This window comes from Streptomyces sp. NPDC051664, assembly GCF_044453545.1.
GTDB lineage: Bacteria > Actinomycetota > Actinomycetes > Streptomycetales > Streptomycetaceae > Streptomyces.
Map to the genome: position 1 here is coordinate 341,104 of NZ_JBITCU010000005.1, position 56,787 is coordinate 397,890.

Below are 56,787 nucleotides of genomic sequence, written 5' to 3' on the forward strand. Positions count from 1 at the left end.
CGGCAACGCCTTCGAACACGACGTCATCGAGGCACTGCGCCGCACCGACCTCTGCCAGGACCCCGCCTTCGGCTCCGTCTTCGGTCAGGCGCTGCTCGCCTCTCCGGCCTTCAGCCTGCGCGGCGGCGCGGCCGAGGTGCTGCTCTCCCTCATCGCCCGCCAGGAGGCCCGCTCATGAGCCAGTTCACCGACGAACTGCGCAGCCTGGTCGACGACCTGGCCGCATCCGGCAAGCCCGAACTGTGGGACAGCCTGGTCGGGTCGGGACTTCCCCGGGTCGGCATCGACGAGGACAAGGGCGGCTCCGGCGGCTCCCTCGACGATCTCCTCGTGGTGGTCGAGTCCCTCGGCGGGCACGGCATCGGCGTACCGATCGTCGAGGCGTCCACAGCGGACTGGGTCCTCAGCCATGCCGGCGGCCTCGCCGAGGGCCTCACCACGGTCCTGCTGGTCGACGAGGCGCCCGACGCCTCTCCCGGCACCCTCACCGCCGAGCTGACCGCCGTGCCGTGGGCCCGCGACGCCGCGCGTCTGGTGCTGTGCGCGCCCGGCGCCGCGCCGCTCGTCGTCGACCTGGCCCATCCCTCGGTCACCGTGCAGGCCGTGGACAACATCGCCGGAGAGCCTCGCGACACCGTGCTCCTCGCGGGCACGCCCGTCACCGCCGTCGAGGGCGCGCCGGAGCACACCGAGGTCCGCGAGCGCCTTGCCCTGCTGTGGTCGGCCGCCGTGCTCGGCGCCGCTCAGGGCGCGTACCGCCTCACCAAGAAGTACGTCTCCGAGCGAGAGCAGTTCGGCGCACCCCTGCTCAAGATCCCGGCGGTCGCCGGCAACCTGGCCCGGATGCGCGTCCAGCTCGTCCAGGCCGACGCCGCCCTGTCCCTGGCCCGTGAAGCCGCACCGCTCGGCGTCGCCATCGAGATCGTACGGATCACCACGGCCGCAGCGGCCACCGAGATCGCTCAGATCGCACACCAGTTGCACGGCGCGATGGGCATCACGGAGGAGTATCCGCTGCACCGCCTGACCCGCCGCCTCTGGTCCTGGCGCGACGCCGTCGCGTCCGAGCGCCGCTGGGCCGAGAGCCTCGGCAGGCGCGCCGCCGAAGCCGGCGAGACCGGCGTCTGGACGCAGATCACCGCCACCGGTCGATAGAGCCCCGACGCGGACAGCGGCGGCGGTCCGCGTCACCATCTGCGAGGAATGAGTAGCGATGCTTTCCACACCCGAACTCGACTGGGACGACACCACCGATCAGGTCAACGCCACGCGCGGCCTGATCGACAAGCTGGAGCCCTGCGTCGTACACAACGAGGCGGGCCGGGTCGTCTGGGACAACGACCGCTGGGACTTCCTGAACAAGGACGAGTGCCCCGCCACGGTGCACCCGAGCCTGTGGCGGCAGAGCCGGCTCAACACCGTGCAAGGCCTGTTCGAGGTCGTACCCGGCATCTACCAGGTCCGCGGCCTCGACGTCTCCAACATGACGATCATCGAGGGCGAGACCGGTGTGGTCGTCGTCGACCCGCTGACGTCCAGGGAGGTCGCCGCCGAGGCGCTCGGGCTGTACACCCGCAACCGCGGTGAGCGCCCCGTCAAGGCCGTGATCTACACGCACAGCCACGGCGACCACTTCGGCGGTGTCCTCGGAGTCACCACGAACGAGGCGGTGGCTGCCGGGGACTGCCTGGTCATCGCCCCGGACGAGTTCATGCACCACGCGGTCAGCGAGAACATCTTCGCCGGCCCGGCGATGATGCGCCGCGCCGTGTACATGTACGGCCGCTCGCTGCCCGTGGGCGCCGAGGCCTCGGTCGGCTTCGGCCTCGGCCAGGCCCTGTCCACCGGTACCGTCGGCCTCATTGCGCCGACGGACACCGTCACCGGCACCGGCCAGGAGTTCGTCGTCGACGGCGTACGGCTGTTCTTCCAGCTGACGCCGGACACCGAGGCGCCCTCGGAGATGAACTTCTACCTGCCGGACCACCGAGTCCTGCTCATCGCCGAGAACGTCAACCACTCGCTGCACAACGTCCTCACCCTGCGCGGCGCCCAGGTTCGCGACGCCCACGCCTGGGCGTCGTACATCACCGAGTCGATCAGGCTCTTCGACCGGGCCGAGGTGCTCATCGGCTCCCACAACTGGCCGACGTGGGGCAACGACGAGGTGATGCGGATGCTTGCCGAGCAGCGCGACGCCTACGCGTACATCCACGACCAGACCGTCCGGCTGATGAACCAGGGGCTCACCGGCCCCGAGATCGCCGAGGAGATCCAGTCCTTCCCCGGCCAACTGGCGCGGGCCTGGAGCGTGCGCGGCTATTACGGGTCCATCAGCCACAACGTCAAGGCGGTCTACCAGCGCTATATGGGCTGGTACGACGGCAATCCGGCGCATCTGTGGCAGCACCCGCCGGTCGAGCAGGCCAAGCGGTACGTCGCGGCCATCGGCGGCGCGGAGGCCACCGTCGCCACGGCCCGCGAGGCGTTCGAGGCCGGCGATCTGCGCTGGGCCGCCGAACTGCTCAACCACGTGCTGTTCGCTGAGCCGGAGCACCTCTCGGCACGCGAACTGCAGATCGCCTCCTACGAGCGGCTCGGCTTCGCCCAGGAGAACGGCACCTGGCGCAACATCTACCTCACCGGCGCCAAGGAGCTCCGTGAGGCAGGCCAGGGGACCCGCCGGACCGGAGCTCCCGGCAAGGAGAGCGTCGAGATGCTCGCCGCCCTCGCCACCGGGCAGATCTTCGAGTCCATGGCGGTCCGCCTCGACGGGCCCCGGGCGGCGGCCCACCGGCTGCTGCTGCGCTGGGAGTTCACCGACACCGACGAGGTGTTCACGCTTCTCGTCGGCAACGGCGTGCTCACCCCGATGAAGGGAGACGCGCCCGGCGGGGAGGCTCCGCAGCTGACCCTGCGACTGGAGCGGGCCGTGCTGAACATGGTGCTCGCTCAGCGCACCACCTTCACGGAGGCGATCGGTTCGGGTGCGATAACGGTGGAGGGCGATGTCACCGTCCTCGCCACCTTCCACGGCCTCCTGGAGAAGCCGGCGCGCAACTTCCCGATCGCCCTGCCGTAACGAACGCTCCACAACACCGGGGCCCGCGTCTAGCGGACCCCGGTGCTTTTCTGTCTCTGCAAACTCTCGTGATCGAGTACGGGAATCCCGGCATGAGCACGAACCAGCGCGTCGACCGCCATCAGGACCGTGTCCCAGGCCGAAGAGGAAGCGGAGGCGTTCCACCTCGCATGGCTCGAATCGGGTGACGGTGTGACAGAGCGCCAAACGGCGGGGCCGGGCAGAGCGACCACTCTGCCCGGCCCCGCCGTGAATGCCCGTCAGGAGTCGGTCGCCCGCCTGCGCAGCTCCGTCTTGAGGATCTTGCCCGTCGCCGAGAGCGGCAGCTCGTCCACGACCACCAGGTCACGGATCCGCTGGTACGGGGCGACACGCGCCGCGACGTACGCCATCAGCTCCTCGGCGATCGCTGCCCGATCCGGAGTCTCCGCTTCGGCCTTCACGGAGACGAACGCGACCGGGATCTCGCCGTGCTCCGGATGCGGCCGGCCCACGACGGACGCCTGGGCGACCGCCGGATGCTCACGCAGGATGTTCTCCAGCGGGCCGGGGTACACGTTGTACCCCTTGTAGATGAGCATGTCCTTCGCCCGGCCGACCAGGGACAGCCAGCCCTGCTCGTCGATCGTGCCGAGGTCACCGGTGCGCAGCCAGCCGTCCACGTACTGCACCGCGGTGAGTTCGGGATGGCCGAGGTAGCCCGCCGTGACCTGCGGACCCCGGACCCAGACCTCGCCCTTCCGGCCCGGCGCCACCGGGGTGACACCGTCCATCTCCCGGATCTCGATCTCGGTGTCGAAGAGTGCCAGGCCGGTGCTGCCCTCCGGGCGTGGCATCGAGCGGTCCAGCGGGCTGATCGAGACACCCATGGTCGCCTCCGTCAGTCCGTAACCGTCGCTGACGACGGCGTTCGGGAAAACCTCGGCGAGCTCCGCGGCCGCGGCCGGATTGATGGGTGCCGAGCCGCTGCTGACCAGCCGTACACACGCCAGGTCGCGCTCCCGTACGTCCGGTACGGCGAGAACGGCGTGGCACAGCGCGGGGGAGCCGGTGACGGCGTGGACGCCCAACCGCTCGATGGTGTCCAGGTACCGGACCGCATCGAAGCGGCCGAACACGACGACGGTGAGCCCGGCGACGACGAAGATGCTCTGGCTGACCATGCCCATGCCGTGGAAGAGCGGGGCGATGGAGATCCCGGTCGCGGCGCCGATCGGAATGTGGTGCGGGGTCCGGGCCTCAGCCACATGGCGCAGCGTGATGTGGCCCTGCTCGTCCGTGTGCGGGAGTGCGGCGCTGCGCCAGCACGCCACCTGGAGCACGTTGCTGAAGAGGTTGTGATGCAGGACCCGAACGGCCTTGGGTACGCCCGTCGTGCCGCCGGTGAAGGCGAGGTGAGCGACCGCGTCCCCGTCCACCGCCGTAGCCGGGGCCGCCTCGGCCTTCATCAGCTCGTCGAACTCGACCGTGGGGACCGGGAACCCGACGGGGGCCCGGTCGCCGGCGGGGGCTGCGGCCGTGGCCGGTGCGAGACAGACGCGGCGGACCGCCTCGGAGCCCTCCAGGGCCTCGGACATCTGCGCGGCGACGGAAGGGTGGGTGAAGACCGCGACCGCGCCCGAGTCGTCGAGCTGACGGCGCAGTGCGAGGGGCGGCTGCGTCGGGTTGACCGGCACCACGGCGGCGCCGGCGAGCAGGATGCCGTAGTACGCGACCGTGAACCAGATCGAGTTGGGCATGTGGACGGCGACGGCGTCGCCCGGGGTGATGCCCTGCTCGCGCAGCCCTTGGGCCACCCGCAGGGATCGCTCGTACAGCTCCGCGAAGGTGAGCTGCACATCGCCGTCGATCAGCGCCGCACGGTCGGGGTAGGCATGGGCGGATCCGGCGAGCAGATCCGCGATCGTGCCGTCGGGGTAGTCGAGGGTGCGGGGCATCCCTTGCGGCCAGATGGTGGTCATGGCGGAACTCCTTTGTCCAGTCATGCCCGAGCGTTGCGTCGGGACTGTAGCTGTGGTTCACCTCGGTGCCGTGGAGCTCGACGATGCGGGGCACCGGGGCGTGGGGCGGCGGAGCCGTCCGGGCCGGTCCGGCGGATCAGGCCCTAACGGCTGCCCCAGACAGGGGCGCGCTTCTCGGCGAACGCCCGCGCGCCCTCCTTGGCGTCCGCCGAAGCGAAGACCGGGGCACACGCAGCGCGGTTGCGGTCCCAGATCTCGTCGGCCGACCAGCCGGCCGAGTCCACCACGATCCCCTTGCTGGCGCGCACGGCCAGCGGGCCGTTGGCGGCGATCTCCCTCGCGAGGGTCAGGGCCCCGTCCAGCGCCTCGCCCTGCGCGGTCAGTTCGTTGACCATGCCGAGCTCGTAACCGCGCTCGGCACCGAGGAAGGCGCCGGTCAGCGCATACTGCATGGCCACGTTGTACGGGATCTTCCGAGGCAGGCGCACCAGGCCGCCACCTGCCGCTATGAGGCCTCGCTTGGTCTCCGGGAGACCGAACTTCGCGGTCTTCGCGGCGACGACCATGTCGCAGGCGAGGGCCAGTTCCGTACCGCCGCCGAGTGCGTACCCCTCGACCGCAGCGATCAGCGGCTTGGCGGGCGGGGTTTCGGTGATGCCGCAGAAGCCACGGCCGGGAATGCCGGATCGCTCACCGGCGGCAAGGGCCTTGAGGTCGGCACCGGCGCAGAAGGTGCCACCGGCACCTGTGATCACACCGATGACGAGGTCGTCGCGGGCGTCGAGCTCGTCGACGGCCTCGGCGACGGCGTTCGCCACCGCCCGGTTGACGGCGTTGCGGGCCTCGGGGCGGTTGATGGTCACGACGGCAATGCCGTCAGCGAACGAGGTGAGGACCAGATCGGACATCAGGATTTCCTTCGACGAGGGGAAGTTGAGGGGGAGGGAGCGGGGTTCAGCTGCTGGGGGCCCGCGCCGGGCGCACCACGGTCTCCTGCACCACATGGGCGATCAGCTTGCCGTCGAGGCTCCACACCTCCGCGAAAGCGAGGCCCCGCCCGTCGCCCGCGGTGGGGCTGCGCTGGGAGAACAGCATCCAGTCGTCGGCGTGGAACGGCCGGTGGAACCAGACCGCGTGGTCCAGCGAGGTGAGGAACACCGACGGCGGCTCCTCGCGCAACATCCGGGGCCGCTCCGTCGCCAGGGCCGTCGCCGGGGCAAGGAACAGGTCGGAGGCGTACGCCAGGGCGCAGGCGTGCAACATCGGATCGTCAGGTAGCCGTTCGGCGGAGCGCATCCACAGCTTCTGCTCGGTCAGGCCAGGCACCGGCTCCGCGGGCGGTGGGGCCATCCGCATCTCGACGACCCGGCGGAACTCCGCCTGGCGGTAGTCCTCCGGGTTGTTGCGCTCCCAGATCTCGTACATGTCGGGGAGCGAGTGCGGGTCGGCGACCTCGGCCATCGCCATCTGGCGGTCCTCGGTCTCCTCCGGCTTCTTGAAGGAGGCCGAGAGGGTGAAGACGATCTCGCCGCCCTGCACGGCGGTCACGCGGCGCGACAGGTAAGAGGCGCCGTCGCGGACCCGCTCCACCGTGTAGATCAGGGGGTGGGCCGTGTTGCCCGCGCGCAGGAAGTAGCTGTGCAGCGAGTGCACGAGCCGGTCCTCGGGAACGGTGCGGCTCGCCGCCGTGAGCGCCTGGGCCGCCACCTGTCCGCCGAAGGCGCGCAGCGGGATGCCGTCGTGGCACCAGCCGCGGAACAGGTCGCGGTCCAGTTGCTCCAGGTTCAGGAATCCGCCGAAGTCCCCGAGCGGGCGGTGCTCCGTGTCGCCTCCGGGCGCTTCGGGCGCCACCGGAATCGCGGACATCAGAGGCCTCCTCAGAGGAGTTCGAGGATGGTGGCGTTGGCCATGCCGCCGCCCTCGCACATGGACTGCAGGCCGTAGCGGATGTGGTTGTCGCGCATGTGGTGGACCAGGGTGGTCATGATGCGGGCGCCGGAGCCGCCGATGGGGTGGCCGATGGCCATCGCGCCGCCGAGCGGGTTCATGCGTTCGTAGTCGGCGCCGGTCTCACGCAACCAGGCGAGGGAGACCGAGGCGAAGGCCTCGTTGATCTCGAAGGCGCCGATGTCCTCGATGGTCAGGCCGGCCTTCTTCAGGGCTTTGGCTGTGGCCGGGATCGGGCCCTTGAGCATGGTGACCGGGTCGGTGCCGGCGACCACGGCGGTGTGGATCCGGGCCATGGGGGTCCAGCCCTGTGCCTTGGCGAACTCGCTGGTGGTGACGAGGAGGGCGCCGGTACCGTCGGAGACCTGTGAGGCGTTGCCGGCGGTGATCGTCCCGTCCTCCTTGAAGGCGGGCTTCAGGGCGGCGAGCTTGTCCAGGGTGGAGCCGCGGCGGATGCCTTCGTCGGTGTCGAAGACGCGGGTGGTGCCGTCCTCGTCGGTGACGGTGATCGGGGCGATCTGGTCCTTGAAGCGGCCCTCGTCGATGGCCTTGGCGGCGCGGGCGTGGGAGTCCAGGCCGTGCTGGTCCATCTCGGTGCGGGTGATGCCGTATTCGTCGGCGATCAGCTGGGCGCCGGTGCCCTGGTTGAATCGGATGCCGTCGTAGCGTGCGAAGACATCCGGGCCGAAGGGTTCGCCGAACGTGCCGTCGCCCCGGGTGGTGCCCAGGGGGATCCTGCTCATGATCTCGACGCCACCGGCCACGGCGACGTCGTACTGGCCGGCGATGACGCCGGCCGCGGCCTGGTGGACGGCCTGCTGGGAGGAGCCGCACTGGCGGTCGACGGTGACGCCGGGCACGGTCTCGGGCCAGCCGGCTGCCAGTACGGAGGCGCGGCCGACACAGCCGGCCTGCATGCCGACGGCGGAGGCGCAGCCCCAGATCACGTCGTCGACGAGCACCGGGTCGAGGCCTGTGCGCTCGACGAGGGCATTGAGGACATGGGCGGAGAGGGAGGTGGAGTGCAGCCGAGAGAGCGAGCCGCCTCGTTTGCCGACGGGGGTGCGTACGGCGTCGACGATCACTGCGTCGCGCATAGGGGTTCTCCTGGAGGAAGTGGGGGAGTACGGCCTCAGAGGCCGAGGTCCTTGGCGATGATCGTCTTCATGACCTCGCTGGTACCGGCGTAGATCCGGTTGACGCGGGTGTCCGCGTAGAGGCGGGAGATCGGGTACTCGAGCATGTATCCGTAACCGCCGTGCAGCTGGAGGCACTTGTCGATGACGCGGCCGGCTGTTTCGGTGCAGAAGAGCTTGGCCTTGGCGGCGTCGGCGGGGGTGAGCTCGCCGGTCGCGTGCAGTTCGAGTGCCCGGTCGACCAGGGTCTGGGCGGCCTCGACCTCGGTTGCGCACTCGGCGAGGACGAACTTGGTGTTCTGGAACGCGGCGACCGGCTTGCCGAAGACCTGACGCTCCTTCACATACTCGGTGGCGAAGCCGATTGCGCCGGCCGCGTTCGCGTAGGCGTTAATCGCCGCACCGAGTCGTTCCACCACGAGGTTGTGGGTGAGGTACGAGAAGGCCGCGCCCTCCTCGCCGAGCAGGTTCGCGAACGGGACCCTGACGTCGGTGAAGGACAGTTCGGCGGTGTCCTGCGCGCGCAGGCCGATCTTGTCGAGCTTGCGCCCCACGGCGAAGCCCTCGGACGTGGTGTCCACGCACAGGATCGACAGGCCGGCCCGGCGGTTGCCGGGGTCGAACGGTGCGGTGCGGCAGACCACCAGGATCAGGTCCGCCTGCGCACCTCCCGTGATGAAGGTCTTGGCGCCGTTGAGGACGTAGTGCGTGCCGTCCTCGGAAAGCCGGGCGCGGGTGGCGATGCCCGCGAGATCGGAGCCGGTGCCGGGCTCGGTCATCGCGATCGCGGTCATGACCTCGCCGGAGAGGAAGCCGGGCAGCCAGCGCCGCTTCTGCTCCTCGCTGCCGAACTCCAGCAGGTAGGGCAGGACGAGACAGGTGTGCACCGACTCCGCACCGAACCCGACACCCGCACGTCCGCACTCCTCGCGCACCACGGCCTGGTAGGTGAAGTCGGTGACACCCGCGCCGCCGTACTCCTCGGGCACGTTGATGCCGAAGAAACCCAGCTCGCCGAGCCTGCTGTACAGCTCGCGAGAGACATGTCCCTGCCGTTCCCAGTCCGCGTAATACGGCGCGACCTCCTGGGCGATGAACTCCCGGACGGTCGCCCGGAAAGCCTCGTGGTCCTCGGTGAACACGCTGCGGCGCACGATCGCACTCCCTTCCTCGCGTGCCCGGCACGCTCGCCGGAACAGCACTAAGTTAATCTTCGATAACCTCCCTGTCTACAGCTTGACAGCTTGATTCTGCTGGCAGAGAGGGGGTAACGGGAGTAACGTGTGATGCCATGCTTCCCTCATCTCCTGGACCTGTGTGACGGTCGGCACGGAAGACTCCGAGAGTCGGCCGGCAAGGTCGGCCCCAGCACGCCGGGACACTGTCGTGGACCACGAAGCCGCTGTGCGGCCGGGCCGGTGTCAGTGCTCGATGGAATGCTGTCCGCATGGACGAGCTCATGCGGCAGCGTCGCGTCTACGGCGCCGACCACGACGACCCCGACCCCGGACCGAAAGCGGGCCACGAGTACCGGGAGCTGGTCGGCGGCCCCCTCGACGGCCTGCTCCTGGACGTCACCGGGTGGACCGATGCGGCGCTGCGCGAAGGCGCGACGCTGGTCACGGAGATCGGGGCCTACGGTCCGGGCGGGCGGTCCGAGTACAAGCCCAGGCCGGTCGAACCTTTGAAGTGGGACTGGCGTGGTGACACCCACTGACCGGTGATCCACAGCCGCACGCCCATCTCCGAGGTGACGGCTAACAGCCGGGTCGGACCGTTCCGGGACGGAGCGCGGCCGACCGTATGAAAACGCCGCTGCCCGGAACGGCCTTCGCGGTCGTTCCGGGCAGTGACCCAACGCTGGAACAGTGATCAGCGATCAGTCATGAAGCGCGGCTTCAGGGGTGATGGGCGGTGGCGCCCTCGATGTACGGCTCCGTCGGGACGACGTCCGACGCAGACGTGCGCGCATCCCCGGACAACAGCATCGTCGTACCGATCTCGGCCAGCCTGTCGGCGAGATCGGCACGCCGACCGAGGCGCCCCGCACGGGTGGCGTTGTCGATCACGGTCAGCACCGCGATGATGACGATCTTCGCTTCGGACGTGTCGAGTCCGGGTCTGACGCCCGCGAGCACATGGGTCCAGAGCGCGAGGTATTCGCGCTGCGCCTGGCGGGACGCCCTGCGCTCCTTCTCCGGAAGCTGGTCGAGCTCCCCGATCAGCAGGCCGATCAAGTGGCTCTGGCTCAAGGCGAATTCGATGTAGGAGCGCAGCAGACGGTCGAGGCTCTCGCTCGGAGTGCCGGACCGGGCCAGTGCGCGCGTCGTACCGGCCCTGCGCTGTTCGCCGCCCCGTAGGACGGCGGCGACGAGCAGGTCGGTCTTGGTGGGGAAGTGCTTGTAGATGCTGGGACCCGACGCTCCGGCGGCCTCGCCGATGTCGTCGGTGCTCACAGACTGGAAGCCCCGTTCGTCGAAGAGTCGGATCGCCTCGACGAGGATCTCCTCGCGCCGGGACAGCGCGAGCCCGGCGTAGCCGCCCGTGGGGGCTTCAACCTCGGCCGATACGGCGGGCCGGGTGCCAAGGGGGCAGTCGGTCGCGGCGCGCGCCAGGCGGTGGAGCAGTCCCTCGAAGCGGCGCCGGGGCAGGGACGTACGGTGCCAGGAGATCGATCCGTAGACCGACAGCACGGCCCAGGCCGGCAACTCCAGGTCGGGCCCGTCCAGCTCGGGACGTTCTGCGTGGATCAGGGAGCCGATCCCGTCGGCGATGTCGCTCAGCGTGCGCCGTAGTTCCTCGCGGCTTTCGGCGGGCAGATGGCGTGCCTCACGCTGCCACAGAACCGCCGCGCCGCGGCGCTCCAGAGTCCGGTTCGCCGATGAACGGAGATATCTCTCGAGATCGGTGCTCTCCTCCACCGATCGTGAGATCGCGCCCATCGTGCGGTGCACGACCTGGAGCAGAAGGTCCGGCTTGCCTCGGAAGTGCCGGTAGAGCGCGGGGGCGGTGATGCCGACCGCGGCCGCGACATCAGCTACGGAGACATTGTGATACCCGCGCTCGCGGAAGAGTTCGGAAGCTGCCGAGACGATCCGCGCCTTGCGGTCCGGGGGCCTTCGTGCGGTCGTGCGACCCGAGACTTCCGTCTGCATCTGTGTCCGTCCGCCCCTCGCCGTCGGCCCGCCGTCGTGCGCGCCGACAGCGAGTCAAAGTTATTGGCGATTCATTTGTCGACAATGCTCTTCATCCCCGGGCAGGGCCATCTCAAGCATATGCCTTGTGATCGGACGCCCACTTGCCGTCTGAAGGAGAGCAGGCCGGAGGTTGTGAATTACCAGTAACCACGATGATGGGTCCGATCTCTTGTGGGGCCGAGTTAGGGGTGATTCACTTCACCGCCAAGTCGGGTGTTCGTACCAGGGAGGTTCTCATGGCCGTTGATCAGCAGGAAGTGCCCGGTTCCGTTCCGACGGACGTGTCCGGGGCCCGCGATGTGCCGGTGAGGCGCAGGGCATGGATCGTGGTCGCGGTGCTTGTGTGTCTGATGCTCGTCAACTATGCCGACAAGGTCGTTGTGGGCTTGGCCGGGGTCGGGATGAAGAGGGAACTGGGTCTGGACAACGCCCAGTTCGGCGTCATCCAAAGCAGCTTCTTCTGGCTGTTCGCCGCCGGCTGCATCCTCGGTGGCTGGCTCGGCGGCAAGGTCAAGGCGCGTTGGCTGCTCGCCGGTACAGCCGCAGTCTGGGCGCTCAGCCTCGTCCCCATGACCGCGCAGGTCGGCTTCACCGGCGTCGTGATCTGCCGGGTGCTGCTCGGCTTCGCCGAGGGGCCCACCTCGGCTCTTGCGATGCAGGTCGCGCACTCATGGTTCCCGGCGCGCAGGCGGGCCATTCCGAGCTCGATAGTGGTGGCCGGCGCAGGCATCGGCCCCGTCATCGCCAACCCGGTGCTCACCGCGGTCATCACCCGCTACTCCTGGCATGCGGCGTTCGGTGTGCTGTCCGTCTTCGGTCTGGCGGTCGCGGCGCTGTGGCTGGTCTGGGGCCGGTCGGGGCCGGAGGCGGCATCGGCCGGGCACGGGACCGGCAAGGCCGAGTCGCGGTCCGCCCTGCCTGAGCGTGTACCGCTGGGGCGACTGTTCCGCACAGGGACCCTCATCGGTACCTCGCTCCTCTTCTTCGTCGCGTACGCCTGCACCGCGGTCAAGGTCAGCTGGCTGCCGCTCTACCTGCAGGAGGGGCTCGGCTATGACGCCGAGACGGCCGGCAATCTCGCGTCGCTGCCCTACATCGGTGCCGTGGTCTCGGTGCTCCTCGTCGGCGTGATCTCCACTGGCATGACACGACGAGGGATCAGTAACCGGATCACCCGGGGCTTGCTGCCCGCCGCACTGGTCCTCGTCGCCGGCCTGTGCAGCATCGGCATGTCCATGCTGGACCGTGGTGCTCCGCAGATGGTCATGATCATCCTGGGTGCCTCCCTGAACTCTGCCGGCTACGGCGTCGCCTTCGCGGGCATCGCCGACGTCGCCCCGGCCGGGCAGCGCGGCATGGTGTTGGGCATCATCACCGCCATTTACAGCCTCGGCGGCGTTGTCGCCCCGCTTGCACTCGGCAAGCTCGTTGCCTCGGGTGGGTCGGTTGCCATCGGATATGGCGACGGCTTCATGACACTCGGCGTCACGATGATCACCGGTGCGGTGGCGGCGCTGTTGCTGATCAACCCGGAAAGGGACATGGCCAGGCTCGCGGCCGGAGCCTGACCGTCGCTGTACTGCCCGTGCCCGCCGTGCGGACTTTCCGCACGGCGGGCACACGCGTGTGCGGTGCGTGGAGGCTGCGGAGGAGTGCGGCGATCATTATGGCTTGGAAACCTGATCTTGGTGCATGAACACGCTTGACACAAGGCAACACAGGGAAGAAAGTGAACTGGCAATAACCCATTCGCTAGAGGATCGATGGGGCGGTGTGGTCCAGTTCGTCACGCCCGGTCAGGCCAGGTCGTACGACGGGATGGGCGCGGTCGCGGCCTTACTGGCGGACTCCGGTCCACCGCACGACAAGATCCAGCAGGTGTAAGCCGGGCATGTCTACAGCAACTCGACCTGATGCCTGCGGGTGGTCCACCGGTGCGGGATGGCGAAGGTGCAGGCCCATGACCATCGGCCCCGCCGTCGTCGGCGGCCGTACCCCCGAGTTCTCGGCCGAAGCCGGCGGTGCGATCCGCCGGCTGTGCACGCAGGACTCCAACTACATCAGCGCCCAGGTCCTGACCGTCGACGGCGGATCCCCCTGATCCCGCCCGCCTCGACATCCGACTACGACAGAGCAGGGACTGACACATGAAGCGCACCGTCTACAACGAGGACCACGAAGCCTTCCGGTCGATGATCCGGGACTTCGTCGCCAAGGAGGTGAAACCCCACTTCGAGCAGTGGGAACACGACAACCTCGTCGACCGTGACCTGTTCCGCAAGCTCGGCGCCCTCGGTGTGATGGGCTTCGACGTCCCCGAAGAGCTCGGCGGCGCCGGCGAGACCAGCTACAAGTACCAGGTCATCATCAACGAGGAGTGCGCCCGCGCCGCGGTCTCCTTCGGCCACTACGGCGTCTCCACCGGCATCGTCCTGCCGTACCTGCTCAACCTCGCCGACGACGAGCAGAAGAAACGCTGGCTCCCGGACATCGCCTCCGGCGACATCATGCTGTGCATCGCCATGACCGAGCCGGGCACCGGCTCCGACCTCGCAGGTATTCGCACCACCGCCAGGCTCTCCGAGAACGGCACGTACTACGTCCTCAACGGCTCCAAGACCTTCATCACCGGCGCCCGCAACTCCGAGCTGTGCGTCGTCGTGGCCCGCACCTCGCCGGCCACCGCCGAGGACCGCCGCCACGGCCTGAGTCTGCTGGTCGTCCCGACCGACAGCGAGGGCTTCGAGTACGGCCGCAGGCTGGACAAGATCGGCCTGAAGTCGTCCGACACCTCCGAACTGTCCTTCACCGACGTCAAGGTGCCGGTCGGGAATCTGCTGGGCGAGCAGGACAAGGGCTTCTCCTACCTCGGCCAGAACCTCCCCCGCGAGCGGCTCTCGATCGGTGTCGGCGCGGTCGCCACCGCCACCGCCGCGATCGATTTCGCCCGCGAGTACGTTCGGGAGCGCCAGGTCTTCGGCAAGCCCGTGGCTGCCTTCCAGAACACCAAGTTCGTGCTCGCCGAGTGCGCGGCCGAGGTCGAGGCCCTCCAGGCCATGGTCGACAAGGGCATCGAGCTCGACGACTCCGGCGACCTGACCGGCGCCGACGCCGCGAAGATCAAGCTGTTCGGCACCGAGGTCGCGGGCCGCGTCATCGACAAGTGCCTCCAGCTGCACGGTGGTTACGGATACATGCTGGAGTACCCGATCGCCCGCCTGTACGCCGACACCCGCGTCTCCCGTATCTACGGCGGCACCAGCGAGGTCATGAAGACCATCATCGCGAAGGACCTCGGTCTGTAGGTCCGGCCCAGCTGCCCGGACCGCCCTCGGTTCCCCCGGCGGGGCGGCCCGGGCGACCGGCCGCCCCGCGCACCGCTTGCGGGGCGGCCGGTGTCCCCGAACGTCCCCCGGAAAATCGCCACGCGGAAAGCAGAGACTCCCTTGAGCACCCTTCCCTCCACCGCCGCCGGCCCGCTGGCCGGCATCCGCGTCGTCGAACTCGGCGGCATCGGCCCCGGTCCCTTCGCCGGCATGCTGCTTGCCGACCAGGGCGCCGAAGTGATCCGTATCGACCGCCCGGCCGAGGCCGGCCGCGCCTCCGGTCATCCGATCCTGCACCGCAACCGCCGCTCGGTCACCCTCGACCTCAAGGACCCGGGGAGCGTCGAGGCCGTGCGGGCCGTCATCGACACCGCCGACGCGCTCATCGAGGGCTTCCGCCCCGGGGTCACCGAACGCCTCGGCCTCGGCCCCGAGGCCTGTCTGGCCCGCAACCCTAAACTGGTCTACGGCCGGATGACCGGCTGGGGCCAGGACGGACCACTCGCCCAGGCACCCGGTCACGACATCAACTACATCGCTGTCGCAGGCGCGTTGGGCGCCCTCGGCGGAGCCGACGAGAACCCGCCCGTCCCGCTGAACCTCTTCGGCGACATGGGCGGCGGCGGCATGCTGCTCGCCCTGGGTATCACGACCGCACTCGTCCACGCCGAGCGCAGTGGCGAGGGCCAGGTGGTCGACGCGGCAATGACCGACGGGACCGCCGTCCAACTCGCCCTGATCCACGGGCTGCTGGCGACGGGGCGCTGGACCGACCGGCGCGCCTCCAACCTCTTCGACGGCGCCGCACCGTTCTACCGCACCTACCGCACCTCCGACGGCGGCTACATGGCCGTCGGCAGCGTCGAGCCGCAGTTCTATGCCGAACTCCTTGAAGTCCTCGGGCTCACCGACGACCCGCGGTTCGCCAGGCAACTCGACCGCGAGGCATGGCCCGCCATGGGCGATCGCCTTGCCGAGGTCTTCGCAGGCCGGACCCGCGAGGAGTGGACCGTCACCTTCGACGGCACCCAGTCGTGCGTCACGCCGGTGTACGGGCTGACCGAGGCCGCCACCCACCCGCACAACGTGGCCCGCGGAACCTATTACACAGAGGACGGCCTGCTGCAGCCCGCCCCCGCCCCGCGATTCCAGGGCACCCCCGCGGCCGACCCCACACCCGCCCCGGTCATCGGGACCCACACCCGTGAGGTGCTCACCGAGATCGGGCTCGACCCGGAGACCGTCGACGCACTCGCTCCCAAGGCCTGACCACGCTGACATCGCCGCAGCTGTCGCCTTCCTGCGGGGGAGGCGGCTGCGCGCTCGGCCTTCCCGACTGGGGGCAACCGCCGGGCCTCGGGAAACGGGGGCCCGGCCGCCGGGTGGGAATTGGCACCGGCGGCCGGGCAACAGGGGTGATGCGGGTGCGAGTCAGGGGCTAGCGGTCCTGGTCCGCGCCCAGGTTCGGCGGGGTCGGGATCCGGTTGCCGAAGTGGTCACGGGTGATTCCGTCGGCGACCGGGATTCCCGCGCCGAGTGCCGGGGAGCCCGCGCGCAGGGGACGTCGCGCGGGGCCGTCACGGCTGCCCTGCTGCGTATCAGGGAGATCGACATGGCCGGAAACCAGCCAGGCCGCCGACATTCGGGCCATGGACGTACGTAGCCGGTACTTGGATCTCTGGCTGGACCGTCCGCAACGGCTGCCGCACCGTCCGAGTGCGTCCCTTCCTCATCCGCGCTCCGGGACGCAGCTGCGCGGCAGCTCCGACGACGTCGCGTCACATGACGGCACGGGCGCCCCCGCCGAGAAACATCTTCCGCCACGCGTTGCGGGAGCTTCCCTGCCCGTCGCCGAGTGGAACGACACTCTAGGCTTCCACCCGGCACCGGCCCCGACCCCAGGAGCGCACACCGTGTTCGACCCCGCAGCGGAGCCCCCGTACCCCGATGGCCACCGACCGGACGAGGAGCCCGCTCCGCACGCACTGCTGTCGCCTGTGATCGGCCTCCTGGGCACCTGGCGCGGCCGAGGGCGCGGCGGGTACCCGACGCTCGCCGGGGACTTCGAGTACGCGCAGGAGGTCACCTTCAGCCACGACGGCCGTCCTTTCCTTCGCTATGAGGCCCGGGCCTGGCTGCTCGCCGCCGACGACGCACCGCTGCGGCCGGCGGCCCGGGAGAGCGGCTGGTGGCGTCTCCAGCCCGACGGCCGCGTGGAGGCACTCATCACCCAGCCCACCGGCATCGCGGAGATCGCGGTCGGCCGTGCGACCGACAACACGGTCGACCTCTCCACCCACGACGTGGCTCTCACCCCCACCGCCAAGGAGGTCAGTGCCACCCGCCGCCGTTATGCCCTGGCCGACGACGCCACGCTCACGTTCGTCCACGACCTCGCGGCAGTCGGCCAGCCGTTGCAGCACCATCTCTCGGCACGGCTGCGACGCAGGGATTAGGCCGCGCCTGCGGCACGTGCACGGGGGAGCTCTGTCCGTCGAAACCCGTTTCGATCGCCGCTGAGGTGCCTCTACTGTGGCGCGGTGATGACTCAGATGATCGTTCTCAACGGTGGCTCCAGTTCGGGGAAGTCCGGGATCGCCCGGTGTCTCCAGGCGGTGCTGCCGGATCCTTGGCTGTCCTTCGGGGTCGACACACTGATCGAGGCGTTGCCCGCGTCCATGCAGACGTCGGATGCGGGCATCGTGTTCGCTCCGGACGGTGAGGTTATCGTCGGTCCTGAGTTCCGGACGCTGGAAACGGCGTGGATCGAGGGGCTTGCCACGATGGCCCGTGCGGGTGCACGGATCATCGTTGATGAGGTCTTCCTCGGCGGCGCGGCGTCCCAGCAGCGGTGGCAGCAGGCTCTTGGCGGACTGCAGGTGCTGTGGGTAGGTGTCAGGTGCGATGCCACGATTGCCGCGGGTCGCGAGATCGCGCGTGGTGACCGGGTTGCCGGGATGGCGGTGTCACAGGCGGATGCGGTCCACCGGGGCATGTTCTACGACCTGGAGGTGGATACGACGCATACCGAGTCGTTGGAGTGTGCGCGGACCATCGTCACCCAGGTCAAGTGATCGACAGCCCGGGTGCCTGCTGCCCTGACAGCGAGGCCGGTCCGGTCGGACAGCCGCGGTGAGGGTGCGTCCGCCCCAGCTGATGCCGCCTCCGTGATCCGCCCACTCCGGTCCCCGAGTCCTTATCCGAAACTCTCCTCGACCGGCGTAGGACTTCAGTGCCGGGGGCGTGTGTCCTGCGCGGGCAGCGGGCGCAATGTGGGCCAGCGTTCCAGCAGGCGAACGGCCATTGCCGCGCTGAGGCGACCGAGTGCGTGCAGGTCGTCGTGGTCGCGGGTTTGGCCGGCAACTACGCCGAGCCGGTGGACGAGGCGCTCCCGAGCGGAGACGTAGCCCCACTCGAAGTCCTCTGCCGGTACCCGTGCGAGGTGGTCGACCGACTCGCGGTGGGCGCGTTCGACGAGCGCGTCCCCTCGGATCAGCCAACCGGCGCAGGCGTCGGCGAGGTCCCCGGGGACGTCCGTGCCGGTGAGGCTCCGCCAGGTGGCACGGTAGATGTCCTCGACTTCCGCAAGCGGCGTGCCGCTCACTGACATGGCGCACCAGCAGGTCGGGAATCCGATGCGGAAGTAGGCGAGTTCGACGAGGCCGTTGCCCAGCGACGCCTGCTCGAAGTCGACGAAACGCACGCCGGTGGCGGTGCGCAGATCGTTGCCGGGGCAGGGGTCTCCGTGGAGCAGCGCATGATGGGGTGTGGGGTCCAGCCGGTCGATCAGGGCAGCGAGTTCGTTCGGCACTGCCGGTGGGACGGGGACGTCAAGCGCTTCAGCGAGGGCGATGAAGGACTCGGCGTCGGTGGCCGTCGGTCCGGACCAAATGGGGAGCGTGCCTGTGTCGGTCGGTCCGGTGAGTGAGTGCAGCCGCGCGAGGGCCTCGGCGTGGCCGGGCATCCAGTCGTCAGCCACTCCGAGACTGTCCAGGTACTCCAGGACCATCACTCGGGACGCAGGGTCCGTTCCGAGCAGTGCCGGCGCGACGGTCGGTCGGGTGGCCCGTGCGGCAAGCCGCAGCGCGGCGACCTCCCGCGCATAGCGCGCATCCCCGTCGGGCCCGGTGCCCCCTCCGTCGGCGATCTGTTTGACGATCACCCGGCTCCCGCCGCGCAACTCCACCCGCCACACCCGGGAGCGCGGACTACTGTCCAGCAGCGTGGCCTGCGTGGGGCAGCCCACTACGGAGCGCAGCTCGTCGCTGATCGGCACCTGGGTCGACATGAGGGTCAGCGTAGGGCGTTCTGCCGCACAGGCTACGACCATTTTGAAGTCCAAGATCTTGCGTCTGGACATACGCTCAGGTCACAGCGTTGCTGGGGGCCAGGTCAGCCAAGAGTCAGCGCTCAACAGCCCGTCACCACATGGGACATGGTCTCCTGCCCAGTGGTCCCGGAAGAGCACGACCAGGGGCAGCTTGGCGACCTCCTCGACGTCGGCCTGCTGCTCGAAGGCGGGTGTCTCGCTGAGGTTGCGGCGGCGGGGATTCGGGGAGCAGAGCGCTCGTATCCGGCTGACCGTGCACCTTGCACGGTAGCCCCGAGGGTCACGGACGTGACTCGCGGCAGCGCGTCGCGGTGAGCGAGCCGCATCCGTAGACCTGGCCGGCCTCGGCACCGCCGACCCGACCGCTCTCCCCTCCGATTGCTCGCCGGCTCTCGCGCCTGGCTCCTTCGACTCACTCGTTGGACAGCTGCATCCGGCCCGTGCCCACGCATGCCCCGTCGCTGCCATGGCCACGTGCCGCCACCAGGCCGGGCAGGTGTGGGCCGTGGGAGTGACGCCGCCGGACCACATCACTTTCGGCCCTCACGCCCCGACCGGCAGGGCTGGGATGTCCGGCGAGGGTCGTCAGGGCTGTCAGCGCCAACGGCAGGTCCCCGGCGACTGGTCTACGGACCTTGAGACCGGTCCGGTGCTGCGCGTCCCGGGTGTCCTGTGACAGCGGGCCTTGACCCTTGCCATCGACGGGTTGATCGCCATGAGCGCGGTGTGGGTCGGGAGGGCAGGGGGGTCCTCCATTCGGCCCGTTGTGGTTGCTGGAGGGCGGAGTTGGAGGTGGGCTGTCAGTGCGCCCAGTGATAGTCGCGGGCGCCAGAAGGGGCGTTCCCCGCTGGACGGGCGGGGGCCGATCCCCTTCGCCGACCTACACGAGACTTGGAGATTTCCCATGCCCTACCGCAAGGGACAGCACGTGGAGTACCGGGACCATCAGGACGAGATCCAGCGGGGCGAGATCCGGCAGGCCGAGGGCAGCGGGGCAACGACTCGCTATGCCGTCCAGAACGAGATGACCATGCGCGAAGAGAAGATCGGCGAGAACCAGATCGAGCGGGAGCTGTAGTACCGGCCCTGCCCACACAGCCGCCGTCGCACCGAACCGAGGTGCGACGGCGGCTGCTCGTCAGGTCTTTTTCCGTCCTGGCTCTTGGGGCGGCCCGTCGACCGACGACAGGCCCACGCCCATCCCGCCCGGGAGATGGCCGGTGTGTGCGTGGGCTGCGTGCCGCCACTTCGGGGGCGGGGGTGGCGGCACGCAGCGGTTTTGAGAGGGGGTTCGGGGTCGGTGGCGGGTGGGGGTCAGGTCAGCGGCGGTGTCCGCGGTCGTTGTTGCGGTGGTCGCGGTCACGGCCCCAGGACTTGGTGTCGATGGTCCGGCCGTGGTTGTCGCGCAGGGTGGCCGTGTCGGAGTAGTTGCTCCAGATGTAGTCGGTGCGGCGGTCCTGGTAGGCGTTGGCGCGGGTGTCGTGGCCGCGTCCGGTGTGGACGCGGACGGTGGCCCGGGCGCCGAGGCGAAGGTCGTCGAAGCGGTAGCGCTTGCCGTCCCGGCTCGCGAGTGTCCACCCGTCCAGGTTCACCGGCCGGTAGCCGGTGTTGGTGACCTCGACCCATTCGCCGTTCAGTGAACGGTTGGAGTGGTCGTCGCGGCCCGGGCTGTTGTACTGGATGCTGCCGAGCACGACACGGGAGTACGTCTGGTGGTGACGGCCACGGTTGTGGCCGTCGTCGGCGGATGCCGGCATCGCCACGACGGCGACAAGGGAACCGGCCGCCAGACCGGTAGCGACGAGACGACGGACAGTACGAGAAGCAGACACGTGAGGTCCCCTCAAGCAGAGGCGCCCAGGCCCGGGTCGGAGCCATGTTGCGCGGTGCGGGTCCCGGCTCAACAAGCCGAGGACCCACACTCTGAACCACCCGCCCGCCCGCCGGCGCAGGCTTCAGCCTGCGTTACAAAATGCGGATATTTCCGTAACCGACGGCTGTAACGGTCACAGACTCCGCATGGGCGTGGACCTGACATTCACTGGATAGGGCAACCGTCCCGGCCCCCTCGGCGGTAAGCCCTTTCCGGCACCTCCGTACACCGCGGCACACCACCCCGCGCTCCGCCACCGGAGTCGCGTAAATCGGGTAACAGGCACAATGCTTCATAGTTCGGACAATTCCGCGATGATCACACGCCTGAGCGAGCGCGAGAGGGGTACCTCGCGCTCGACGAGCTGCTCGGGCACATGTGGTGGCCTTTCGGGCCATCAGCAGGTGGGTCGAGCGGCGTCCGCCGAGAGGGGGGTTCGGCGGACGCCGGGAGTGGGGGCCGGTGTTACAGGCCGATGTCTCTGCGGCTCATGTCGTCCAGTGATTCGCGGCGTACGAGTACGCGTGCGGTGCCGTCGGACGCGGCGACGACGGGAGGTCGGCCGACCAGGTTGTAACCGGAGGCCATGGAGAGGTGGTAGGCCCCGGCCGCGGGAACGGCGAGGAGGTCGCCGGGGCGTATGTCGCCCGGGAGGGCTACGTCGTCGGCGAGGACGTCGCCGGCTTCGCAGTGCCGGCCCACGACGGTGACGAGGCGGGGCGGCGCCGACGAGGGGCGGCCGATGAGACGGGGCGCGTACTGCACGCCGTAGAGCGCGGGCCGGGGGTTGTCGCTCATGCCGCCGTCGACGGCGACGAACGTGTGCTCGCCGGTGCGCTTGACGGCGAGCACATGGTAGACGGCGACTGCGGCCGGTCCGACGACGGCGCGGCCGGGCTCCAGGGTGAGCCGGGGAACCGGGAGCCCCGCGCGGGCGCAACCGTCCTCGAGCTCGGCGCGGACCCGCCCGGCCAGCACGGCCACGTTCATGCTCTCCTCACCGGGCCGGTAGGCGATGGCGTGACCGCCGCCGATGTTCAACTGGGGGAGGGCGATGCCGTGCTGGTTCCTGATCCGGGCCATCAGGCCGACCATGCGCCGCACGGCGACGACATACGGCTTGACCGAGGCGATCTGCGAGCCGATGTGGCAGTGCAGGCCGACGAGTTCCAGGTGCGGCTGGTCGAGTATCCGGGTGACCGCGTGCTGCGCGGATCCGTCCGTGATCGACAGGCCGAACTTCTGGTCGTCGGTGCCGGTGCGGATCTTGGCGTGTCCGCCGGCGGCGATGCCGGGGACCACCCGCACCATGACTTTCTGGCGGGTGTCGGCCGGGGTGATCGCGGCGAGGCGGGCGATCTCGGACGCGCTGTCCACGACGATGCGTCCGACGCCGAGCCGGATGGCGGTGCGCAGGTCCTCGGGGCTCTTGGCGTTGCCGTGCATCACGATGTTCTCGGGCGGGAAGCCGGTGGTGACGGCGAGCGCCAGTTCCCCTGCGGAGCAGACGTCCAGGCCCAGGCCCTCCTCCTGCACCCAGTGCGCGAGCGCACGGCACAGGAACGCCTTGGCGGCGTAGACGATGTCGGCTTCGGGGAACGCCGTGCGGTACGTACGGCAGCGCTCGCGGACCTCCTGCTCGTCCAGTACGTAGACGGGGGTGCCGAAGCGGTCGGCCGCCTCGGCGAGGGAGACCCCGCCGACGGAGACGTCCCCGTCGGCCTCGGGGCGGGTGGAACGGGGCCAGACGGAGAGGCCGTCGGCATTGTCGAAGACTCGGGACAAGGCCTGAGGGTCCGAGGGCAGCGAGGCCGGGAGCGACGCCGGGAGCGTGGACGCAAGGGACGACGGAACGGAAACTGACATGGCGCCTCCTCAGCCGATCAGCAGGTTCAGACACGCGACGACAGCAGCGGCGCCAGTCACTCGCAGGGCACCGACGTGCTGGGGATGCCATGCGCGCGAGGAGCTCGCGCGTTCGATGCCCCTGGAGACCGAAGAGGTTGTCGCGGGGGCGGAGAACTGCGGGTCGACGGTGAGGGTGGTCACACCCAGGGGGGCCGCGAGGGCGCGCAGTGCGGGTTCGGAGAGCCTGATGCCGGCCTGGTCCGTGCCCAGGGTGGCGGTGAGCTTGGCCGCCGAGGTGAATCCGACGGCCGTGCGGCCGCCCAGGGGGGTGCGGAAGAACCGGGTCGTACATCCGGAGGGCCCCGACCGGACAGGGACGTAGAGAAGTCCGGCCGGGAACCGTTCGGAGGGTTCGGGGTCCTCGGGAAACTCGACTGGAGTCATGGTGCTGCTCCTCGCAGAAGGCGACTGGCGCCGCCCGGTCGGACCGGCCGGGCGCTCCACCGAAGCTATGCCCGCCCAGCGGGGACGGGCCGCCGCACTGACGGATACTTGACGCCGAGCCCCCACCCCGTAACGCGACGCTTACGGGGACGGGCCACGGCGTTCCTGGTCGGCCTGCGGCCAGGGCCTTCGGGCAGAACCCGCAGGGGGCCTTGGAACGGAACCCCGGGCCGGCGTCACCGGAGGCGACGCCGGGCGGCTTCGTTCGGCCTGGTGTGTACGAGCAGGCCGCCGCAGGCTCTGACGTCCCCTTTACCTTCTCCTGGCACACTGGCCCGCACCTGGCGAAGGAGTACTTCATGTCGATGGTCGGCAGCCTGCGCAAAGTCGCCCGTCTGGCGCGGCGGGGGCGCCCTGTGGACCTCAGCCACCCGGCCCGTTCGCCGCTGGGCTCCACCGTGGTCAACTGCGTCATCTACCGCGACGGCGTCCGCCAGCAGGCTGCTCCCAGCGTCGAGGAATCCGTCGCCCGTGTGCGCAAACGCGGCGACGGCTTCGTATGGCTCGGCCTGCACGAGCCCACCGAGACGGAGTTCGTGCGGGTTGCCGAGCTGTTCGGTCTGCACCCGCTCGCCGTCGAGGACGCCGTCCACGCCCACCAGCGGCCCAAGGTCCAGCAGTACGGCGACGTCCTGTTCGCCGTCTTCAAGTCGGTCGCCTACGTCGAGCACGAGCAACTGACCGCCACCAGCGAGGTGGTGGACACCGGAGAGATCATGGTCTTCGCCGGACCCGACTTCGTGGTGACCGTACGGCACGGACGCCACGGCTCCCTGGGCTCCCTGCGCGAAGGCCTCGAAGCGGACCCGCGGCAACTGGCCAAGGGACCGGCCGTTGTGCTCCACGCCATCGCCGACCACGTCGTCGACGACTATCTGACCGTCACCGATGCCGTCCAGGACGACATCGACCAGGTCGAGACGGACGTCTTCTCACCGCACGGCTCCCAGAGTGCCGACGTCGGGCGCATCTACCAGCTCAAGCGCGAGCTTCTGGAACTCAAGCGTGCTGTTCTCCCGCTCGGCCGCCCCCTCCAGGTGCTGACCACTGAGTCGATGCGCTCCGTCGACCGCGAGATACAGGCGTACTTCCGTGACGTCGCCGACCACTTGACCCGTGTCATCGAGCAGATCACCGACTTCGACGCGCTGCTCGACTCCATCCTCCAGGCCCACCTCGCCCAGGTAACCGTCGCGCAGAACGAGGACATGCGGAAGATCACCGCCTGGGCCGCGATCATCGCCGTGCCGACGATGGTTTGTGGCGTCTACGGCATGAACTTCGATCACATGCCGGGACTGCACTGGCGCTTCGGCTACCCGTTCGCTCTCGCCGTCATCGCGACCGCTTGCCTCGTCATCCACCGGGGTTTCAAGCGCAACGGCTGGCTGTGACCGCCGATGCTGCGCCCGCGCCGCGCGGGCCGCGCGTATCCCGCACGTCACCGCCACACCCTCGAACCACGGGCCGGGTGTGATGCCTGCGATGTGCCGTTCCGCCCCGGGGCGTTGCGCACCACCTTGGCGCAATGCGACGACCAGGTCCTGCGATATCGCTGTCAGGGTCGGTCCGCCAGAGCGGCAGCGAAACGTGCCGCGAGCGTCGCGACCGCGGCACGGAGTTCTTGCCCGCCGTCGACGCGGAAGGGGAACGGCACGCTCGCCAGCCACTCCTGCGCGTACATCGCCGGATTGCTCGTGCTGCCGACGAGCACGCATCCGTCTCCCGATGGTTCAAGTCGCCCCATGGGAGGCCGGATCCATGGCGCGACCTCGGCCAGTGGAGCGTCGAACACGACGTGGGTGGGGAACTCCCACCCGGTGCCCAGGTTCTCTTCCACTGCTGACACCGGGTCGAGGCCGTCGGGCGGATCGAACCTGTGGGCGGTCTGCTCGACCGCGCGGACCCGGTCGACCCGGTAGGTGCGGATCGCGTCAGCGCGATGGGAGTGACACAGGAGGTACCAGCGCCCGTAGCGGACGACGACCGCCCAGGGATCCACCGCGGCCTCCCACTCGCTGCCGGACTCGCTCCGATACGTGATCAGCACGCGACGCCGAGCCGCGCCGGCTGCCACGAGTGCGCTGGTGATGGAGGGATCCGGACGGGCCGCGTACCGGTCGGGCGCAGCTGACGCGTGCTCTCGCAGCGCCGCTGCTTGTCGGCCTACGCTCTCGGGCAGTGCCCGGATGACCTTGCCCAGGGCAGAACCGACGAGGTCGTCGACATCGGCGGCGGCCGGCTGGCCGTCGAGGACCGCCATGACCAGGCCGAGTGCCTCGTGCTCCGTGAAGACGACCGGAGGCAGCCGCGTCCCGCGCCCGAGCCGGTACCCGCCATGGCGGCCCCGGGCCGACTCCACGGGGATGCCTGCCTCTCGGAGGATCTCGACGTAACGACGCGCCGCCCGCTCCGTGACTCCCAAAGCCGCGGCGAGTTCGTCGGCCGTCACGCCGGGGCGGGTCCGGAGGATCTCGATGGCGCGCAGAGCTCGTGCGGTGGGGCTGGAGTCGGTCGGCACACGAGCAGATTAGATGGGCGCGAGATAAGCAGGAAGTAGATCGTCCGGAATCGGTCCTAGGGTGACGTTCATGACCGAGTTCCGCGAACAGGACCTCAGCGGAGTGCGCTTCGAGCGCGTGAGCCTCCGGGGTGCCACCATCACCCAGGTGTCCCTCGACGACGCCTGTATGCACGCAGTCGACTTCACCGGGGCGCAGGTCCGCGGCGCCCTGTTCCATGAGAGCCGCATGCGCGGCGTCGAGTTGGTCGACGTCGAGATCAGCGGCGAGCTGAAGAACGTCGTCGTGAACGGCGTCGACATCGCACCGCTCGTCGACGCCGAACTGAACCGTCGCATGCCCGAGCGGGCGAGGATGCGCCCCGATGACACCGACGGGTTCCGTGAGGCGTGGGCAGTCCTGGAGCGGCTCTGGGAGGGCACCGTCGCGCGTGCGAGGACATTCCCCGAAGCGGCGCTCCACCGCAGCATCGACGACGAGTGGTCCTTCATCCAGACCCTGCGGCACCTCAACTTCGCCGGCGCCGCCTGGGTGGGCCGGATGATTCTCGGCAATCCTTCGCCGTGGCATCAGTTGGACCTGCCGTGGGACGAGGCGCCCCGCTGGGACGGTATCCCGTGGGACCGCGACGTACGACCCTCGCTCGACGAGGTGCTCATGGTCCGACGCGAACGCCAGGCGATGGTCCGCCACGTCATGGAGTCACTCACCGACGAGCAACTCGCCTCTGCGGTGACGCGCACCGAGCCCGGCCGGCCCCGGATGGAGAACTTCCCCTTCAAGGAATGTCTCAGCATCGTCATCAACGAGGAATGGGAACACCGGCTTTATGCCGAACGCGATCTGACCTCACTGGAGAAGGAGAACTGATCATGGACATCCTGCTCATCGCCGGCCTGTGGCTCGACGGATCCGCATGGGACGATGTCGTGCCCACGCTCGAGGCACTCGGCCACCGCCCCGTGCCGCTCACCCTCCCCGGTCAGGGTGACGGATCTGCGTCCGCCACGCTCGACGACCAGGTGACGGCAGTGCTCGCTGCCGTAGACGCAGCGTCCGAAAAGCCCATGGTGGTGGGGCATTCCGCCGCCTGCACCCTGGCTTGGCTGGCCGCCGACGCGCGACCGGAGAAGGTGGCCAAAGTCGTCCTCATCGGCGGCTTCCCGGCCGCCGACGGGGATTCCTACGCCGACCTCTTCGAGCCGAAGGACGGTGTCATGCCCTTCCCCGGGTGGGGCCCGTTCGAGGGGCCGGACTCCGCCGACCTCGATGAGGAGGCCAGGCGCAGCATCGCGTCTGCTGCGATTCCCGTCCCCACAGGAGTGACCAAGGGCCTGGTGCACCTGGCGGACGAGCGACGGTTCGACGTCCCGGTCGTACTCGTGTGCCCCGAGTTCACCCCCGCCCAGGCTCAGGACTGGATCGGCGCCGGTGACGTACCCGAGCTCGCCAAGGCCAAGCACCTTGACTTCGTGGACATCGACTCAGGCCACTGGCCGATGGTCAGCAAGCCGGCCGAGCTCGCCCGGCTCCTGGTGTCCTGAGTCGGGTGCTCTTTTCAGGTGCAGTGGCTTGTCCCATGGACGGACGGGGCGGCCGAAGGTCGAGTTGACGCTGTCGGATGAGGAACAGGCCGCACTTGAGGAGTGGGTGCGGCGTCGTTCCACGCCGCAGGCGTCGGCTCTGAGACGCCGCACCATCCTGGGCGGTTGAGTAGCCGTACTCAGGCCCGGAGCGATCCGCTCGCGGAGCATGGTGAACATGCTCATGTGGACCGTGGACCTTGGCTCGGCAGCCTTGCTCACAGCGCTGGAGGTGGCTGCCCTCATCGCGTTCTGGTTCGCCGAAGGCCTCAAGCAATGGGCGGCAGGGGGAGCACGTCCTCCTGGCGCGACGGCCCGGCTCTTCCTGGTGCTGACCGTCGGGCCGATCGGCCTTTTGGCGGTCAGCTACGGCTTCTACGGGGCTGGCCTGCCAGTGGCGTGCGGATCCCAGGCACTGCTGGCCGCCGCCCTCATCCTGCTGTCGGCCCTGGGGGGAGGAACGGAGTGCGCCCGGTGGATTGCCCAGCACGTCTCGAGGAGTTGTCCGGTCCGTGAGCGCGTTCGCCGACGAGGGCGAACGACTTGGAGGAGTGGCAAGTGACGGCCACGCTCGGCCGGCGATGAAGGCCGCAGTGACTCCCGAACGTATCGACATCGCCAAATGCCGCCCGATCGGCACGGGCGAGGCGCACGGCGTCACCGCTCGCCACCGAATGTGTCGTCACTATGACTACCAGCGCCGCTAGGAACCTCTGCGGGCGCTGCCACGAGAGGGGATGCTGACCGGACGGACGAACACACTTGGTCGACGTCCCACGGCCACCTCCCGGATCAGGTTCTGGAGACAGCCTGCTGACCTTCAGTCGGGACGTCGATCACCCACCCACCGATGCGCGACGAGCTACCAGTTTCCTTTTGGTGCGGCCTGCTGCACAACCTCGAAGGACCACAGCGTCGACCCACTCGCAGCAGGTTTCGGTCGTTCGCCACCCCCCTGATGAGCCTCCTTCATCGGGCCTTCCCTCCACGCCTTGAAGGACTCTTCGTCGCGCCACCGCGTGTACACCAGGTAGTTGTCAGTGCCTTCGACAGGGCGGAGGAGTTCGAACCATTCGAAGCCGTCCGAGTTCTCGACCGCGTGGGCTCGGGAGGCAAAGCGCTTCTCCAGGGTCTCGCGCTGTTCGGCGGGGACAGCGAGTACGTTGATCTTGACGACGCTCATGACGCCATCCTGCCCCACGCCCGGCCCGCGTCGAAGAACGTCGGTCGGTCGGAATGGTGAGGTGTTGACCTCGTGCCACCCTCGACAGGGCCGGACCGGCCACTCCACACCTGGCTGTATGCCGGGAGTGCGGGAGCCACCCTTGATCTGGTCCAAGTGCTTCCAGACCGATAGCTTCACGGGGACCGGGACCGGCACCCGCACCCGCATGCGTGCCTCCACCCCGTCCATGCCGCGACTCCGCCCGCAGCACCTGGCTCCGGGGGTGGGGGAGGAGGGCTGCCCGGCGATCTTGTAGGCCGGTGACTCTCACTCAGGCCGCGGCTCCCGGCGGAACCGTCGGACGGCGACGACCGCCCCGGCCGCTCCCCAGACGAGCAGCACGCCGAGGCTCTTCCAGGCGAACCCGGTCTGCGCGCCGAACGCCTCGAGCAGAGCTTCGTCTACGGATGCTGGACAAGTTGGGGTGCATGAACCGGACTCAGGCCGGGCTGATCGCTCACGACGCGGGCGTGGTCAGTCGGCAGGACGGGTGAGCGGGGAGCGTGTGAGGAGCCCGCCCGAGTAGGCGCACCCGCTCTGCTCCCACTCGCCTCGCGCCGCCACCGCCCCTGGTCTCAGCCCCGGTTGAGGTCCCGGTCACGTCCCCCATCCAACCGGTCGCCCGCGCCGCAGGCAGGCTGATGCCTGGCGTCCCGTCAGCCCACCGCGCCGCGGGTGACCCTCTGAACAGCTCTTTCACTGTGGGCAGTTGCAGTGTCGCCTGCGTCGCCGACGGCTCGATCAGCTAGCCGACCGTTACCAGCAGACCGACCGCGTACCAGCCCTTGCTGCCGCGCCGCAGGGCCAGTTGGTGATTCCGCCATCCGGGTTCGACCGCGAGCCCCATGGAACAGCGCAACGTCCCGGGACGGCACACCTAGAGGCGCGGCGCCCCGGTCACCGACATCACCAGCGAGTACAGGGAGGTGGTGGCCGTGATGAACAGGCGGTTGTTCTTCGGGCCGCCGAAGGCGATGTTGGAGACGGGCTCGGGCACGCGCAGCCGGCCGATGAGGGTGCCGTCGGGGTGGTAGCAGTGGACGCTGTCGTCCAGGGCGGCGGCCCACAGGCGGCCCTCGTCGTCGAAGCGGATGTTGTCGAAGTGGACGTCGCCCTGGCCCTCGGCGAAGACCTTCCCGTCGGCGAGCGTGTCGTCCTCGCGGATGTCGAACATGTGGATCCGGGCGGTCCGCGAGTCGGATACGTACAGTCGCTTCTCGTCGGGGGACAGGATGACGCCGTTGGGGCCCGCAAACCCGTCGGCAGCGAGGTGTACGTCGCCCGTCGCGGGGTCGATCCGGTACACGTTGCACGCGCCGATCTCGGACTCGGCGCGATGGCCCTCGTAGTCGCTGGTGATGCCGAAGTCCGGGTCGGAGAACCAGATCGTGCCGTCGGAGCGTACGACGGAGTCGTTGGGGCTGTTGAGCCGCTTGCCGGCGTACCGGTCGGCGAGGACGGTCACGGTCCCGTCGGGCTCGGTACGGGTGACGCGGCGGTTGCCCTGCTCGCAGGTGACCAGGCGGCCCTGCCGGTCGAGGGTGTTGCCGTTGCTGTGGCCGGCCGGGGTTCGGAAGACGCCGACCGTGCCGGTGGCCTCGTCCCAGCGCAGGATGCGGTCGTTCGGGATGTCGCTCCAGATCAACTGGCGCCAGGCAGGGAGGTACAGCGGGCCTTCGGCCCAGCGGCAGCCGTCGTGCAGGACCTCCAGCCCGCTGTCGCCGTTCGCGCAGCGTTCGGTACGGAAGCGATCGTCCAGGATCTCGTACAGGCCGTCGGCGGGCATGGCGTCCCCTCAGAAGGATTGACCAGAATACGATTCAACGTAACATGTACATGACTGAACCAGGTATGGTTTTTGCATGAAACCAGTGGATGACATCGACCGTCAGCTGATTGCGCTGCTCCAGCGGGACGCCACCCAGTCGTATGCCGCACTGGGCAAGGCGGTCGGCCTGTCGGCGGGTGCCGCGCACGAGCGCGTGCGCAAGCTGCGGGAACAGGGGGTCATCCGGGCCACGACGGTCGACGTCGACCCCGCGGCGCTCGACCGCGCAGTCCTCGCTTTTGTGCTGGTCGACTCGACGGCGTGGATGGGCGACCGTGCCGAGGACTTCGCCGCCGTCCCGGAGATTCAGGAGGCGCACGTCATCGCAGGCAGCGCGGCCGTCCTGGTGAAGGTGCGAACCGCGACCACCGAGCGGCTGCAGGACGTGTTGCGCCGCCTGTACGCGATCGACGGGGTCAGTGGGACGCAGGCAACGGTGGTTCTGGAGACCTTCTTCGAACGGCCGTTGGACGCCGATTAGTACCCCAGCGGCGTTCCTCGACTGTGCTGGTCGCAGGCCATCGAACCGTGAGCGGCCCGCTATTTGTCGGCCCGGGGCATCCGGACGACTGCGGTCCCTCTCGCCAGGTCAACCGTTGTCCGGTTCGGCGGTGCCCCGTCCTCTTCGTCATCCCGCATCAGCAGCGCCGACTGCCGCTCCTTGAGTTCGTTCTGCTTCCCCGGCGAGAGACTCGCGTGCAGTTGCTCGAACCCGGTTGCCGAAATCTGGCCCTGACGCGCCGCGTTCCGCCACGGCAGAACGCCGGCCCGTCCGGCGCGCAACAACAACTGATCGACGAAAGCCAGCACGGTCAACAGGATGACCAGTCCGGGCAGGGTCATGAGGGCGACGAATTCCATGCCGTCAGTATCTGAGGCGGAGCGTGACTCGTGCACTACCGTCGAAGTTGGGGGACTTGATACAGATTCCTGGTGCTCAACCGGACCGGGTCGTGCCGAACCCGTGATCAAGCCGCGGCCGCGCTCGCCGGCGGGGCCGGGACCTGTTGTTCCGCAAATGAGCGGTGCGCGGTGGCTCCGGATGGGCCGAACACCGGCGGGACCACCCCTGGGGGCACTTCGGCGCCCCCGGCACCACCCGGCGGCTACGCCCTGCGCGTCACCTTCTTGATCAGCCTGGCAAGACGGGAGGATCCGCCCTTGGGCTTGGCCTCGTTCAGCGCCTTCTCCAGCTGGGCAAAGTGGTCCTTGCGGGTCCGGCTCAGGTATTCGTTCGAGGTCAGCGGCTTGGCTATCTCCCAGGCGCGGCGGTGGTCACCCTCGTAGTGGGCGACGTAGGCCTTGGCGAGTTCGATCACGGCCTTGAACGGGATTCCGTCGGTGTAGTCCCGGTCGACAACGTCCTGGACGGCCGACATCAGCTTCAGCTTCTCGTCGACGTCGAAGGCGTCCTCGGCTATGGCCCGCAGCACGTCCTGTGGAATCGGCTTGACCACCTCGAAGGCGAGTGTGGAGCGGATGGGCGGCCCGGCGATCTCGATGTACGGCAGCAGCAGACCGGTGCTGTAGTGCAGCCACGGCAGCCGGGGGCTGGCGAAGTCCTGGTGCAGCAGCACGGAGCCTGGCTCCAGGCGGGGCAGGAAGCGCTCGGCCACACAGCGGAAGACCCGCGCCGTCTTGGCGATGTCGACGTGCAGGAACTCGATGGGGCTGTGGTCCTCGGGGTCGGAGGTCTGCCAGATGTCGCCGGGGTGCAGCTCGATGAAGTCGATGAATGGCTTCAGCTTGTCCTTGAAGTCGTCGAGGAAGGAGTTCGTGTCCTCGGGCGCGACCCCGGCCGAGAAGAATTTCTCGGAGGCGAAGGTGCCCTTCCCGACCCGGAAGAAGTCGTACGCGTGCAGCTTGTTGGTCTTCTTGTCGAAGTCCGGGTTCTCCTTCAGGCCGAGTGCGAACGCATACGTCGATCCGCCGCCGCCCGACCCGAGCTCGATCACCTTGCCCTCTCCAGTCAGCCGATGGCGCCCCAACAGGTAGAGAAAGCGCAATTCCCATGCGCTCACCTGGGAGTAAGGGATCGCGTCCGGAAGTTCGACATCGTCGAGCTGGAGGTAGAGCTTGCTGAGCGGTGCCACGGGTGCCTCGCGGTTTCAGTCAGATGGACGGGTCGCGATATTAACGTCGTGCGCCGGAGATCCGTCCGTGAAAACCGGCGATGGATTCGAGGTTTTCCCCGGCCGCCACACTCCGGATGAACGGTGTTTGGCCGACGTTTCTTTTCCGGATCCGAGCGCCGATGATCTCGACTACGAGTGACCGCGTGGCGTAGGCCGTACGCGCGCACCACGGCAGGCCATGCAAAAGCAGCCCACCGCCCCTGACCGGGGCATTACCTGTCGTGTCCCGGTTCCCCGAACACGACCACGGTCGGCCCTGGTGAACCGGGAGTTGTACCTGCCCAGATCCTGGACGGAGGATCCCGGCCGCTGCAAAGCCGACCGGGTGCGTGGGGTACGGGCCTTCGTGACCACGACGAACTGACCACCGCGCCCACCACTGCGCCGTCGCCGAGCTGCCGCCCGACATCGTCTTCGACCCGCATCCGCCGACCCATGATCAGTGGAGGCCGGTCCGCCGCAGCCTGGGCGGTGCTGTCGTCGTGGACAGCCCATAGGGTGCGGGCATGATCTCGCAAACCTATCTCTCCGAGCTGTTCTCGCTGGACGGCCGGGTCGCCGTGGTGACGGGTGGCAGTTCCGGCATCGGCCGAGCCATCGCCGGGGCTCTCGCGCGAGCGGGGGCGAGCGTGGTGATCGTGGCGCGCAAGGAATCGGAACTGGCTGCCACGGTCGACGAGCTGGCGGCGGACGGCTGCCGGGCGGCCTGGGTGAGCGCCGACCTGAGCACCCGCGACGGGGTGCGCGCGGCGGCGGAGCAGGCAGCGGAGGTGTTCGGCGAGCCCGACATTCTCGTCAACAGCGCCGGGAACAACCTTCGGCCGCCGATGGACGAGCTGGGCGAGGAGGTGTGGGACGCCACGATGGCGGTGAACCTGGAGGCGCCCTACTTGTTGGGCCGACGGTTCGGGCCCGGCATGGCGGAGCGGGGTTTCGGGCGGATCATCCACATCACCTCCCAGCAGGCGCACCGGGCGTTCGTCCAGAGCGGCGCCTACGGGGTTTCCAAGGGGGCCCTGGAGTCGCTGGCCCGCTCCCAGGCCGAGGCGTGGTCGCCACACGGCGTCGCCTGCAACACGTTGGTGCCCGGCTTCGTCATGACCCCGCTCAATACGCGGTTGTCGTCCGACCCGGAGAAGGTGGCGGCGCTGGCCGCCCGCACGATGGTCGGGCGCAACGGCCTGGCCGAGGACTTCGCCGGAGCGGCGGTGTTCCTGGCCGGCCGATCCTCCGGCTACGTCACCGGGCAGGCGATCTTCGTCGACGGCGGGTTCTCCGTTCACTGAGCCCCACACCGCAGGAACACCGAACCGACCACCGGCTCGGGTCGAGACCGAATCGGGCGCCCGGGTCAGGCGGCCGTCCAAGCGTTGTCCCGCCCCGCTGGGGTGGCTGCTTGCTCAACCCGAGCCGGATGGCGTCAGCAGGTGCCGGTAGCACTTCCGGCCATGTCGGGCCCCTCGGCGACCAGCGCCGACTCGGTGGTGAACCGTTCTTCACCTCGTGGGTGTGCAGGGTGACGGTGTCGTTGGTGAACGTGCCGAGACCTCCCCGGCGAGCTCCTCCAACCGGCCCCGACACGTGACAAAGCCCTACTCGGTAAAGTGGGCGCGACAGCGCACCGTGAACCGGAACAAGGAGCAGACGTGAGCGAGCCGGCGTCCATCGCCCTGCAGCAGGGGATCGCCCAGGAACTCCAGGTCGCCGAGAACTTCGAGGCCGAGCGGGAGATCGAACGCCGGGTGGCCTTCCTCGCCGAGCGTCTGACCTCCACCGGTCTGCGCTCCCTCGTGCTCGGCATCAGCGGCGGCGTCGACTCCACCACCACCGGCCGGCTGTGCCAGCTCGCCGTCGAGCGGGCCCGGGCCGCCGGGCACGAGGCGCGGTTCTACGCGATGCGGCTGCCCTACGGGGTCCAGGCCGACGAGCACGACGCCCAGCTTGCGCTCTCCTTCATCCAGGCCGACCACGTGCTGACCGTGGACATCAGGCCTGCGAGTGACGCCGCGCTCGAGGCCTCGCTGGCAGCCGGTGTGAGCTACCGCGACGCCCACCACCGGGACTTCGTGCACGGCAACATCAAGGCCCGGCAGCGCATGATCGCCCAGTACGCGGTGGCCGGCGCACACGACGGCCTGGTCGTCGGCACCGACCACGCCGCCGAGGCGGTCTCCGGCTTCTTCACCAAGTTCGGCGACGGCGCCGCCGACCTGGTCCCGCTGACCGGCCTGACCAAGCGCCGGGTGCGCGCCGTCGCGGACGCGTTGGGCGCACCCACCGAGCTGGTGTGGAAGACCCCGACGGCCGACCTGGAAACCCTCGACCCGGGCAAGGCCGACGAGGACGCGCTCGGGGTCACCTACGACGACATCGACGACTTCCTGGAAGGCAAGCCGGTGGACGAGCGGGCCTTCGAAACCATCGTCCGACGCTATCGCCTCACCGACCACAAGCGTCAGCTGCCCGTCGCCCCCTAGGGCGTGGCTCTTTCATGAGTTGATCAACTGATCGGCGACGCCCCTGAAGGCCTGCTCTCGGACCGCGAGACGATCGCCTCCCGCCTGTCGGTGACCCAGCCGGGCGTTGTTTGACAGCTGTGCCTTCGCCCTCGATGGTCGGAATGCTGTGGCGGCCAAGTGCTGTCCCGTAATCCCTGGCGGGCGCACGACGACAGCTACGGCACCTCGCCGCGTTGTCGGAACACCCGAATACGACCGGTATGAGGATGCCCCTCCGCCTCGCGATGCACCGCATCTGACGCCGCGCGCCGATCCACCAGGGATTACGGGACAGCCCTTAGCGTGGATGCACCGCCCAGGTGTGGGTGTACCCCACGCGCCCCGGAACGGCCGTTCGAGCGTTCTGACGGTTTTCCGACGGGCGAGCAATGGAAGGGCCTGACATGTCCAACCACTTCACCGGCCTCAGCCTTGGGGCACCGCTCGGCGACCAGCGCCTCGATCTGTGCGACCTGTACGCCTTCGGGGCACCGGGCGATCCGAGCAGGACCGTTCTCATCCTCAACGCCAATCCCAACGCCGATGCTCTGCACCCCGACGCCGTATACCGCCTGAACATCGACGCCGATGGCGATTACCTGACCGACGTCGCCTTCAGCTGGGTCTTCAGCCCGCCGGCATCCGACGGCTCGCAGACCTACAGCGTCTTCATGGCAACCGGTGCGGAGTCCCGCAGGCCCGAGGCGGTCGGCACCAAGATCGTGTCGGACGCCGCCGTCTCCTTCGGACCCCAGGCCGCCGTGGTCAGCAGCGGCGACTACAAGGTGGCCGCCGGCAGCCGCAGTGACGCCTTTTTCTTCGACTTCGACGGAATCAAGAATCTGTTCGACACCCGTGGCAACCGGAATTTCACCGCGCCGCATCTGGGCGGAAAGTCTCCGTGGGTCGGCGTCGACTCCAACAGCACGGCCAACGTCTTCTCCATGGCCATCGAACTGCCGACCGCGGAGCTGGCCCCCAAGCCCGAGCTGCACATCTGGGGCCGGTGCAGCGTCCTACGCGACGGCGAACTCGTCCACGCGGACCGGGCCGGGCACCCGTCAATGAGCAGCTTCTTCAACACCGACGACACGAAGGAGGAGTACAACGCCAGCGAGCCGGTCAACGACCGGGCCAGGTGGACGGACCAGTTCGTCCATCTGTTGGGCCACACCGGCGGCTACTCGCGTGAGGAGGCGATCACCGCGCTCGACGAGCACGGCCTGCTGCCGGACGTGCTGCACTTCGACCCGTCCAAGCCCGCCGCGTACCCGAACGGCCGGACATTCACGGAAGACGTCATCGACATCCGCGTCGCGTTCCTCACCAAGAACGAGGCGCCGCCCACCGGTCTGACGCCGCACACCGACACCCTGGACCGGTTCCCGTACCTCGGCGACCCGCACCCGGCAACCACCTCCTGACGGATCCCGGCGGGACACCCCCGGGGCTCCGACGGCCGAGCCGGGACAGGCCGATGTTCAACGAGCAGGAGGCGGAGGCCGCGCTTCGGGGAGTGCGGTTGTCGGCTCCGACAGAACGCTTCGCACGTTTCCGCGGCGCTGAGGCGATCGGTCTGCGCGCCGTCTGAAAGAGCGTGCTGGGGCCCTGACGACAACGCATCGGCCCGGGTCCTGAACAGCAATGTGTGCAGGAAAAAGCATGCCCGGGCGATCGTTCGGCGTGTACGGCGGGGCGGGAGGACACGGCCGGGCAGAGTGGAGCAGGGCCGACCCGGCCTCGACCACCGAGGAACGGAGAGGGCCGATGCTCATGGCAACCCGCGGCATCACGGGTAAGGAGCTCGCCGACGACCTGCTGCAGGGTGTGAGCAGCGAACAGATGAGGGCGGCGACGCGCCTCCTCGGTGCCCACCACGACGGCTACTGGCTCCGGCGCTTCTTCGAGGACCAGGAACTCGCGGATGCGGCCGGCCGGCCGCTCCTCGAACATGTCGGACTGCGCCCTTCCATCGACTGGAACGCGGTGGGACTGCTCCTGCTCGCCGACAAGCCGCCGGCACGCAAGGCATCGAGCAGCGAAGTGGCCGTGCTGGAGTTCGCCGCGTCCCTCGTAGGGCACGCCCCCATCCAACTGCAGCGCGTCATCCATGCTGTCGACGACACCGAGTTCCGGCTCCTCCTGCGAGCCCTGATGGGGGCCGCGTACGGGGAGACCCACTGATCCGCGGCAACCTGCGGCTCACCCGGTAGCGGCGCATCGTCCGAGCGTCCGGGACTTGGGCGGGAGGGCGGGTCCGACGCGGCGAGGTGTACTCCGCTGTGGGCGGCGTGGCGGTGGTCGTCAGGGCGACCCGGAAGCGGCGGGCCGCATGAGTCTCCCGGAGATCGTTCTGTGGCGTCGTGCCCGATTCGTCACGGGCACCACGCCACGTTCGGCGACCAGAAGGCTGGTCTGACCCCAGGGCTATGGGGGACCGGTGAGTTCTATTGATTCCCGGTGAATCCCCAGCTCTCCTTGAGACTTCCGCTATTCGTCGATCGCCGCCCCGAAATGCGCATTGGCCACCGGCGCCCCGAGGCGTGCCCCGTCGTAGGTCCACGTGCCCTTGGCGACCAGCCCCGACGACGACGCGGGGATGACCCATAGGAAGCCGTCGTCGGTGTTCTCGCCCGGTGCCGCCGCCAGCAGGCCGAAGAGGCCGTCCTCATCGGCGTCGACCAGCCGCACCTGGCCGCCCCAGGCGTCCGAGGCCTCCGCCCCGCCGGGGATGTCGGGATGGTTCTGGTCGAAGCTGCGCGCACCGGTCGCCGTCAGCCCGCCCGGTGCGCCGCGCAGCGTCCAGACCGCACCCGCGTTGGAGACGGAGCCGATGTCCTCCCCGGGCGCGCCGATGGCCAGGTCCGGCATACCGTCGCCGTTGGTGTCGCCGGAGGACATCTCGGCGCCCCACCGGTCGCCGGCCTCGGCTGCGCCGGGAACGCCCGGGGAGTCCTGCGTCCACGTCTGGGCGGGGGTCGGGTCGAGGCCGGACAGGTCGCCCTGGCCCAGATAGACGGAGACGGCTCCGCCGACGGGCGAGCCGACGCCCGTGTCGCCGATGGCCAGGTCGTCCTGACCGTCGTGGTTGAAGTCGCTGGAGACCACCGCAGGACCACCCTCGAACGCCCCGCCGTCCGTGAGCGCCTCGACGCTGGGTGCGCCGTGCAGCACCTGGGCGGCGCCGATGCCCGGCTGGTCTCCGGTGGTCACCCCGGAAATCGCCAGGTCCGCCCAGGAGTCCTCGTTGTAGTTGCCGTGGCTGAGGCTCCGCAGGGCGAAGCCGGTCCCCAGCGGGGCCACGTCCAGAGCCCGGACTCCCTTGTCCGCGAGCTTCAGCTGCTGGGCCGCCGCCCCCGGCGGGGCAGTGAAGAACAGCAGCGTGTCGTTCTCCAGGACGGCAACGCTGTCCCGCAGGTTGGCGTCCGGATGTGCCGGGTCCGGGGCGAAGTACCGGGCAGCTTCGATCGCACGCCCGAAGTTCGCGCCGGCCCGCAGTTGGTCCGGATTCTCCAGCCAGGTGCTGTCGGCCCCGTGCAGTCCGGTCGGCGAGCCCCAGAAGACGACGGCGCCGCCCGCGTCGGACAGCCCGGCCAGGTCCTCGCCGGGGATACCGACGATCGCGTCGTCGTAGCCGTCGTTGTCCAGGTCTCCGGAGGCCACGGCCTGCCCGAAACCGTCGCCGGCCTCGGAACCACCCGGGACGCCTGAGGTGTTCTGGTGGAGGACGCTCCTCTTGGTGGTGCTGAGACCGCTCGACGAGCTGTACTGCACGGTGACGTAGCCGGCGCCCGCGGCGCCGCTCACCGTGGCGCCCGGGGCGCCGATCAGCACGTCGTCGAAGCCGTTGCCGTCGTAGTCGCAATTGTGCTGCTGCCAGCCGATGGACGGAAAGGGCACCGCGGCCTCTGCGGCGGGGGCCGCGAACACGGCGCCGCCACCGAGGGTGAGGAGTGCCGCGGCTGTAAGGGCCGCGCTTCTGCTGTGACGCACAAGAACCTCCTTCGTCTCCTAGGTTGCCTACGGCGTCCTGCTCAGCCGCGGTGGATTGTGCGTGGGCGTGGCCGGCGGAGATGCATGGCCGGTTCCCCAGCGGGACGCCGAAGCTCGGACCGGTGCAGGTGCCCGGGAGTGCCAGGCAACGCCGTCGCGCCCGCCGCAGAACGGCGTGGGTTCATGTGCGGCCTCCCCGTGGGGTAGTGCGGTGAGGGCAATGCCCGTATTGCACTCACCTAGAAGACATCCGAAGTTCATCCAGGGTTGTACGCCGCGCTGGATGGTCTTCCGATGCGGGGCGGTCTCAGTTCGTCACGGAGGCGAAAGGGCCCCTCATGCGGTTGGGCCGGCGAGCGAGGGGTTTCTCGAGCGCCGGTCCGTAAGTCCCTTTCAGTCGCCGGAGAAGCCCCAGAAACAGAAGCCGGCAGCGGCCACTGGCACGCCGCCTCGCCAGGTGCACCCAGGCGCTTTGTGGCGTGGCCATTCGCGTTGTGTACGTCGGGGCATCCAGGTTGGAGGACACTCCTCGTATGCCCCTACCCAAAACGCATCTTTGCCCGGCCTGCTCGGACGGTGCCGCGACCGACCCAGTTCTGCACGAAGACCTTGTCGTCGGAGCACCGCTGTCCATGGAGGATCTCACCGACGCGGAGCGCCTCGACCGGTTCGCCCGCAAGTATGCCCATGACGGTTGCCAGGTCAGGGAGGTCCGACGGGTTCCGTACGACAGCTTGAGCGGCTACGCCTGGTCGGTCCGCTTCACCGAGAATTCGTGACGCGAGGGGTCCGGGTCGGTCAGGGCACCGATGACGGCGCCGGCGTAGGCGTCCGCAGCCCCGGTTCGGGCTGTTGGCCTCAGGTATCGGCGGGGGCTTCGGAGGCCTGAGCGGGAGGCACAGCGACCGGGCTGCGACCTGTGGAAGCATCGCTCGGTGCCGCCCTCGCACCGACAGTCCCATTCACTTCCTGTTCACCGGGCAACCATCCACGCGCCACGCGTGTCTCACAGTCGAGCCCTCACGCCTCGCGCACCCTTGGCTCTCCGTACGCGATTGATGGAGGAATTGTGGGTATTCGCACCTTGGTTGCGGCCGCCGCCTGTGCGGTCACGGCGCTTTCGGGTGGTATGGCCGCCGCGGCGCCCGCGAGTACCATGGCGGGCCCGGCCGCTGCCACCGAGCGCGAGGACTTCAACGGCGACGGCTACCAGGACCTGGTGGTCTCCGCCCCCGCCGCCACCATCGACGGCCACTCCTGGGCGGGCTACGTCGCCATCAGTTACGGCTCCGCGCAGGGACTCGGCACGGCGCACACCACGATCATCACCCAGGACACCCCGGGCGTGCCCGGCACTTCTGGTGACGACCACGGCTTCGGCTACCGGGTGTTCGCCCGCGACCTCGACAGCGACGGCCTCACCGACCTCGCCCTGGTGACCAACGAGGCGCTCGCTACCTCGAACAACTCCGGCTCCGTCATCGTCCTCTGGGGCCGCAGCGGCGGCGTCACGGGCCAGGGCGCGGTGCGACTCCCTGCGCCCGCCGACGCCACCGTCGGCGCGAACCTCACCGCAGGCGATTTCGACGGCGACGGCAAGACGGATCTGATGATGTCTCACAGTGACGACTACGACCTGCGCAGCGTGTTGTACGGGCCGTTCACCCGCGCCGGGGCGCCCGCCCGCGAGCAGCAAGTGACCATGTTCAGTACGGACAACTCCATCACCGGCACCGCGGCGGGCGACTTCAACGGCGACGGTATCGATGACCTGTGCACCTTCTACGCCTACGAGGAGCACGCTGAAGGCGGCAAGCTGTGGCTGGGCACCGCGCACGGCCTGTCGGCGAACTCCACCCCGCTGCCCTCCGCCGCCGCCACCGCGGTCGGTGATTTCGACAAGGACGGCAAGGCCGACCTCGCCACCAGGGTGATCCCGAACGGCATCACGGAGGATCTCCCCTACGACGCCGGCAGCGTCAAGATCTACTACGGCTCGGCGTCCGGCCCGAGCACGACCCGGACGAAGACCATCACGCAGAACACCACGGGCGTGCCCGGAGTCAGTGAGAAGGGCGACCAGTTCGGCGCCCGACTCGACGCGGGCGACGTCAACGGGGACGGTTACGCCGACCTCGCCGTGGGCGTTCCCTTCGAGGCCATCGGCACGACCAGGGCCGCCGGCTCGGTGGTGCTGCTGAAGGGCGGCTCGGGCGGCCTGGGCGGCACCGGCGCGCAGGCGTTCCACCAGAACACGTCGGGCGTCCCCGGCGTCGCGGAGGCCGACGACCACTTCGGCGGGGCGGTCCGGCTGTTCGACATCAACGGCAACGGGAAGGCGGACCTCGCGGCCGGAGCCCCCGGCGAGGACCTGGGAACGGTCGTGGACGGCGGCGCGGTGTGGTCCCTGCGCGGCGGCTCCTCGGGTCTGACCGCCACGGGAGCGTCCGCCTTCAACCCGGTCGACCTGGGCGCCCCGGTGCCCGGTGCCCGCTTCGGCATGGACCTCTCGAACGACAACGGGCCGAACCTTTGACGATCACCTGAACGGAAGGCCCCAGGCTCAACGATCCGATGAGCGACCTTCTCGGGCCCACGTCTGGAAGTGTCCGTGGTGACACCCGTTGTTCGTCCGTCTCACTCGCCTGAGTTATCGGTCACGAGTCCTTGGGCTTGTGGACGAGGAAGAAGGCCTGCTGACCCTGTCGAGGGCTCTCGCTCTCGTCAGGTTCGCGAATCATCTGGGCATCGATGACCGGGCCGGACTTGGGCAGGGTCGCTTCGGTCATGGCCGACGCCTGCCGCAGCAGGGTCGGCGAGTCTCGGCTCTCCCTCATGGGACTTCACTGGGCGCATAGGTCCCAGTCGGAGAAACACAGCCATCATTCCACCGGAAGACCCCAACTGTCCGTGAAATGTGGTGATATCAGGGGCTTTGAGCCGAATCATGGTCGCCCTGCACCACGTCCTGCAACCTCCCGGACGCATCGCGTTCTCGGAGCGTTCCGGCGATCGCTACCGGCGATCACGACGGACTGACGGAGCACGTGGACAAAACCCCCTACGTACACCACCAACTGCCGGGGGCGCAAAGAGGCGCCGCCGCCCGCCATTATGATCGGAGTGAAAGCACTCGCTTCCCCGGTCCGGATGCGCGGAGCCTCCCCGCATCTGGAGGGGGCCGCGGACGGACGCCGGGAACGGCAACGACTGTCCCGGTGCACCGCTGTGATGGAGGAGATTCGGATGCCCCGGACCGGCCCGGACGTCCCCGGGGCCGGCCTGACCGTGTCTTGGGCGGCAAAGGCTACAGCTCCCGGTCCAACCGGACCTGGCTCAGGCGGTGGGGCAGCTGCACCATCCCCGAACGGACCCACCAGGTCCGCAACCGATGGTTCCTGATCAATCCCGGCCGTGTGGGACACCCCGTGCGGCCGACAGAAAACACGAGGCAGTTCTGTGAACATACGCAAGCGGTGGGCAAGCGCTCCCGTCGGGGCCGGTCTCGCGGTGGCCCTGCTGAGCAGCTGCAGCATCCAGTCCGAAGGAGGCACAGCGGGGGCCGGCAACTCGATCGTGGTGGGCATGTCGGACGACGTCCTGGCCGCGGATCCGGCCTCGGGCTACGACCCGGGGTCCTGGCTGCTGTTCAACAATGTCTTCCAGTCCCTGCTCAGTTTTCCCCGAGGCAGCTCGACCCCCCAGCCGGAAGCGGCGAAGTCCTGCACGTTCGAGGACGGCAACAGGACCTATCGGTGCACGCTCCGTGACGGTCTGACCTTCAGCAACGGCCACAGTCTCACCTCCGAGGACGTCAAGTACTCCTTCGAGCGGGCGATCCGGATCGACGACCCCGCCGGCCCCGCGCCGCTGCTCTCCACGATCGAGAAGATCACCAATCCGGACGCGCGAACGGTCGTCTTCCAGCTCAAGGTTCCTGACGCCACTTTCCCCAGCAAGATCGCCTCGGGCGCCGGCTCCATCGTGGACCACAGCGAGTACCCGGCGAACAGCCTGCGCAAGGACGGCAAGGCCGTCGGGTCGGGGCCCTACAAGCTGAAGTCCCTCGACAAGTCGAAGGCCGTCTTCACGGTCAACTCCGGCTACCAGGGCACAGCACGGGTGAAGAACTCGGGCATCACCCTCGACTTCTTCCGGGGCGACCAGACGAAGCTGGCGTCCGCGCTGGAGAAGGGGGACATCGATGTCGCCTACCGAGGTCTGACCGCCCGGGACATCTCCAAACTGGAGGATTCCGCCGCCGCGGCCGACAAGGGCATCGACGTCGTCGAAGGCACCAGCGCCGAGGTGCAGCACCTGGTCTTCAACATGAAGGATCCGGTGGTCGGACAGCTCCCCGTACGCAAGGCCATCGCGTACCTGGTGAATCGTGACGCTCTCGTCAGCGAGGTCTACCACTCCACGGCCACCCCGCTGTACTCGATCGTCCCCGCCGGCATCACGGCCCACAACACCGCGTACTTCGATGTGTACGGCGGCAGCCCGCAGCCGGCCAAGGCAGAAGAGGCACTGCGTACCGCAGGCATCACCGACAAGGTGAAGCTCACGCTGTGGTCCACACCGAGCCGTTACGGTCCCGCCACCGACGACGCGTTCCGTGCGATCGCCAAGCAGCTCAACGCGAGCGGACTGTTCGACGCGGAGGTCAAGTCGCTGCCCTTCGACCAGTACGAGAAGCGGATCGCGGCCGGCGAGCTCGGCGTCTACGTGAAGGGCTGGGTCCCGGACTACCCCGACCCGGACAACTTCACCCAGCCGTTCTTCGGCAAGGACAACGTCCTGCAGAACCGCTACGTGAACAAGGACATCACCGGCCGGATCATCCCCGAAACCGCCGCCAAGGCCGAACGGGGCTCCACCGAGAAGGACTTCGGCGAGCTCCAGGACGACGTGGCCCAGGACCTGCCGATCCTGCCGCTGTGGCAGGGCAAGCAGTACGCGGTGGCGCACGACGACATCGCGGGCCTGGAGTGGACCCTGGACGCCTCGACCGTCTTCCGCTTCTGGGAGATCAGCAAGTATTAGGTTCTGCACCAAGTTCTGTCGGGGTGATCGCCGGGCACACTGGCCGACATGCCTGTCTCGCTGCATCACATCGTCATCGACGCCCACGACCTGCCCGCCCTGGCCCGGTTCTGGGCTGAGGTGCTGGGCTGGCGGATCCTGTCCGAGCGGGAGCGGGAGGTCGTGATCGGGCCGGACGAGACCGCGCCGGTGGGCATCTGCTTCATGCCCGTGACGGACCGTAAGGTCGTCAAGAACCGTCTGCACCTCGACCTGACGTCCGCCGCGGAGGACCGGGAGTCCGAGACCGAGCGCATCCTCGCACTTGGCGCCCGCAGGGCGGACGTCGGGCAGAGCGGCAGCGAGTCGTGGACCGTGCTGGCCGATCCGGAGGGGAACGAGTTCTGCGTCGTTCGCCCGAAGGAGACCCTCATCGGCTAGGACGTGAAGCTCGTCGTCGAAGCCGGGTGGCCGTCCGCCGCCCGATGAGCTATTGCGCAGGGGGACGGCCTGGCTGCCGGTCTTCTCCGGATCGTGCTTGGGTGCCGCAGGTACCGGCGGTACCGGTCGGCGGCGGCTCGGAGTTCATTGCGTTCCGGGTGCGCCCGACCGTGCCGGGCGCACGTCGGTGCCGTGCCGCTGAACTACGGGGCTTCCTGGCCGTAGTGCACGGTGACCCGGTCGAACCCCAGTGAGCCGAGCAGGCCCTTGAGCATGTTTGTGGTGTTCTTCTCGGCGCGGCCGGTCAGGCCGCTGTCCTTGGCAGCCTCGCCGATGTGCTGGGCGGCGAGTTTGTTGACCGCCTGCTCACTGCTGGGGTTGTCCGAGAAGAAGTCGCCGATCCGGTCCAGGAAGCCGCGTTGCTTGGAGACGGCGTAGGAGCGGTCCGGGTCCAGTGCCGGCTTGCCCAGTACGGCATGCGGCAGTCGGATGTCGGCCGTGGTGCGCTCCTTGTTGATCACCACGCCGTCACTCGCCACCTTTCCGAGGTCGACGGACGCACCGACGGTGCCGGCACCGACATACAGGGTGCGGGTGCCGCGGATGGCATCCGGCAGGAACTTCGCGTCCTTCTCCAGATCCACCACGACCTGGAAGTTTCCGGAGGCCGCCTCGTACGAGCTCATGTCCTGGATCGACTTAAGCACTGCTGGTCCCGAGCGGTCCTGTGTCTTTTCGCCGAAGAAGTCACCGATGCCGGGAAGCACGCTGAGACGGGTGCCGATGAGCAGCAGAGCGAGTGCGGCCGCGAGGAGCGCGACCGCCTTCACCCACCGCCCCGGGCGGCCGGGCCGAGGCTCACGCGCTCCCGGCCCCCCCGACGATTCGAGGTGCTCGGAACTCCCGCGTCGCTTGCCGGCTCTCCTTGCGTCAGTGGACGTCATGGCATCCGTGTGACCCGGTCGCCACCTTCCAATCAGGTTGACCGGTCACAATCAGACAGATCCTGTATCCGGAAGCAGACGCCGGGGCCGACGGCTCAACTGTCCTGGTCCGGGCCGCTGATCACTCGGGCAGTGCACCCCGGCGGGTCTGCCGGCCGCGACGTTCCTGCCGCCCCCGTCGACGGGCTCTCCGGTACGACTCCCTCCTCAGTGGTGCGGTGATGAGTGTCGGGTTGGTCCGTTGCCTTTTCTCCTGCTGCCCACCGCTCCGGCCGTCACCGCCTGTACCTTCCGAAGCGGCCGTGCCCGCGCCATCACCGTCAAGCCCTGAAGGAGAGGCAGCATGAGTACGACCAGCCCACAGAGAAGAGCCGCCATGTTCGTCGGACCCGACGACGACCCCCGGCTCCGTGCTCCCTCGACCGGCGAAGAACGCGGCATGCTCGTCGGCTTCCTCAGGGCTCAGCGCACGACGCTGGAACTGAAGTGTGCCGGTCTGGACGCGGAACTGTCCCGGCGCTCCGTCGAGCCCTCCACCCTCTCGCTGCCCGGCCTCGTCCGCCATCTTGCCGACGTGGAACGCCGATGGTTCCGCCAGGTCCTCGCAGGCCAGGACGCACCACCGCGCTTCTCCTCGTCGGCCGAGCCCGACGGCGACTTCGACGGTGCGGTGTCCGATCCCGCCGTTGTGGACAAGGCCTGGGAGGCATGGCGCGCCGAGGTAGCGTTCGCCGACGCCTTCGTTGTTGAGGCGCCCCACCTGGACCTGGTGGGCGAGGACTCATGGCGCGGGACAGTGTCGCTGCGCTGGGTGCTCATCCACATGGTCGAGGAATACGCCCGGCACAACGGACACGCCGATCTGCTCCGTGAGCGCATCGATGGCGCGATAGGCGTGTGATGAGACCGCTGACGAGGGCCGTGGCGAACTGGGGCAGGATCCGGCGCAGTACTGATGCGTGATCGCTCCTGTCGATGGCCTGCCATGTGCGCTCCAGGAGGTTCGGGGCCGACTCCGTGTCCGACACCTTGAGCTGAGCGAGATCTTCGGCGCTGCCCCAGTGGCACTCACAGTTGCGCTCGTCGGGGCGGGCGATCAACCTGCGCAAGGTGGCGGCCAGGCCGTCCAGCGCTGTGTCGAGACGAAGTCGTGCGCGGGGCCGGGCGAGGTTCGTCAGGGCGTTCGCCTTCGAGGACTCCGGGAGATTGCGCTGCCCGTAGATCCCGAACCTACCGGGGCGGCCCTCATGACAGCATCCCCGACAAGGGGCGGGCAGGGGCTGTCTGCCCTTTCGGTCAGCCGGCCTGGTACACGTGCGCGCGGGCGCCCTGCCACTCGATCACGCAGGGATCGTCGAGAACCCGCTCCGGGTCAGCCAGTCCGGCGGCGGACAGAAGCACGACAAGGTCGTGATCGCTGTGCGCGGTCCCCAACCGCCGTTCGCAACCGTTGATCTGCATCGTCACAGGTCTGCCTCCGGAAGGTGTGGGGGCCTGAATGATCCAGCGAGGTGTCACCATGACTTCAGGGTGTCTCCAAATTCCCGTCGCTGCACCGCACTTATGGGCCGTACACCCGTCTGGCCGATCGGCGTTTTGTTCGGAACCGGGTGATCTGGTTAGCTGCTTCTGCCGCCCGGTCTGAGCAACTGTCAGTGACTGACCGCGACCGGGCGCAATTCCGCCCCCCTTCCGGGGAAGGGGGGCGGAATTGAGCGTCCGGGCTCAGATCTTCGTCTCCCTGCCGCTCGTCGGGGCGGTCACGGTGAGCCGGACGCCGCGGGTCCGGTCCGAGGACGGTCCCGTCTCGATCGCGAACTCTCCCGGCTCCACCGCACGCTCCCACGCGCGGGTGACGGATGCCAGGGTCTGAGCCCCCACCGGGAAGGAGACCTCGGCCCGTTCCCCGGGCACCAGCTCGATCCGGGCGAAGCCGCGCAGTTCCCGCACCCGCGGCCACGACGTGCCGCCGAGCACCCGGCGCACGTAGAGCTGCACCGTCTCGCTGACGGACCGGTCGCCTGTGTTGTGCACCTCCACCATGCACAGGAGTGGCTCCGCGGCTCCACGCGGCGCGTCCGCGTCGAACTCCGCCACCGCGACGCACGCGCGGGACAGCCGTGGTGCGCCGTACTCGACCGACGTGTAGGCCAGGCCGTGGCCGAACGCGTGGCGGGCGGTGGCGGGCTGGTCGGCATAACCGCGGTAGCCGTGGTCCTTCCCGTTGTAGAAGACGGGCAGCTGGGCCGACGACCGGGGCACCGAGACGGGCAGCCGGCCCACGGGTTCCGCCGCACCGAACAGCACGTCCGCCACCGCGCGCCCACCCCACGGGCCGGGGTACCAGGCGCTCAGCACCGCCCCGGCCCGGTCGGCGGGATCCGGCAGCGCGTGCGGACGTCCCTGGACCAGCACCATGACGACGGGGGTGCCCGTCGCGGCGACCGCGTCGAGCAGAGCCGACTGTCCTTCGGGAAGCCCGAGTTCAGCCAGGTCCACACCTTCCCCGCAGGTCATTTCCACGGGATTGCCCGAGGCGACGACAGCGGCTCCGTTGGCGTCGAATCGCGTCCCCGACGCCCGCGCGCTCGAACCGCCGAGCACCACCACCGCGACATCGGCACCGGCCGCGAGAGCGACCGCCCCGGGGAGGGCCGACAGATCGCCGCCGACGAGATCGCTGCCCCGGGAGTGCGCGACCTCCGTGCCGTCCGGAGCCGCGGCCATGAGGCCGTCGAGAACGCTGATGCCCGTGCCGGGCCGCTGGGGCGCGGTGTAGTCGCCGATCTGCTGCGGTACGGAGTCGGCGTTCGGGCCGATGACCGCGATCCGGCGGACGCGGTCGGTGAGCGGCAGCGTCACGCCGTCGTGTGCGAGGAGCGTGACGGATTCCCGGGCGATACGCTCGCTCAGCAGTTCCGGCCCCGGAGCCGGCGCGCGCTCCCCGGTGTACGGGTGCTCGAAGAGGCCGAGCCGGAACTTCAGCGCGAGGACCCGCCCGACCGCGGTGTCGAGGGTGCTCTCGTCGACCAGCCCGCGCCGCACGGCCTGCTCGAGCCGGGGGAAACATGCGTCCCAAAGACTCAGATCGGTCCCCGCTTCCAGTGCCAGCGCGCCGGCCGCCACCGGGTCCCCGGCCAGCCGCACCAGGCGGTCGAGCGCGAGCCCGTCGGCCATCACGAGACCGGTGAACCCCCACCGTTCGCGCAGGATCCCGGTCATCAGCTCCCGGTTGGCCGCACAGGGGATGCCGTCGAATTCGTTGTACGCCGCCATGACACCTGCCGCCCCGGCCCGGATCCCTGCCAGAGCGGCCTCCAGATGGATCTCGTGCAGCTCGCGGGCGCCGAGCTCGGTGGCCGCGCTGTTGCGGCCGCCGACCGTGGCTCCCTGCCCGGCGAAGTGTTTGAGTACGACAGCAGCCCGGTCCGGCCCGAAGTGACTCTCCGGCGGCCCCTGGACACCGCGCACCAGGGCTTCGGTGAACCGCGCCGCCAGGTACGGATCCTCGCCGAAACACTCCTCCGCGCGGCCCCAGCGCGGATCCCGCACCAGGTCGAGCGCGGACACCAGCGCCACATGGCCGCCGCGCGACCGGAGTTGCGCGGCGGCGAGGGCGGCGGCCTCCTCGTACAACTCCGGGTTCCAGGTGGCGCCGACCGCCAGGTTCACCGGCAGCAGTGTGCCGTCCAGCGCCTGGAGGCCGTGCGGCATCTCCTCGACCAGCAGGACGGGGATGCCGAGCCGGGTGTTTTCCACCACATGCCGCTGGACGGCGTCGGAGACCCGCGCGCCGTCCGCCGCGCCGATGCCGGTTTCCGCCGTCACACCCGACCAGGGGTCGGCGCGCTGCAACCCGTAGAGCGCGCCCATCCCGTCGTGGGCGGCCACCTCCGTCCGGAACGCCTCGGTCAGCTCGTGGCCCGAGGAGGTGCGTTCGTACGCGTCCCACCCGTACATCCGTTGGTTGACCTGGCCCACCTTCTCGGTGAGCGTCATCCGCGCCAGCAGGTCACGCACCCGGTCGGCGACGGGCGCCGTGGGATCACGGAAGAGCGGCTCGGACATCGGGTGGCTCACTTTCACGGGGCAGGACAGAGCGGTTGTGCGGTACGGCAATTCGTACGGCGGGGCTCTCGCTCGGTCCGGACCCGCGTGTCCGGACCGGACCGAACGAGAAGGGCCCCGGCCGGTCAGCGCAGTTCGAGGACGCGCACCCCGTACGGGCCGATCACCACGTCCCTCACCGGTTCGCCACCGGTCAGCTCGCGCAGTTCCCCGTCCGCCGACGGACGGACGGTCAGCTCCCCGCCCGACTGGCTCACCAGCCACACATAGCGGGTGCCGTCCTCGCGGACCAGGGTGTCCGCGGCGACGTACGGCGTGTCGACCGTCACCGGCCGTACGGCCCCGGCGAGTTCGGCGAGCGCCGCGTACAGCCGGTGCGTCTGCTCCGGGTTGGCGCGGGCCGTGCGGGCAGCCATGTGCTCCAGTGGATAGGTGGCCAGGACCGTACGGCCCTCGCCCGTCTCGTGGCACAGCAGCGCCGGGCGGCCGTGCGCGTCGGTGGCGACGACCCGTGCACCGGCCGGGACCACCGGCAGGTAGGCGCGGCTGTCCTCGTTGCCGGCGACCGGGAACGTCAGGGTCTCGCCCGCGGCGATGGAGCCGAAGTCCTCGGAGAACGTCATTTCCAGGACGTCGTCCTCGATCGGCTCCGCGACACCGTAGGAGAGCTGGAGCTCCACGCCGAACAGGCCGTCCAGGTCGTGGAACCACGGACCGCGTGTCGTCGGGTGCTCACCCGAGCAGAACGACAGGTAGACCGTGGCGCCCTCGCGGGCACGGCGTTCCAGCGCCCGCCGCGTGCGGGTGGTCAACTGCCGCGTCGAGGGCAGCAGATACAGTGCGGCGTCGTCCGGCAACCCGTCCGCTTCCCGGGCGAACGCCACGGGCAGGTCCGCGCCGCGCGCGGCCACGTACCCCTGGTGCAGCGAGGTGAAGATCAGCGGCCGGTCGGCGGGCCGGCTGTAGGGGTAGCCGCGCTCCAGGAAGGCGGGCACGACCAAGGCGGTGTCGGCGTCCGTCCGGCGGCAGCGCGCGAAGTCGACCCGCTTCAGCACCTCGGCGAAATCGGCCAGTTCACGCAGCGGCTCCTTCGGCCGGCCGGTGTGGTCGGTGATCCCGAAGTGCATCTCGAAGGGGTGGTGGTCGTACGGCGACTGCTCCCAGAGGTCGTCGTAGTCCGTGTTGTTCCAGGCGATCCAGCCGGTGGCCCCGCCGAGCAGCGAGTTGTGCAGGGTCTGCCGGTAGAACACGCCCGCGTTCGCCGCCGAGACCGTGTCGGTCGAGAGCCCGAACTCCTCCAGCACGACCGGCTGGCCGGTGACGGCGGCGAGTTCGCACTCGAACGCGGCGCGGTAGTGCTGGCGCGGTCGGTCCGTGTCCGAGCGGTAGACGTGCGGCCCCACGAAGTCCACGTACTCGGCGGTGTCCCGCAGCGAGAAGCCGTTGTCGCGGCCGGTCACCTCGATGCCCCACGCGCCGTCCCCGAGTGACACGGGCTGGGTGCCGCCCGCCGCGCGCACGGCGTCGCACATGAATTGCGCCCAGGCGGTGACGACTTCGCTGGATGGCGGGTCGACCTGGTAGATCCGGCCGTAGCCCGGCATCTCGTTGGTGATCAGCCAGCCGGTGACCGCGGGGTGGTCCTTGAAGCGCCGGGTCATCTGGGAGACGAACCACGCCTGCCGCCCGACGAGCCACACGTCCTCGTACAGATCACGGTCCCCGCGCCACGCGGGGTCCCAGTTCTCGCCCGACATGTGGCCGACGATGAAGGTGGGTACCGTCCCCATCCCCGCCTCGGTGTGGGCGTCCAGGAAGTCACGGAAGCGGTCGCACAGCTCCTCGTCGATCCGTCCGGGCTCGGGGTGGAAGTCGGGCCAGTAGAAGAACGACCGGGTCATGTTCAGCCCGTGGTCCCGTAGGACGGCGATCTCCTCGCGTACCGTCTTCGGCTCGTAGTTCCGCCACATCAGCGGACCGCCGGTGCGGGACCAGAAGTTGGCGCCGAGCCAGGGGAGAGCGGCGGAGTCATGGTTGAGCTGGGCGCTGTGGCGTCGCATGGTCCTTCTGTGACCTCTTCGATGTACGGGGGTGGATCGGTGCGGCCGGGGGGCGGGCCGGTCCGGGCCGGGGGAGCCGCGGGACAAGGCGGGGCCGTTCCCTCGGGGGGCGCGTGCGGTGCGGAGCGGAGGACGCATGTTTCAGGGTGCGGAGGGCACGGGACCGGTCGACTCCCGTACGACCAGGCGCGGACGTCCGTCGAGGACCGGCGGGGGTACGTTCTCACCGCACCGCACGAGCAGCGTGCGGGCGGCGGCCGCACCGACCCGTTGCACCTGCTGGTCCACGGTGGTGAGCCGGGGGTGCAGCCAGCGGCCGAGCGGCAGGTTGTCGTACCCCACCACCGACACTTCCCCGGGCACCTGGAGCCCGCTGCGCTGGGCCGTACCGATGCCGCAGACGGCCATGGAGTCGTTGGGGAACACCAGAGCGGTCGGCCGGTCGGGCAGGGCGAGCAGTTCCTCCGTGACCGCGACGGCCGCCTCCTCCGTGAAATCGGTGTGCCGGACGGCGACGGGCCGCAGACCCGCCTCGGCGAGGGCTTCCTCGAAGGCGGCCCGACGCAGCCTGGTGTGCACCAGGTCGGCCGGACCCGCGATGTACGCGAGACGCCGGTGGCCGAGCTCCAGCAGGTGCGCGACGGCCTCACGCACACCGGCGCCCTGCTGCCCGAGGCCGACGCGGGGCACCGGCGACGCGGGGTCCGGTGCGCCCAGCAGGACGGCGGGCAGCCCGAGGTCCCGCAGCAGCTGAGGGCGTGGGTCGTCCGCCCGCGCGTCGGTCAGCACGGCACCGTCGATCCGGCCTTCGGCGACCAGCCGTTCGTACAGCGCGCTCTCCTGGGCCATGTCGGCGACCAGGTGGAGCAGCAGACCGTAGCCCCGGGGCGCCAGTTCGCCCTCCAGGCCGGTGATCAGTTCGCTGAAGTGCGGGTCGGCACCGAGCACGTCCGTGGGGCGTCGCACGACGAGCGCGATCGTCCGGGTCCGTGCCCGGCGCAGGGCCGTCGCGGACGCGCTGGGCGACCAGCCCAGTTCGGCCGCTGCGTCCAGGACCCGGCGGCGGGTGGCCTCCGAGATCCGGCCGGTGCCGTTGACGGCCTGGGAGACCGCAGCGGTGGAGACCCCGGCCGCGGCGGCCACGGCCTTGATCGTGGGCCGGACGGCTCCCTCGACGCTTGCGCGGGTCCCGCGCTCTCCGGGGGGACCATCAGGGGTCCGGCCCGGACGCGCGACCGGGACGTCGGACCCCGGCGACGCCCCCGCGACGCTTCCTGCGTCCTCGGGACGCTCCCTGAGACGTTCCTTCACATCTTCACCGCCCCGCTGACGAGAGCCTGCTGCATGCGCTTCTGGAGCACCGTGTACACCACCCAGACCGGGACCAGCGTGAGCACCGTGCCCGCGGTCAGAATGCCGTAGTCGGTGCCGGTCAGGGACTTCAGGGTGGGCAGGGCCACCTGCACGGTGCGCTGCTCGGGGTCGGGGCCGATGATGACGAGCGAGTACAGGTACTCGTTCCAGAAGGTCAGGAAGTTCAGCAGGAGGATGGTGGCGATCCCGGGCATGCACATCGGCGTGTAGATGTGTCGCAGGACGGCAAAGGTGGACGCGCCGTCCATGCGCGCCGCCTCCTCCATCTCGCGCGGGATGGTCCGCATGAACTGCACCAGGATCACCACCGAGAGCGGCATCGCCGTGGCCGGCAGGAACAGCACCATGAACGCGCGGGTGTGGAACAGCCCGGTCGCGGCGGCGAGCAGGAACGTGGGGAAGAGCGCGGCGAACGTCGGGACCAGGAACCCCAGCGAGAACACCCGCTCCACGGCGGCGCCGAGCGGTCCCTCGGTACGGGCGATGGCGAAGGCCGCCGGAATGGCGAGCGCCAGTGTGAGAGCCAGCGCCAGCACCGTGACGAGCACCGAGTTGACGACGGCCGGTCCCAGATCCGCGGAGGAGAACGCCTCCCCGAAATTGCCGAGGGAGAGCGAGGTAGGCAGGGAGAACGGGCTCCCGAAGATCTGGTCGTTCGTCTTGAACGCCGAGACGAGCAGGTAGTAGAGGGGGACCACCAGCAGTGCCGCGTACAGCCAGGCGAGGACGTGGGCCGGCAGCCAGGACCTTCCGAACTTCATGGAACCGCTCCGATCAGTAGTTCTGGCGGAAGACGCGACGGATGGTCAGCAGCCCGGCCAGACCGACCAGGAACAGGACGACACCGACGGTCTGGCTGTAACCCAGGTCGGCCGCGATGAACGCCTTCTGGTAGACGAGGAAGGACAACGTTGTCGACGAGCTTCCGGGGCCGCCCTGGGTGAGCAGCAGCACGTTCTGCGCGGAGCCGAACAGGGTCCACAGGAACTGAAGCATCGTCACGACACCGACGAAGTCACGGATGACGGGGAAGTGGATGCGCCACATGGCGCGCCAGTGACCGGCGCCGTCGAGCTGAGCGGCCTCACCGATCTCGTCGGGCACGCTTCCCAGCCGGGCGGCGAACAGCACGGCCGTGAAGCCGATGCCGCTCCACACGTCGAGGACGATCAGACAGAAGAGGGCGGTGGACGGCGAGGCGAGCCAGGCGTCGGTGAGCGAGCCCAGACCGACCTTGTCCAGTGCGCCGTTGAGCAGTCCGTCCGGCGAGAGGACCGCGTAGAAGACCATCGCCTTGGCCGGGGTGGAGATCAGACCGGGGACGAAGAGCAGGTACCGCAGGGCGCGGTGACCCGGCGGCTTCTGTGCGACGTAGTACCCCAGCATGTACGCGCCCACGATCATCACGGGCAGCGCGATGACGAGTTGGGTGGCTGTGTTGCCCACCGACTCCCAGAACACCGGGTCGTCGAGGACGGTACGGACGTTGCCGAGACCGGCGAAGGAGACCGGCTGGAGCATGCCCGGCCAGTGGAGCGCGCAGATGACGAAGATGGCGACCAGTGGGCCGACCATGAAGACGAGGTACCAGACCAGCGCCGGCACGGCGAGGATGACGCCGCCCTGCTTACGGCGCGAGGGAGCGGCGGGGGGCGGCGAGGACGGGGCCGGCCGGCGGACCGAGGCGCCGCCCGGGGCGGACGAGAGCAACGTCATGAGGGGACTCGCAGAGGGCTCGGGCGCGCGGATCAGGCCGTGCGGTAGGCGGATTCGAGGGCGGAGCGCACGGCGGCCGCGCTCGTCCCCCGGGTGAAGGCGGTGCTGGTTGCCGTGATCAGCGGCTGGGTGGCCGTCGGGGGGACGTACAGGTCCGGCAGGAGGACCTGACCGACCCGGTCGCCGAGCTGCTGGGCCTTGGCCACCAACGGGAACTCCTTGCTGACCGTGTCCGTCACGAGAGCCATGTCCCGCCCGCTCTCGGTGATGAAGCGCGAGACCACATCGGGCCGGTACATGAAGCGCAGGAACTTCTCGACCGAGGGCAGCTTCTTGACGCCGTTGGGGCTGATCCAGAAGCCGATGAGCGTGTACGAGCGCAGGATCGTGGGCTTGCTGTGCGAGGCGCCGGGAGCCAGCGGCCAGCCGCCGATCTCGGTGTGTCCGGCCGGCCCCGCGGGGACCTTCGCCAGCGCCGAGGACATCGCGGACTGGATGGCCGCCGCCTCGGTGTTGTACTGCGTGGTCATCGTGTCGGACGTCAGCCCCTCCGCCTTGTCGGCGAAGACACCGGCGTCGCGCAGCTGGACGAAGTAGTCGATGCCTTCGCGGGCACCCCTGCTGCCGCTGAAGTCGCCGGTCGTATAGACCTTCCGGGCCTCGTCGGGCGTGAGGAAGGTCTGGATGATCTGGGCCAGCAGCTTCTGTCCCGTCCAGTCGTTGCCGCCGACGGTGACCGGGGCGATGCCCTTGGCCCGCAGCTTGCGCGCGGCGCCGATCAGTTGGTCCCCGGTGGTGGGAACGGAGTCGACGCCGGCCCGCTCCAGCAGAGCCGTGTTGTAGGCGACGGGCCAGTTGGTGGCGAAGTACGGGAAGGCGCGCAGCCTGCCCTTGCTGTCGGTCCACTCCTCCAGCGCGGCGGGCAGGACGCGCTCGCGCAGCCCCCAGTCGTCGAGATACCCCTTCACGTCGACGGTGGCCCCGACATCGGTCCAGGCCAGCGTCTTGTCATAGAGATTGACCATGACCACGTCCGGCTCCTTGCGGGCCAGCCGGGAGGTCTCGTACACCTGGGGAAGATCGTCGCCGTTCACGAGGTTCTTGACCCGGAGGCCCGGGTTCTCCTCGTGGAACGCCTTCACGACGGCCGTATAAGTGGGAGAGCCCGGCGCGGTGGTGCCGAGCTGGGTGTGCACGAGCAGGGTGCCGGGGTCGGAATCGGCCGAGGCGAGCGCGGAACAGCCGGACAGGGCGGGGAGTGCGGCAGCGGCGGCGAGGCCGGAGCCCGCAGCGAGGAAACCGCGCCGACTCAGTGATGAGCGCACAGCGGGATGTCTCCAACCAGGACGATATTCATGTTGGTTAATCGATGTACCAGTGGGCTGCGAGAAACGTAGAGGCACTTCCTGGAATGGTCAACCCCCGGTTGCGCATGCCGAAAACACAGACATATCCGGCGGTTGGAGGAGGGTGCCCGGCCGGTGCCTACGGGTCCGTGGGGGCGTTTCGGTGGAGCTTGCCCCATGGTCGGGTCATCGGTGTTTCTGTCCTGGTGGTACGGGAGTTGGCGGGGTGTCCGTGTCGGTGCCGGTTTTCCGTGCGGTCGACGGGCGCAAGGCGACCGACTGCGACAGCTACTGGCACGCCTACCGCCGGATTGCGGCCGGACGGCAGCGCAAGTCGGAATCGTCGTTCGGCCCGCGACGGTCCGAAGGTGCCTTCAACTCGAGCGGCCGTAGAGCCATTACGCAAAGTGATGATGACTCAAGTCATCCAATACATTAGAGGTATGAATGGCCGCATATGTGGAGCATGTCGTGCCTGCTGCAACTACTGAGAGTCAGATACGGTGGCGGGCGTCGCGCCGGCCGGGCACCGGCGCACGTCTGGTCGTTCAGCTAGCCACATGTCTGGCCCTTCAACTATCCGGAAGGAGTGAGCGTGAACGCTCGCTTTCGCGTGAGTCGGGGAAAGGCGCTTGCGGTCACAGCACTGGCCGCGATCGTCGCCTCGCCCCTCTCAGGATCGGTATCTGCTCTCGCAGACACCCAAGCGCGTTCAGAACACTGGGGCGTGATCGCCCGCAACACGATCGGCTCTCCCGTCGCCGACCTGAGGGACGGCCCGTACGGCTCGTACGACAAGACGGGATCCTCCGCCAGGCCGCCCTA

52 protein-coding genes (2 of these 52 cut by a window edge) are annotated in these 56,787 nt (G+C 69.2%); 26 read left to right on the plus strand and 26 right to left on the minus strand.

The features are described from left to right. The 3 genes in view from ACIA8E_RS12910 to ACIA8E_RS12920 are tightly spaced (at most 58 nt apart) and all read left to right on the plus strand, a layout consistent with a single transcriptional unit that may run on beyond the window. Nucleotides 1-178: the 3' end of an acyl-CoA dehydrogenase family protein gene (locus ACIA8E_RS12910; RefSeq protein WP_399297349.1), read on the plus strand. Its footprint begins 944 nt before the window's first position; the window shows 178 of its 1,122 coding nt (coding positions 945-1,122); its start codon lies beyond the left edge, outside the window; it ends in the stop codon at nt 176-178. Beyond that, a complete protein-coding gene (locus ACIA8E_RS12915) occupies nt 175-1,155 on the plus strand; it encodes an acyl-CoA dehydrogenase family protein (RefSeq protein WP_399297351.1) in 981 nt (326 codons plus the stop codon). The genes ACIA8E_RS12910 and ACIA8E_RS12915 overlap by 4 nt, the downstream gene beginning before the upstream one ends. Before the next feature lie 58 nt (nt 1,156-1,213). Next, on the plus strand, nt 1,214-3,082 hold the full coding sequence (locus ACIA8E_RS12920; RefSeq protein ID WP_399297353.1) for an alkyl/aryl-sulfatase: 1,869 nt from the start codon (nt 1,214-1,216) through the stop codon (nt 3,080-3,082). A gap of 260 nt (nt 3,083-3,342) precedes the next feature. Here the strand turns inward: ACIA8E_RS12920 and ACIA8E_RS12925 are convergent, their stop codons facing one another. From ACIA8E_RS12925 to ACIA8E_RS12945, 5 genes are all read right to left on the minus strand, one after another. After that, the gene (locus ACIA8E_RS12925; RefSeq protein WP_399297355.1) at nt 3,343-5,043 is read right to left on the minus strand and encodes an AMP-binding protein; all 1,701 of its coding nucleotides are present in this window, start codon (nt 5,041-5,043) and stop codon (nt 3,343-3,345) included. Between the two features lie 143 nt (nt 5,044-5,186). Further along, nucleotides 5,187-5,951, minus strand: coding sequence for a crotonase/enoyl-CoA hydratase family protein (locus tag ACIA8E_RS12930; protein ID WP_399297357.1), 765 nt, complete (start codon nt 5,949-5,951; stop codon nt 5,187-5,189). Nucleotides 5,952-5,997: 46 nt separating this feature from the next. Beyond that, complete coding sequence (locus ACIA8E_RS12935) at nt 5,998-6,909, minus strand: acyl-CoA thioesterase (RefSeq protein WP_399297359.1); 912 nt, start codon at nt 6,907-6,909, stop codon at nt 5,998-6,000. 11 nt (nt 6,910-6,920) lie between these two features. After that, a complete protein-coding gene (locus tag ACIA8E_RS12940; RefSeq protein WP_399297361.1) occupies nt 6,921-8,087 on the minus strand; it encodes a thiolase family protein in 1,167 nt (388 codons plus the stop codon). 35 nt (nt 8,088-8,122) lie between these two features. After that, the gene (locus ACIA8E_RS12945; RefSeq protein ID WP_399297363.1) at nt 8,123-9,280 is read right to left on the minus strand and encodes an acyl-CoA dehydrogenase family protein; all 1,158 of its coding nucleotides are present in this window, start codon (nt 9,278-9,280) and stop codon (nt 8,123-8,125) included. Between the two features lie 293 nt (nt 9,281-9,573). Between ACIA8E_RS12945 and ACIA8E_RS12950 the strand changes: the two genes are divergently transcribed. Continuing rightward, a complete protein-coding gene (locus ACIA8E_RS12950; RefSeq protein ID WP_399297365.1) occupies nt 9,574-9,843 on the plus strand; it encodes a hypothetical protein in 270 nt (89 codons plus the stop codon). A gap of 181 nt (nt 9,844-10,024) precedes the next feature. Here ACIA8E_RS12950 and ACIA8E_RS12955 read toward each other — a convergent pair whose 3' ends face one another. After that, a complete protein-coding gene (locus tag ACIA8E_RS12955) occupies nt 10,025-11,281 on the minus strand; it encodes a TetR/AcrR family transcriptional regulator (protein ID WP_399297367.1) in 1,257 nt (418 codons plus the stop codon). 143 nt (nt 11,282-11,424) lie between these two features. On the opposite strand from ACIA8E_RS12955, the gene ACIA8E_RS12960 reads away from it, so the two are divergent. From ACIA8E_RS12960 to ACIA8E_RS12975, 4 genes are all read left to right on the plus strand, one after another. Continuing rightward, nucleotides 11,425-12,891, plus strand: a complete 1,467-nt coding sequence (locus tag ACIA8E_RS12960) for an MFS transporter (protein WP_399297369.1) — start codon at nt 11,425-11,427, stop codon at nt 12,889-12,891. Nucleotides 12,892-13,283: 392 nt separating this feature from the next. Next, the gene (locus ACIA8E_RS12965) at nt 13,284-13,424 is read left to right on the plus strand and encodes a hypothetical protein (RefSeq protein WP_399297371.1); all 141 of its coding nucleotides are present in this window, start codon (nt 13,284-13,286) and stop codon (nt 13,422-13,424) included. Between the two features lie 46 nt (nt 13,425-13,470). After that, nucleotides 13,471-14,628, plus strand: coding sequence for an acyl-CoA dehydrogenase family protein (locus ACIA8E_RS12970; protein ID WP_399297373.1), 1,158 nt, complete (start codon nt 13,471-13,473; stop codon nt 14,626-14,628). A 141-nt stretch (nt 14,629-14,769) separates the two neighbouring features. Next, nucleotides 14,770-15,918, plus strand: coding sequence for a CaiB/BaiF CoA transferase family protein (locus ACIA8E_RS12975; protein WP_399297375.1), 1,149 nt, complete (start codon nt 14,770-14,772; stop codon nt 15,916-15,918). 169 nt (nt 15,919-16,087) lie between these two features. On the opposite strand, the gene ACIA8E_RS12980 is transcribed toward ACIA8E_RS12975, so the two are convergent. Further along, nucleotides 16,088-16,300: a hypothetical protein gene (locus ACIA8E_RS12980; RefSeq protein ID WP_399297377.1), complete on the minus strand. Its 213-nt coding sequence runs from the start codon at nt 16,298-16,300 to the stop codon at nt 16,088-16,090. A gap of 262 nt (nt 16,301-16,562) precedes the next feature. Here ACIA8E_RS12980 and ACIA8E_RS12985 point away from each other — a divergent pair, with 262 nt between their 5' ends. Then, nucleotides 16,563-17,105: an FABP family protein gene (locus ACIA8E_RS12985; RefSeq protein ID WP_399297379.1), complete on the plus strand. Its 543-nt coding sequence runs from the start codon at nt 16,563-16,565 to the stop codon at nt 17,103-17,105. Nucleotides 17,106-17,201: 96 nt separating this feature from the next. Further along, complete coding sequence (cpt, locus tag ACIA8E_RS12990; RefSeq protein ID WP_399297609.1) at nt 17,202-17,723, plus strand: chloramphenicol phosphotransferase CPT; 522 nt, start codon at nt 17,202-17,204, stop codon at nt 17,721-17,723. A 155-nt stretch (nt 17,724-17,878) separates the two neighbouring features. Here cpt and ACIA8E_RS12995 read toward each other — a convergent pair whose 3' ends face one another. Next, the gene (locus tag ACIA8E_RS12995; RefSeq protein WP_399297381.1) at nt 17,879-18,937 is read right to left on the minus strand and encodes a phosphotransferase; all 1,059 of its coding nucleotides are present in this window, start codon (nt 18,935-18,937) and stop codon (nt 17,879-17,881) included. A 946-nt stretch (nt 18,938-19,883) separates the two neighbouring features. On the opposite strand from ACIA8E_RS12995, the gene ACIA8E_RS13000 reads away from it, so the two are divergent. Beyond that, nucleotides 19,884-20,057 carry a hypothetical protein gene (locus ACIA8E_RS13000; RefSeq protein ID WP_399297383.1) on the plus strand — a complete coding sequence of 58 codons (174 nt, stop codon included), beginning with the start codon at nt 19,884-19,886 and terminating at the stop codon, nt 20,055-20,057. A 241-nt stretch (nt 20,058-20,298) separates the two neighbouring features. Here ACIA8E_RS13000 and ACIA8E_RS13005 read toward each other — a convergent pair whose 3' ends face one another. The 3 genes from ACIA8E_RS13005 to ACIA8E_RS13015 all read right to left on the minus strand — a co-directional run bounded on the left by ACIA8E_RS13005 (nt 20,299) and on the right by ACIA8E_RS13015 (nt 23,144). Continuing rightward, nucleotides 20,299-20,811 carry a lamin tail domain-containing protein gene (locus ACIA8E_RS13005; RefSeq protein WP_399297385.1) on the minus strand — a complete coding sequence of 171 codons (513 nt, stop codon included), beginning with the start codon at nt 20,809-20,811 and terminating at the stop codon, nt 20,299-20,301. A gap of 506 nt (nt 20,812-21,317) precedes the next feature. Further along, nucleotides 21,318-22,718, minus strand: a complete 1,401-nt coding sequence (gene lysA / locus ACIA8E_RS13010; RefSeq protein ID WP_399297387.1) for a diaminopimelate decarboxylase — start codon at nt 22,716-22,718, stop codon at nt 21,318-21,320. Between the two features lie 9 nt (nt 22,719-22,727). Next, nucleotides 22,728-23,144 carry an SAV_915 family protein gene (locus ACIA8E_RS13015; protein WP_399297389.1) on the minus strand — a complete coding sequence of 139 codons (417 nt, stop codon included), beginning with the start codon at nt 23,142-23,144 and terminating at the stop codon, nt 22,728-22,730. Nucleotides 23,145-23,503: 359 nt separating this feature from the next. Here ACIA8E_RS13015 and ACIA8E_RS13020 point away from each other — a divergent pair, with 359 nt between their 5' ends. Beyond that, nucleotides 23,504-24,598, plus strand: a complete 1,095-nt coding sequence (locus ACIA8E_RS13020; protein ID WP_399297391.1) for a magnesium and cobalt transport protein CorA — start codon at nt 23,504-23,506, stop codon at nt 24,596-24,598. Between the two features lie 164 nt (nt 24,599-24,762). On the opposite strand, the gene ACIA8E_RS13025 is transcribed toward ACIA8E_RS13020, so the two are convergent. Continuing rightward, a complete protein-coding gene (locus tag ACIA8E_RS13025; protein WP_399297393.1) occupies nt 24,763-25,725 on the minus strand; it encodes a helix-turn-helix transcriptional regulator in 963 nt (320 codons plus the stop codon). Nucleotides 25,726-25,795: 70 nt separating this feature from the next. Here ACIA8E_RS13025 and ACIA8E_RS13030 point away from each other — a divergent pair, with 70 nt between their 5' ends. The 3 genes from ACIA8E_RS13030 (at nt 25,796) to ACIA8E_RS13040 (ending at nt 27,871) form a co-directional block, all read left to right on the plus strand. Next, complete coding sequence (locus tag ACIA8E_RS13030; RefSeq protein ID WP_399297395.1) at nt 25,796-26,596, plus strand: DinB family protein; 801 nt, start codon at nt 25,796-25,798, stop codon at nt 26,594-26,596. Nucleotides 26,597-26,598: 2 nt separating this feature from the next. Beyond that, nucleotides 26,599-27,270, plus strand: coding sequence for an alpha/beta fold hydrolase (locus ACIA8E_RS13035; RefSeq protein ID WP_399297397.1), 672 nt, complete (start codon nt 26,599-26,601; stop codon nt 27,268-27,270). Between the two features lie 208 nt (nt 27,271-27,478). Then, the gene (locus tag ACIA8E_RS13040; protein WP_399297399.1) at nt 27,479-27,871 is read left to right on the plus strand and encodes a hypothetical protein; all 393 of its coding nucleotides are present in this window, start codon (nt 27,479-27,481) and stop codon (nt 27,869-27,871) included. A gap of 300 nt (nt 27,872-28,171) precedes the next feature. Here the strand turns inward: ACIA8E_RS13040 and ACIA8E_RS13045 are convergent, their stop codons facing one another. Next, complete coding sequence (locus ACIA8E_RS13045; protein WP_399297401.1) at nt 28,172-28,492, minus strand: antibiotic biosynthesis monooxygenase family protein; 321 nt, start codon at nt 28,490-28,492, stop codon at nt 28,172-28,174. Nucleotides 28,493-29,411: 919 nt separating this feature from the next. Beyond that, nucleotides 29,412-30,320 carry an SMP-30/gluconolactonase/LRE family protein gene (locus ACIA8E_RS13050; protein WP_399297403.1) on the minus strand — a complete coding sequence of 303 codons (909 nt, stop codon included), beginning with the start codon at nt 30,318-30,320 and terminating at the stop codon, nt 29,412-29,414. 76 nt (nt 30,321-30,396) lie between these two features. On the opposite strand from ACIA8E_RS13050, the gene ACIA8E_RS13055 reads away from it, so the two are divergent. Further along, nucleotides 30,397-30,843, plus strand: coding sequence for an Lrp/AsnC family transcriptional regulator (locus tag ACIA8E_RS13055; RefSeq protein ID WP_399297405.1), 447 nt, complete (start codon nt 30,397-30,399; stop codon nt 30,841-30,843). Nucleotides 30,844-30,902: 59 nt separating this feature from the next. Here the strand turns inward: ACIA8E_RS13055 and ACIA8E_RS13060 are convergent, their stop codons facing one another. Continuing rightward, the gene (locus ACIA8E_RS13060) at nt 30,903-31,223 is read right to left on the minus strand and encodes a DUF6191 domain-containing protein (RefSeq protein ID WP_399297407.1); all 321 of its coding nucleotides are present in this window, start codon (nt 31,221-31,223) and stop codon (nt 30,903-30,905) included. Nucleotides 31,224-31,468: 245 nt separating this feature from the next. Further along, nucleotides 31,469-32,455, minus strand: a complete 987-nt coding sequence (locus tag ACIA8E_RS13065) for a class I SAM-dependent methyltransferase (RefSeq protein WP_399297409.1) — start codon at nt 32,453-32,455, stop codon at nt 31,469-31,471. A 548-nt stretch (nt 32,456-33,003) separates the two neighbouring features. On the opposite strand from ACIA8E_RS13065, the gene ACIA8E_RS13070 reads away from it, so the two are divergent. The 4 genes from ACIA8E_RS13070 to ACIA8E_RS13085 all read left to right on the plus strand — a co-directional run bounded on the left by ACIA8E_RS13070 (nt 33,004) and on the right by ACIA8E_RS13085 (nt 37,179). Beyond that, the gene (locus ACIA8E_RS13070) at nt 33,004-33,783 is read left to right on the plus strand and encodes an SDR family NAD(P)-dependent oxidoreductase (protein ID WP_399297411.1); all 780 of its coding nucleotides are present in this window, start codon (nt 33,004-33,006) and stop codon (nt 33,781-33,783) included. A gap of 360 nt (nt 33,784-34,143) precedes the next feature. Continuing rightward, a complete protein-coding gene (gene nadE, locus ACIA8E_RS13075) occupies nt 34,144-34,974 on the plus strand; it encodes an ammonia-dependent NAD(+) synthetase (protein WP_399297413.1) in 831 nt (276 codons plus the stop codon). 425 nt (nt 34,975-35,399) lie between these two features. Then, nucleotides 35,400-36,419 carry a DUF4331 family protein gene (locus tag ACIA8E_RS13080; RefSeq protein ID WP_399297415.1) on the plus strand — a complete coding sequence of 340 codons (1,020 nt, stop codon included), beginning with the start codon at nt 35,400-35,402 and terminating at the stop codon, nt 36,417-36,419. 343 nt (nt 36,420-36,762) lie between these two features. Beyond that, complete coding sequence (locus ACIA8E_RS13085; RefSeq protein ID WP_399297417.1) at nt 36,763-37,179, plus strand: hypothetical protein; 417 nt, start codon at nt 36,763-36,765, stop codon at nt 37,177-37,179. A 306-nt stretch (nt 37,180-37,485) separates the two neighbouring features. On the opposite strand, the gene ACIA8E_RS13090 is transcribed toward ACIA8E_RS13085, so the two are convergent. Beyond that, nucleotides 37,486-38,988, minus strand: coding sequence for an FG-GAP repeat protein (locus ACIA8E_RS13090; RefSeq protein WP_399297419.1), 1,503 nt, complete (start codon nt 38,986-38,988; stop codon nt 37,486-37,488). Between the two features lie 533 nt (nt 38,989-39,521). Here ACIA8E_RS13090 and ACIA8E_RS13095 point away from each other — a divergent pair. After that, a complete protein-coding gene (locus tag ACIA8E_RS13095; RefSeq protein WP_399297421.1) occupies nt 39,522-39,767 on the plus strand; it encodes a hypothetical protein in 246 nt (81 codons plus the stop codon). A 290-nt stretch (nt 39,768-40,057) separates the two neighbouring features. Next, a complete protein-coding gene (locus tag ACIA8E_RS13100; protein ID WP_399297423.1) occupies nt 40,058-41,524 on the plus strand; it encodes an FG-GAP-like repeat-containing protein in 1,467 nt (488 codons plus the stop codon). Nucleotides 41,525-41,645: 121 nt separating this feature from the next. On the opposite strand, the gene ACIA8E_RS13105 is transcribed toward ACIA8E_RS13100, so the two are convergent. Next, nucleotides 41,646-41,825, minus strand: a complete 180-nt coding sequence (locus tag ACIA8E_RS13105) for a hypothetical protein (protein ID WP_399297425.1) — start codon at nt 41,823-41,825, stop codon at nt 41,646-41,648. Nucleotides 41,826-42,447: 622 nt separating this feature from the next. On the opposite strand from ACIA8E_RS13105, the gene ACIA8E_RS13110 reads away from it, so the two are divergent. Continuing rightward, a complete protein-coding gene (locus ACIA8E_RS13110) occupies nt 42,448-44,034 on the plus strand; it encodes an ABC transporter substrate-binding protein (RefSeq protein ID WP_399297427.1) in 1,587 nt (528 codons plus the stop codon). A gap of 48 nt (nt 44,035-44,082) precedes the next feature. Further along, on the plus strand, nt 44,083-44,454 hold the full coding sequence (locus tag ACIA8E_RS13115; protein ID WP_399297429.1) for a VOC family protein: 372 nt from the start codon (nt 44,083-44,085) through the stop codon (nt 44,452-44,454). Between the two features lie 203 nt (nt 44,455-44,657). Here ACIA8E_RS13115 and ACIA8E_RS13120 read toward each other — a convergent pair whose 3' ends face one another. After that, nucleotides 44,658-45,398 (minus strand): DUF4230 domain-containing protein, encoded by a 741-nt coding sequence (locus ACIA8E_RS13120; protein WP_399297431.1) that lies wholly within the window; start codon nt 45,396-45,398, stop codon nt 44,658-44,660. 343 nt (nt 45,399-45,741) lie between these two features. Here ACIA8E_RS13120 and ACIA8E_RS13125 point away from each other — a divergent pair, with 343 nt between their 5' ends. Then, entirely contained in the window at nt 45,742-46,299 is a 558-nt protein-coding gene (locus ACIA8E_RS13125; protein ID WP_399297433.1) for a DinB family protein, read from the plus strand. 395 nt (nt 46,300-46,694) lie between these two features. On the opposite strand, the gene ACIA8E_RS13130 is transcribed toward ACIA8E_RS13125, so the two are convergent. The 7 genes from ACIA8E_RS13130 to ACIA8E_RS13160 all read right to left on the minus strand — a co-directional run bounded on the left by ACIA8E_RS13130 (nt 46,695) and on the right by ACIA8E_RS13160 (nt 55,941). Further along, nucleotides 46,695-46,865 (minus strand): hypothetical protein, encoded by a 171-nt coding sequence (locus ACIA8E_RS13130; RefSeq protein WP_399297435.1) that lies wholly within the window; start codon nt 46,863-46,865, stop codon nt 46,695-46,697. Between the two features lie 258 nt (nt 46,866-47,123). Further along, nucleotides 47,124-49,466, minus strand: coding sequence for a glycoside hydrolase family 3 N-terminal domain-containing protein (locus tag ACIA8E_RS13135; RefSeq protein ID WP_399297437.1), 2,343 nt, complete (start codon nt 49,464-49,466; stop codon nt 47,124-47,126). A 125-nt stretch (nt 49,467-49,591) separates the two neighbouring features. Continuing rightward, nucleotides 49,592-51,526, minus strand: a complete 1,935-nt coding sequence (locus ACIA8E_RS13140) for a cellulase family glycosylhydrolase (RefSeq protein WP_399297439.1) — start codon at nt 51,524-51,526, stop codon at nt 49,592-49,594. Between the two features lie 141 nt (nt 51,527-51,667). Continuing rightward, complete coding sequence (locus ACIA8E_RS13145) at nt 51,668-52,669, minus strand: LacI family DNA-binding transcriptional regulator (protein ID WP_399297441.1); 1,002 nt, start codon at nt 52,667-52,669, stop codon at nt 51,668-51,670. 164 nt (nt 52,670-52,833) lie between these two features. After that, a complete protein-coding gene (locus ACIA8E_RS13150) occupies nt 52,834-53,661 on the minus strand; it encodes a carbohydrate ABC transporter permease (RefSeq protein ID WP_399297443.1) in 828 nt (275 codons plus the stop codon). Nucleotides 53,662-53,674: 13 nt separating this feature from the next. Further along, on the minus strand, nt 53,675-54,616 hold the full coding sequence (locus tag ACIA8E_RS13155; RefSeq protein ID WP_399297445.1) for a carbohydrate ABC transporter permease: 942 nt from the start codon (nt 54,614-54,616) through the stop codon (nt 53,675-53,677). A gap of 32 nt (nt 54,617-54,648) precedes the next feature. Further along, the gene (locus tag ACIA8E_RS13160; protein WP_399297447.1) at nt 54,649-55,941 is read right to left on the minus strand and encodes an ABC transporter substrate-binding protein; all 1,293 of its coding nucleotides are present in this window, start codon (nt 55,939-55,941) and stop codon (nt 54,649-54,651) included. 748 nt (nt 55,942-56,689) lie between these two features. Between ACIA8E_RS13160 and ACIA8E_RS13165 the strand changes: the two genes are divergently transcribed. Then, on the plus strand, nt 56,690-56,787 hold the start of the coding sequence (locus ACIA8E_RS13165; RefSeq protein ID WP_399297449.1) for a hypothetical protein. It continues 562 nt past the right edge of the window; only the first 98 of its 660 coding nucleotides appear in the window; the start codon lies at nt 56,690-56,692; the stop codon falls past the right edge of the window.

Coding starts and splice junctions, on each gene's coding strand:
- ACIA8E_RS12915 (WP_399297351.1), top strand. CDS start 175: ATGAGCCAGTTCACCGACGAACTGCGCAGCCTGGTCGACGACCTGGCC.
- ACIA8E_RS12920 (WP_399297353.1), top strand. CDS start 1,214: ATGCTTTCCACACCCGAACTCGACTGGGACGACACCACCGATCAGGTC.
- ACIA8E_RS12925 (WP_399297355.1), bottom strand. CDS start 5,043: ATGACCACCATCTGGCCGCAAGGGATGCCCCGCACCCTCGACTACCCC.
- ACIA8E_RS12930 (WP_399297357.1), bottom strand. CDS start 5,951: ATGTCCGATCTGGTCCTCACCTCGTTCGCTGACGGCATTGCCGTCGTG.
- ACIA8E_RS12935 (WP_399297359.1), bottom strand. CDS start 6,909: ATGTCCGCGATTCCGGTGGCGCCCGAAGCGCCCGGAGGCGACACGGAG.
- ACIA8E_RS12940 (WP_399297361.1), bottom strand. CDS start 8,087: ATGCGCGACGCAGTGATCGTCGACGCCGTACGCACCCCCGTCGGCAAA.
- ACIA8E_RS12950 (WP_399297365.1), top strand. CDS start 9,574: ATGGACGAGCTCATGCGGCAGCGTCGCGTCTACGGCGCCGACCACGAC.
- ACIA8E_RS12955 (WP_399297367.1), bottom strand. CDS start 11,281: ATGCAGACGGAAGTCTCGGGTCGCACGACCGCACGAAGGCCCCCGGAC.
- ACIA8E_RS12965 (WP_399297371.1), top strand. CDS start 13,284: ATGACCATCGGCCCCGCCGTCGTCGGCGGCCGTACCCCCGAGTTCTCG.
- ACIA8E_RS12970 (WP_399297373.1), top strand. CDS start 13,471: ATGAAGCGCACCGTCTACAACGAGGACCACGAAGCCTTCCGGTCGATG.
- ACIA8E_RS12980 (WP_399297377.1), bottom strand. CDS start 16,300: ATGGCCCGAATGTCGGCGGCCTGGCTGGTTTCCGGCCATGTCGATCTC.
- cpt (WP_399297609.1), top strand. CDS start 17,202: ATGATCGTTCTCAACGGTGGCTCCAGTTCGGGGAAGTCCGGGATCGCC.
- ACIA8E_RS12995 (WP_399297381.1), bottom strand. CDS start 18,937: ATGTCGACCCAGGTGCCGATCAGCGACGAGCTGCGCTCCGTAGTGGGC.
- ACIA8E_RS13000 (WP_399297383.1), top strand. CDS start 19,884: ATGCCCTACCGCAAGGGACAGCACGTGGAGTACCGGGACCATCAGGAC.
- lysA (WP_399297387.1), bottom strand. CDS start 22,718: ATGTCAGTTTCCGTTCCGTCGTCCCTTGCGTCCACGCTCCCGGCGTCG.
- ACIA8E_RS13015 (WP_399297389.1), bottom strand. CDS start 23,144: ATGACTCCAGTCGAGTTTCCCGAGGACCCCGAACCCTCCGAACGGTTC.
- ACIA8E_RS13020 (WP_399297391.1), top strand. CDS start 23,504: ATGTCGATGGTCGGCAGCCTGCGCAAAGTCGCCCGTCTGGCGCGGCGG.
- ACIA8E_RS13030 (WP_399297395.1), top strand. CDS start 25,796: ATGACCGAGTTCCGCGAACAGGACCTCAGCGGAGTGCGCTTCGAGCGC.
- ACIA8E_RS13035 (WP_399297397.1), top strand. CDS start 26,599: ATGGACATCCTGCTCATCGCCGGCCTGTGGCTCGACGGATCCGCATGG.
- ACIA8E_RS13040 (WP_399297399.1), top strand. CDS start 27,479: ATGGTGAACATGCTCATGTGGACCGTGGACCTTGGCTCGGCAGCCTTG.
- ACIA8E_RS13045 (WP_399297401.1), bottom strand. CDS start 28,492: ATGAGCGTCGTCAAGATCAACGTACTCGCTGTCCCCGCCGAACAGCGC.
- ACIA8E_RS13050 (WP_399297403.1), bottom strand. CDS start 30,320: ATGCCCGCCGACGGCCTGTACGAGATCCTGGACGATCGCTTCCGTACC.
- ACIA8E_RS13055 (WP_399297405.1), top strand. CDS start 30,397: ATGAAACCAGTGGATGACATCGACCGTCAGCTGATTGCGCTGCTCCAG.
- ACIA8E_RS13060 (WP_399297407.1), bottom strand. CDS start 31,223: ATGGAATTCGTCGCCCTCATGACCCTGCCCGGACTGGTCATCCTGTTG.
- ACIA8E_RS13070 (WP_399297411.1), top strand. CDS start 33,004: ATGATCTCGCAAACCTATCTCTCCGAGCTGTTCTCGCTGGACGGCCGG.
- ACIA8E_RS13080 (WP_399297415.1), top strand. CDS start 35,400: ATGTCCAACCACTTCACCGGCCTCAGCCTTGGGGCACCGCTCGGCGAC.
- ACIA8E_RS13085 (WP_399297417.1), top strand. CDS start 36,763: ATGCTCATGGCAACCCGCGGCATCACGGGTAAGGAGCTCGCCGACGAC.
- ACIA8E_RS13095 (WP_399297421.1), top strand. CDS start 39,522: ATGCCCCTACCCAAAACGCATCTTTGCCCGGCCTGCTCGGACGGTGCC.
- ACIA8E_RS13105 (WP_399297425.1), bottom strand. CDS start 41,825: ATGAGGGAGAGCCGAGACTCGCCGACCCTGCTGCGGCAGGCGTCGGCC.
- ACIA8E_RS13115 (WP_399297429.1), top strand. CDS start 44,083: ATGCCTGTCTCGCTGCATCACATCGTCATCGACGCCCACGACCTGCCC.
- ACIA8E_RS13120 (WP_399297431.1), bottom strand. CDS start 45,398: ATGACGTCCACTGACGCAAGGAGAGCCGGCAAGCGACGCGGGAGTTCC.
- ACIA8E_RS13125 (WP_399297433.1), top strand. CDS start 45,742: ATGAGTACGACCAGCCCACAGAGAAGAGCCGCCATGTTCGTCGGACCC.
- ACIA8E_RS13135 (WP_399297437.1), bottom strand. CDS start 49,466: ATGTCCGAGCCGCTCTTCCGTGATCCCACGGCGCCCGTCGCCGACCGG.
- ACIA8E_RS13140 (WP_399297439.1), bottom strand. CDS start 51,526: ATGCGACGCCACAGCGCCCAGCTCAACCATGACTCCGCCGCTCTCCCC.
- ACIA8E_RS13150 (WP_399297443.1), bottom strand. CDS start 53,661: ATGAAGTTCGGAAGGTCCTGGCTGCCGGCCCACGTCCTCGCCTGGCTG.
- ACIA8E_RS13155 (WP_399297445.1), bottom strand. CDS start 54,616: ATGACGTTGCTCTCGTCCGCCCCGGGCGGCGCCTCGGTCCGCCGGCCG.